The sequence below is a fragment of the Plantactinospora sp. BB1 genome (genome assembly GCF_003030385.1).
In the GTDB taxonomy this organism is placed as follows: domain Bacteria; phylum Actinomycetota; class Actinomycetes; order Mycobacteriales; family Micromonosporaceae; genus Plantactinospora.
In genome coordinates this window covers 5621352-5677369 of sequence record NZ_CP028159.1, presented here as the reverse complement: position 1 = coordinate 5677369, position 56018 = coordinate 5621352, and the positions used below count along the sequence as shown (strand labels likewise).

At 70.6% G+C, this 56018-nt stretch carries 64 protein-coding genes and 3 tRNA genes (2 of these 67 cut by a window edge); 62 read left to right on the top strand and 5 right to left on the bottom strand.

Annotated elements, in window-relative coordinates:
* The 56 genes from C6W10_RS24800 to truA all read left to right on the top strand — a co-directional run.
* Positions 1-207: the 3' portion of a bifunctional diguanylate cyclase/phosphodiesterase gene (locus tag C6W10_RS24800; RefSeq protein ID WP_107260930.1), read on the top strand. It extends 2322 nt beyond the left edge of the window; the window shows 207 of its 2529 coding nt (coding positions 2323-2529); its start codon lies off the left edge, out of view; it ends in the stop codon at positions 205-207.
* A gap of 117 nt (positions 208-324) precedes the next feature.
* Positions 325-397: transfer RNA gene (locus C6W10_RS24795), tRNA-Thr, on the top strand.
* Between the two features lie 25 nt (positions 398-422).
* Positions 423-495: transfer RNA gene (locus C6W10_RS24790), tRNA-Met, on the top strand.
* Between the two features lie 132 nt (positions 496-627).
* Positions 628-795 (top strand): 50S ribosomal protein L33, encoded by a 168-nt coding sequence (rpmG, locus tag C6W10_RS24785; protein ID WP_013288652.1) that lies wholly within the window; start codon positions 628-630, stop codon positions 793-795.
* A gap of 324 nt (positions 796-1119) precedes the next feature.
* Positions 1120-1566 (top strand): MaoC family dehydratase N-terminal domain-containing protein, encoded by a 447-nt coding sequence (locus C6W10_RS24780; protein WP_107260928.1) that lies wholly within the window; start codon positions 1120-1122, stop codon positions 1564-1566.
* A 1-nt stretch (position 1567) separates the two neighbouring features.
* On the top strand, positions 1568-1960 hold the full coding sequence (locus tag C6W10_RS24775; RefSeq protein ID WP_107260926.1) for a MaoC family dehydratase: 393 nt from the start codon (positions 1568-1570) through the stop codon (positions 1958-1960).
* 138 nt (positions 1961-2098) lie between these two features.
* A tRNA-Trp gene (locus C6W10_RS24770) sits at positions 2099-2171 on the top strand.
* A gap of 278 nt (positions 2172-2449) precedes the next feature.
* The gene (secE, locus tag C6W10_RS24765) at positions 2450-2839 is read left to right on the top strand and encodes a preprotein translocase subunit SecE (RefSeq protein WP_107260924.1); all 390 of its coding nucleotides are present in this window, start codon (positions 2450-2452) and stop codon (positions 2837-2839) included.
* Between the two features lie 38 nt (positions 2840-2877).
* Entirely contained in the window at positions 2878-3597 is a 720-nt protein-coding gene (gene nusG, locus C6W10_RS24760) for a transcription termination/antitermination protein NusG (RefSeq protein ID WP_107260922.1), read from the top strand.
* Positions 3598-3759: 162 nt separating this feature from the next.
* The gene (gene rplK, locus C6W10_RS24755; RefSeq protein WP_107260920.1) at positions 3760-4191 is read left to right on the top strand and encodes a 50S ribosomal protein L11; all 432 of its coding nucleotides are present in this window, start codon (positions 3760-3762) and stop codon (positions 4189-4191) included.
* Positions 4192-4279: 88 nt separating this feature from the next.
* Positions 4280-4993, top strand: coding sequence for a 50S ribosomal protein L1 (rplA, locus tag C6W10_RS24750; protein WP_107260918.1), 714 nt, complete (start codon positions 4280-4282; stop codon positions 4991-4993).
* A 130-nt stretch (positions 4994-5123) separates the two neighbouring features.
* On the top strand, positions 5124-6176 hold the full coding sequence (locus C6W10_RS24745; protein ID WP_107260917.1) for an ATP-binding cassette domain-containing protein: 1053 nt from the start codon (positions 5124-5126) through the stop codon (positions 6174-6176).
* On the top strand, positions 6173-6862 hold the full coding sequence (locus tag C6W10_RS24740; RefSeq protein ID WP_107260915.1) for a hypothetical protein: 690 nt from the start codon (positions 6173-6175) through the stop codon (positions 6860-6862). Before C6W10_RS24745 ends, C6W10_RS24740 begins: the two co-directional genes overlap by 4 nt.
* Positions 6863-7223: 361 nt before the next feature.
* Positions 7224-7763, top strand: coding sequence for a 50S ribosomal protein L10 (gene rplJ / locus C6W10_RS24735; RefSeq protein ID WP_101368155.1), 540 nt, complete (start codon positions 7224-7226; stop codon positions 7761-7763).
* A gap of 61 nt (positions 7764-7824) precedes the next feature.
* Positions 7825-8208, top strand: coding sequence for a 50S ribosomal protein L7/L12 (gene rplL, locus C6W10_RS24730; protein WP_101368154.1), 384 nt, complete (start codon positions 7825-7827; stop codon positions 8206-8208).
* 665 nt (positions 8209-8873) lie between these two features.
* Positions 8874-12305, top strand: a complete 3432-nt coding sequence (locus C6W10_RS24725) for a DNA-directed RNA polymerase subunit beta (protein ID WP_107260913.1) — start codon at positions 8874-8876, stop codon at positions 12303-12305.
* 90 nt (positions 12306-12395) lie between these two features.
* The gene (locus tag C6W10_RS24720; protein WP_107260911.1) at positions 12396-16283 is read left to right on the top strand and encodes a DNA-directed RNA polymerase subunit beta'; all 3888 of its coding nucleotides are present in this window, start codon (positions 12396-12398) and stop codon (positions 16281-16283) included.
* Between the two features lie 91 nt (positions 16284-16374).
* Positions 16375-16731: a hypothetical protein gene (locus tag C6W10_RS24715; RefSeq protein ID WP_107260909.1), complete on the top strand. Its 357-nt coding sequence runs from the start codon at positions 16375-16377 to the stop codon at positions 16729-16731.
* 175 nt (positions 16732-16906) lie between these two features.
* Positions 16907-17797: a hypothetical protein gene (locus tag C6W10_RS38750; protein WP_234361405.1), complete on the top strand. Its 891-nt coding sequence runs from the start codon at positions 16907-16909 to the stop codon at positions 17795-17797.
* Between the two features lie 490 nt (positions 17798-18287).
* On the top strand, positions 18288-18662 hold the full coding sequence (rpsL, locus tag C6W10_RS24705; protein WP_101368150.1) for a 30S ribosomal protein S12: 375 nt from the start codon (positions 18288-18290) through the stop codon (positions 18660-18662).
* Between the two features lies 1 nt (position 18663).
* Positions 18664-19134, top strand: coding sequence for a 30S ribosomal protein S7 (gene rpsG / locus C6W10_RS24700; protein WP_101368149.1), 471 nt, complete (start codon positions 18664-18666; stop codon positions 19132-19134).
* Positions 19135-19220: 86 nt separating this feature from the next.
* Complete coding sequence (gene fusA, locus C6W10_RS24695) at positions 19221-21317, top strand: elongation factor G (protein WP_107260907.1); 2097 nt, start codon at positions 19221-19223, stop codon at positions 21315-21317.
* 236 nt (positions 21318-21553) lie between these two features.
* Entirely contained in the window at positions 21554-22747 is a 1194-nt protein-coding gene (gene tuf, locus C6W10_RS24690) for an elongation factor Tu (protein WP_107260905.1), read from the top strand.
* A gap of 356 nt (positions 22748-23103) precedes the next feature.
* Positions 23104-23412 carry a 30S ribosomal protein S10 gene (gene rpsJ / locus C6W10_RS24685; RefSeq protein WP_007073037.1) on the top strand — a complete coding sequence of 103 codons (309 nt, stop codon included), beginning with the start codon at positions 23104-23106 and terminating at the stop codon, positions 23410-23412.
* 11 nt (positions 23413-23423) lie between these two features.
* A complete protein-coding gene (gene rplC, locus C6W10_RS24680; protein ID WP_107260903.1) occupies positions 23424-24086 on the top strand; it encodes a 50S ribosomal protein L3 in 663 nt (220 codons plus the stop codon).
* Positions 24083-24736: a 50S ribosomal protein L4 gene (rplD, locus tag C6W10_RS24675; protein WP_107260901.1), complete on the top strand. Its 654-nt coding sequence runs from the start codon at positions 24083-24085 to the stop codon at positions 24734-24736. The genes rplC and rplD overlap by 4 nt, the downstream gene beginning before the upstream one ends.
* The gene (gene rplW / locus C6W10_RS24670) at positions 24733-25035 is read left to right on the top strand and encodes a 50S ribosomal protein L23 (RefSeq protein WP_101368144.1); all 303 of its coding nucleotides are present in this window, start codon (positions 24733-24735) and stop codon (positions 25033-25035) included. Before rplD ends, rplW begins: the two co-directional genes overlap by 4 nt.
* 12 nt (positions 25036-25047) lie before the next feature.
* Positions 25048-25887 carry a 50S ribosomal protein L2 gene (gene rplB, locus C6W10_RS24665; protein ID WP_107260900.1) on the top strand — a complete coding sequence of 280 codons (840 nt, stop codon included), beginning with the start codon at positions 25048-25050 and terminating at the stop codon, positions 25885-25887.
* A gap of 15 nt (positions 25888-25902) precedes the next feature.
* Positions 25903-26184, top strand: coding sequence for a 30S ribosomal protein S19 (rpsS, locus tag C6W10_RS24660; protein WP_101368142.1), 282 nt, complete (start codon positions 25903-25905; stop codon positions 26182-26184).
* Positions 26185-26221: 37 nt separating this feature from the next.
* Positions 26222-26719, top strand: coding sequence for a 50S ribosomal protein L22 (gene rplV, locus C6W10_RS24655; RefSeq protein ID WP_107260898.1), 498 nt, complete (start codon positions 26222-26224; stop codon positions 26717-26719).
* A complete protein-coding gene (gene rpsC / locus C6W10_RS24650; protein WP_107260896.1) occupies positions 26719-27597 on the top strand; it encodes a 30S ribosomal protein S3 in 879 nt (292 codons plus the stop codon). Before rplV ends, rpsC begins: the two co-directional genes overlap by 1 nt.
* Positions 27598-27600: 3 nt before the next feature.
* Positions 27601-28026 (top strand): 50S ribosomal protein L16, encoded by a 426-nt coding sequence (gene rplP, locus C6W10_RS24645; protein ID WP_088647000.1) that lies wholly within the window; start codon positions 27601-27603, stop codon positions 28024-28026.
* Complete coding sequence (gene rpmC, locus C6W10_RS24640) at positions 28026-28262, top strand: 50S ribosomal protein L29 (RefSeq protein ID WP_107260894.1); 237 nt, start codon at positions 28026-28028, stop codon at positions 28260-28262. The genes rplP and rpmC overlap by 1 nt, the downstream gene beginning before the upstream one ends.
* Positions 28259-28540, top strand: coding sequence for a 30S ribosomal protein S17 (gene rpsQ, locus C6W10_RS24635; protein WP_107260893.1), 282 nt, complete (start codon positions 28259-28261; stop codon positions 28538-28540). Before rpmC ends, rpsQ begins: the two co-directional genes overlap by 4 nt.
* Before the next feature lie 113 nt (positions 28541-28653).
* Positions 28654-29022: a 50S ribosomal protein L14 gene (rplN, locus tag C6W10_RS24630; RefSeq protein ID WP_089244879.1), complete on the top strand. Its 369-nt coding sequence runs from the start codon at positions 28654-28656 to the stop codon at positions 29020-29022.
* Between the two features lie 3 nt (positions 29023-29025).
* A complete protein-coding gene (gene rplX, locus C6W10_RS24625; protein ID WP_101368136.1) occupies positions 29026-29340 on the top strand; it encodes a 50S ribosomal protein L24 in 315 nt (104 codons plus the stop codon).
* On the top strand, positions 29337-29906 hold the full coding sequence (rplE, locus tag C6W10_RS24620) for a 50S ribosomal protein L5 (RefSeq protein ID WP_107260891.1): 570 nt from the start codon (positions 29337-29339) through the stop codon (positions 29904-29906). The genes rplX and rplE overlap by 4 nt, the downstream gene beginning before the upstream one ends.
* Before the next feature lie 8 nt (positions 29907-29914).
* Positions 29915-30100: a type Z 30S ribosomal protein S14 gene (locus C6W10_RS24615; RefSeq protein WP_007073023.1), complete on the top strand. Its 186-nt coding sequence runs from the start codon at positions 29915-29917 to the stop codon at positions 30098-30100.
* Positions 30101-30254: 154 nt separating this feature from the next.
* Positions 30255-30662: a 30S ribosomal protein S8 gene (rpsH, locus tag C6W10_RS24610; protein WP_107260889.1), complete on the top strand. Its 408-nt coding sequence runs from the start codon at positions 30255-30257 to the stop codon at positions 30660-30662.
* A gap of 16 nt (positions 30663-30678) precedes the next feature.
* A complete protein-coding gene (gene rplF, locus C6W10_RS24605; RefSeq protein ID WP_107260887.1) occupies positions 30679-31221 on the top strand; it encodes a 50S ribosomal protein L6 in 543 nt (180 codons plus the stop codon).
* Positions 31222-31294: 73 nt separating this feature from the next.
* The gene (rplR, locus tag C6W10_RS24600) at positions 31295-31672 is read left to right on the top strand and encodes a 50S ribosomal protein L18 (RefSeq protein WP_234361946.1); all 378 of its coding nucleotides are present in this window, start codon (positions 31295-31297) and stop codon (positions 31670-31672) included.
* A 31-nt stretch (positions 31673-31703) separates the two neighbouring features.
* Positions 31704-32318, top strand: coding sequence for a 30S ribosomal protein S5 (gene rpsE, locus C6W10_RS24595; RefSeq protein WP_101368132.1), 615 nt, complete (start codon positions 31704-31706; stop codon positions 32316-32318).
* Positions 32318-32500 (top strand): 50S ribosomal protein L30, encoded by a 183-nt coding sequence (rpmD, locus tag C6W10_RS24590; protein WP_013735939.1) that lies wholly within the window; start codon positions 32318-32320, stop codon positions 32498-32500. Before rpsE ends, rpmD begins: the two co-directional genes overlap by 1 nt.
* The gene (gene rplO, locus C6W10_RS24585; protein ID WP_101368131.1) at positions 32500-32943 is read left to right on the top strand and encodes a 50S ribosomal protein L15; all 444 of its coding nucleotides are present in this window, start codon (positions 32500-32502) and stop codon (positions 32941-32943) included. Before rpmD ends, rplO begins: the two co-directional genes overlap by 1 nt.
* 235 nt (positions 32944-33178) lie before the next feature.
* Positions 33179-34510: a preprotein translocase subunit SecY gene (gene secY, locus C6W10_RS24580; RefSeq protein ID WP_107260883.1), complete on the top strand. Its 1332-nt coding sequence runs from the start codon at positions 33179-33181 to the stop codon at positions 34508-34510.
* Complete coding sequence (locus tag C6W10_RS24575; protein WP_107260881.1) at positions 34511-35164, top strand: adenylate kinase; 654 nt, start codon at positions 34511-34513, stop codon at positions 35162-35164.
* Positions 35165-35174: 10 nt separating this feature from the next.
* Positions 35175-36026 (top strand): type I methionyl aminopeptidase, encoded by an 852-nt coding sequence (map, locus tag C6W10_RS24570; RefSeq protein ID WP_107260879.1) that lies wholly within the window; start codon positions 35175-35177, stop codon positions 36024-36026.
* 58 nt (positions 36027-36084) lie between these two features.
* The gene (locus C6W10_RS24565; protein WP_234361404.1) at positions 36085-36669 is read left to right on the top strand and encodes a DUF1707 domain-containing protein; all 585 of its coding nucleotides are present in this window, start codon (positions 36085-36087) and stop codon (positions 36667-36669) included.
* 214 nt (positions 36670-36883) lie between these two features.
* Positions 36884-37105 (top strand): translation initiation factor IF-1, encoded by a 222-nt coding sequence (infA, locus tag C6W10_RS24560; protein ID WP_007073013.1) that lies wholly within the window; start codon positions 36884-36886, stop codon positions 37103-37105.
* Positions 37106-37232: 127 nt separating this feature from the next.
* On the top strand, positions 37233-37346 hold the full coding sequence (gene rpmJ / locus C6W10_RS24555; protein ID WP_012184307.1) for a 50S ribosomal protein L36: 114 nt from the start codon (positions 37233-37235) through the stop codon (positions 37344-37346).
* Positions 37347-37566: 220 nt separating this feature from the next.
* On the top strand, positions 37567-37947 hold the full coding sequence (gene rpsM / locus C6W10_RS24550) for a 30S ribosomal protein S13 (RefSeq protein WP_107260877.1): 381 nt from the start codon (positions 37567-37569) through the stop codon (positions 37945-37947).
* Positions 37948-38033: 86 nt separating this feature from the next.
* Positions 38034-38441 carry a 30S ribosomal protein S11 gene (gene rpsK, locus C6W10_RS24545; protein ID WP_030329919.1) on the top strand — a complete coding sequence of 136 codons (408 nt, stop codon included), beginning with the start codon at positions 38034-38036 and terminating at the stop codon, positions 38439-38441.
* 16 nt (positions 38442-38457) lie between these two features.
* The gene (gene rpsD / locus C6W10_RS24540; RefSeq protein WP_101368125.1) at positions 38458-39084 is read left to right on the top strand and encodes a 30S ribosomal protein S4; all 627 of its coding nucleotides are present in this window, start codon (positions 38458-38460) and stop codon (positions 39082-39084) included.
* Positions 39085-39198: 114 nt separating this feature from the next.
* Positions 39199-40221 (top strand): DNA-directed RNA polymerase subunit alpha, encoded by a 1023-nt coding sequence (locus tag C6W10_RS24535; RefSeq protein ID WP_101368124.1) that lies wholly within the window; start codon positions 39199-39201, stop codon positions 40219-40221.
* 68 nt (positions 40222-40289) lie between these two features.
* Positions 40290-40862: a 50S ribosomal protein L17 gene (gene rplQ, locus C6W10_RS24530; protein WP_107260876.1), complete on the top strand. Its 573-nt coding sequence runs from the start codon at positions 40290-40292 to the stop codon at positions 40860-40862.
* Between the two features lie 79 nt (positions 40863-40941).
* The gene (gene truA, locus C6W10_RS24525) at positions 40942-41775 is read left to right on the top strand and encodes a tRNA pseudouridine(38-40) synthase TruA (protein WP_107264252.1); all 834 of its coding nucleotides are present in this window, start codon (positions 40942-40944) and stop codon (positions 41773-41775) included.
* Positions 41776-41817: 42 nt separating this feature from the next.
* Here the strand turns inward: truA and C6W10_RS24520 are convergent, their stop codons facing one another.
* Positions 41818-42747, bottom strand: a complete 930-nt coding sequence (locus C6W10_RS24520; RefSeq protein WP_107260874.1) for a hypothetical protein — start codon at positions 42745-42747, stop codon at positions 41818-41820.
* A gap of 2149 nt (positions 42748-44896) precedes the next feature.
* Between C6W10_RS24520 and C6W10_RS24510 the strand changes: the two genes are divergently transcribed.
* The 5 genes from C6W10_RS24510 (at position 44897) to C6W10_RS24490 (ending at position 50781) form a co-directional block, all read left to right on the top strand.
* Positions 44897-45502 (top strand): class I SAM-dependent methyltransferase, encoded by a 606-nt coding sequence (locus C6W10_RS24510; protein ID WP_107264251.1) that lies wholly within the window; start codon positions 44897-44899, stop codon positions 45500-45502.
* Between the two features lie 93 nt (positions 45503-45595).
* Entirely contained in the window at positions 45596-47275 is a 1680-nt protein-coding gene (locus C6W10_RS24505) for an ABC-F family ATP-binding cassette domain-containing protein (RefSeq protein ID WP_107260870.1), read from the top strand.
* A 141-nt stretch (positions 47276-47416) separates the two neighbouring features.
* Positions 47417-48541, top strand: a complete 1125-nt coding sequence (locus C6W10_RS24500; protein WP_159104727.1) for a lysylphosphatidylglycerol synthase domain-containing protein — start codon at positions 47417-47419, stop codon at positions 48539-48541.
* Positions 48542-48586: 45 nt separating this feature from the next.
* Positions 48587-49915, top strand: coding sequence for a glycosyltransferase (locus C6W10_RS24495; protein ID WP_199853737.1), 1329 nt, complete (start codon positions 48587-48589; stop codon positions 49913-49915).
* Complete coding sequence (locus C6W10_RS24490) at positions 49912-50781, top strand: bifunctional 2-polyprenyl-6-hydroxyphenol methylase/3-demethylubiquinol 3-O-methyltransferase UbiG (protein WP_107260867.1); 870 nt, start codon at positions 49912-49914, stop codon at positions 50779-50781. Before C6W10_RS24495 ends, C6W10_RS24490 begins: the two co-directional genes overlap by 4 nt.
* Before the next feature lie 44 nt (positions 50782-50825).
* Here C6W10_RS24490 and C6W10_RS24485 read toward each other — a convergent pair whose 3' ends face one another.
* Entirely contained in the window at positions 50826-52520 is a 1695-nt protein-coding gene (locus C6W10_RS24485; protein ID WP_107260865.1) for a glycosyltransferase family 39 protein, read from the bottom strand.
* On the bottom strand, positions 52517-53503 hold the full coding sequence (locus tag C6W10_RS24480; RefSeq protein ID WP_199853089.1) for a glycosyltransferase family 2 protein: 987 nt from the start codon (positions 53501-53503) through the stop codon (positions 52517-52519). Before C6W10_RS24480 ends, C6W10_RS24485 begins: the two co-directional genes overlap by 4 nt.
* Positions 53504-53755: 252 nt before the next feature.
* Between C6W10_RS24480 and C6W10_RS24475 the strand changes: the two genes are divergently transcribed.
* A complete protein-coding gene (locus C6W10_RS24475; protein ID WP_107260863.1) occupies positions 53756-54703 on the top strand; it encodes an aldo/keto reductase in 948 nt (315 codons plus the stop codon).
* Positions 54704-54813: 110 nt separating this feature from the next.
* Here the strand turns inward: C6W10_RS24475 and C6W10_RS24470 are convergent, their stop codons facing one another.
* Positions 54814-55734, bottom strand: a complete 921-nt coding sequence (locus C6W10_RS24470; protein ID WP_107260861.1) for a DUF559 domain-containing protein — start codon at positions 55732-55734, stop codon at positions 54814-54816.
* A gap of 262 nt (positions 55735-55996) precedes the next feature.
* Positions 55997-56018: the final stretch of a hypothetical protein gene (locus C6W10_RS24465; RefSeq protein ID WP_107260859.1), read on the bottom strand. 536 nt of this gene lie beyond the right edge of the window; 22 of the gene's 558 nt are visible here — the last part of the coding sequence; its start codon lies off the right edge, out of view; its stop codon occupies positions 55997-55999.

Genomic DNA, 56018 nt, shown 5'->3' with positions numbered 1-56018 from the left:
CAGTTCGGCCTGGCGGTGGTGGCCGAGGGGGTGGAGAGCGAACTCACCCTGGAGCTGCTCCAGGACATCGGGTGCCAGATCGGGCAGGGCTTCCTGTTCAGCCGCCCGCTGCCGTACGAGCGCCTGGAGGCATGGTTCGCGGCCCAGTCGGAGTCCGACACCTCGGCCGGCCCGGCCGACGTACGGCGGCTGCGGGCAGTGCCCTGACCTGGTCGGACGGCCCGGGATCGATGCCCCGGTTTGGCTACCGGGGATCTGATTTCACCTCGTGCCCGACGACGTGTACTCTTACCTCTGCGCGCCACCAGGAAAGATCGCGTGCGCGCCCCCTTAGCTCAGTCGGCAGAGCGTCTCCATGGTAAGGAGAAGGTCTACGGTTCGATTCCGTAAGGGGGCTCAGAGGGTTCTGTTGGACCCGCCACGGCGGTGTAGCTCAGATGGCAGAGCAAGCGGCTCATAATCGCTGTGTCGCCGGTTCAAGTCCGGCCACCGCTACTCTCGGGCGCCGGGGCAAACCCGGAGACCGAAACAAGAGGGCGCTGTCGGCGCCCACTTTGCGTGTCCGCGTGGCAGGCGTCTACGCTGGTACGTCGTAGTTCAGTCCGCTAACGAGGAAGGCGCCCCGCCGTGGCCAAGGCGACCGATGTCCGTCCCAAGATCACTTTGGCGTGTGTGGAGTGCAAGGAGCGCAACTACATCACGCGTAAGAACCGCCGTAACGACCCGGACCGCATCGAGCTGAAGAAGTTCTGCCCCCGGGACGGCAAGCACACCGTTCACCGCGAGACCCGCTGATCGACGCCGACGCGAGTCGGCCGACCAGAGACCACCAGCATCGCCGTTCCGGCCCTGGTGAGCGCGCCCCGAGCCGCTCCCGCCCAGGCCCGGGGCGGCGATTCTGCTCTCTACGCCCCTGCCCTGCTGTGTACGCCCTGCGCCCGCCGCGCCCCGCCCGGTCCGCTGTCCCGCCGTCCGGCGGCGACCTTCCGGGCCCCTGACGGGCTTGCGGCTGGCTCGTCCCCGACCTCCGTTGGGCGCCCTTCCGGGGCTCCGACAGGCTCGTCCCGGCCGCCGGGCGGCGGCCCCGGCGGATCGCCCCCGCCGTGTAGGTTCGGCGGCATGTCCCTGGACCCGTCCTTCGTCGGCCGCAGCTATCCGCCGACCCCGCCGTACCAGGTGGGCCGCGAGAAGATCCGAGAGTTCGCCACGGCGATCGGGGCCGTCGACCCGGCACACCACGATCCGGACGCCGCCCGGGCGCTGGGGCACGCCGACGTGGTGGCGCCGCCGACCTTCCCGTTCACGATCACCATGGCGGCCAGCCGGCAGATCGTCGAGGACCCGGAACTCGGCGTCGACTACAGCCGGGTGGTCCACGGCGACCAGCGGTTCCGCTACACCCGGCCGGTGATCGCCGGTGACGAGCTGGTCTGCGTCAACACCGTCGAGGAGATCCTCAACCGGGGCGCGCACAGCTTCATGACCACCCGTACCGAGGTGAGCACGACGGCGGGGGAGCCGGTGGTCACCGTCTGGACCAAGCTCGTCGTACGCGGAGAGGGCTGAGATGGATCTTGCACCTCGTACCTTCCGGATCACCCGCGCGGACCTGGTCCGCTACGCGGGCGCCTCGGGCGACTTCAATCCCATCCACTGGAGCGACCGGTTCGCCACCAAGGTGGGCCTGCCCGGGGTGATCGCGCACGGCATGTTCACCATGGCGCTGGTCGGGCGCGCGGTCACCGACTGGGCCGGTTCCCCGGACGCGGTGGTGGAATACAGCGTCCGGTTCACCCGGCCGGTCGTGGTGCCGGACGACGACGAGGGCACCGAGATCGAGGTGAGCGCCGCCGTCCGGGGTGAGCCCGAGGACGGACTCACCCGGCTCGACCTGACCGCGACCTGCCAGGGCGAGAAGGTGCTCGCCCAGGCCCGGGCGGTGATCCGCACTCCGGCATAGCTCCGGCTGGACCAGGCGGGACGGGCTCGCTGGGGCACACCGGTTGGGAAACTCGTGCCTCTACCCGTACACTGGTCCGCCGTGGGGCAAGTGGCCTCTACTCAGGCGTGCGTGCCTGAGTGGGTCGGCTGCCCACACAGGGGTGTAGCTCAATTGGCAGAGCAGCGGTCTCCAAAACCGCAGGCTGCAGGTTCAAGTCCTGTCACCCCTGCGCCTACGGCCTGACCGGTCCCGGGATCGGCGTCGCCATCACCTGTGGCGACCGGCTCGTGTTGGTGGCATCGGCGGGGTCGAGCCGAGGCGGTTCGTCCGCCCGGTCCGGTCCCTGACGGATCCGCCGGCCGCGGGCCGTTCCGGGGGACGGTCGTCCGGAGGGTTCGGTCGAGGGCGGTCGGCGCCCGAGACGGAGACTCCGGGTTCCGGCCGGCGTGAAAAGCGCAGCGCGCGTCCACCGACGCGCGTACCAACCACCCGGCGACGGAGGGCGAAGTGGCCGAGAAGAATCGGCGCGACGAGGACGACAACGACCGTCTCGACGACGAGATGATCGACGACGTCGTCGACGATGACGCCGACGACGAGGCGGACGAGCCGGTCGGACGCGGTGGCACCGCCACCCGGGAGCGCACCAAGGCCGACGAGGCGGACAGCAGGCCCAAGACCAAGACCGAGGGTCGGGTCGGAATATTCGGCCGGCTTGCCCGGTTCTTCCGCGAGGTCGTGGCAGAGCTGCGTAAGGTCATCTGGCCGACCCGTAAGGAGCTGCTGACCTACACCGCCGTGGTGGTCGTGTTCGTCGCCGTGGTGCTGACGATCGTGGCCGGGCTGGACTACGCCTTCGCCCGCGGCGTGCTGTGGGTCTTCGGTGGCTCCAGCTGACCACCTGCCCCACCTGATAGTGACGGAAGTGAGCGAGCGTGCCTGAGTACGACGAGACCGCCGAGACCCCGGACGAGCAGTCCGCGGTGGCGACGGCGAGCGGTACCGAGTCGGTCGAGGCCGCCAACGAGCCGGAGTTCGCCGCCGCCGAGGCGCCGGACGAGGACTACGACCCGGTCGCCGAGCTGCGGCAGAAGCTGCGCTACGCGCCCGGCGACTGGTTTGTGGTCCACTCGTACGCCGGTTACGAGAACAAGGTCAAGACGAACCTGGAGACCCGGATCACCAGCCTCGACATGGAGGAGTTCATCTACCAGGTCGAGGTGCCGACCCGGGAAGAGGTCGAGGTCAAGAACGGCAAGCGGCTCCAGGTCCAGAACAAGGTCTTCCCGGGCTACATCCTGGTCCGGATGGAGCTCACCCCGGAGTCGTACTCCTGCGTGCGCAACACCCCGGGGGTGACCGGCTTCGTCGGCGCGACCGACCGGGCCGACCGGCCCGCGCCGCTCTCGCTCGACGAGGTGCTCAAGTGGCTCGCCCCGGCGGTGGAGACCGAGACCAAGAAGGCGAAGCCGGAGGTCAAGGTGCTCGACTTCGAGGTCGGCGACTCGGTCACCGTGACCGACGGCGCCTTCGCGTCGCTGCCGGCCACGATCAGCGAGATCAACGCCGACCAGCAGAAGCTCAAGGTCCTGGTCTCGATCTTCGGTCGGGAGACTCCGGTCGAGCTCAACTTCAACCAGGTCGCCAAGATCTGATCGACGGCCCGCCCGGGCTCCGGCCGGGGCCGACCTCGGCGCGTCGCCCGAGCCGGCGCTGCGCTACTCTTGAACGTCGCCCGTCACGCAGGCGCGCTTGACCGTGCGCGCCGACGGGTGGCCTCAGGTGCACGTTCCCCAGTTTCAAGCCCAGGAAGTGACATGCCTCCGAAGAAGAAGCTCGTCAAGACGTTCACGCTTCAGCTCCCGGCGGGCCAGGCCACCCCGGCGCCGCCGGTCGGCCCGGCGCTGGGTCAGCACGGCGTCAACATCATGGAGTTCTGCAAGTCGTACAACGCGCAGACCGAGTCGCAGCGCGGTGACATCGTGCCGGCCGAGATCAGCGTGTACGAGGACCGGACCTTCACCTTCGTGCTGAAGACCCCGCCCGCCGCCCGTCTGCTGATCAAGGCCGCCGGCGTGCAGAAGGGCTCCGGCGTCCCGCAGAGCCAGAAGGTCGGCTCGGTCACCCGCGCCCAGTTGCGCGAGATCGCCGAGAAGAAGATGTCCGACCTCAACGCCAACGACGTCGAGCAGGCCGAGAAGATCATCGCCGGCACCGCCCGGTCGATGGGCATCACGGTCAAGGAATAGTCTTCCGCCCACCCCTGACCGGCACGACCAGTTCGTGGGAGGGCCGCGGCGTTCCGTGGCCCGCCATACACCACAGGAGTAATCAGAGATGCAACGCAGCAAGAGCTACCGCAAGGCCGCCGAGGCCATCGACCGGGACAAGCTCTACACCCCGATCGAGGCCGTACGGCTGGCCAAGGGGAGCAGCACCGTCAAGTTCGACGCCACGGTCGAGGTCGCGATGCGCCTCGGCGTCGACCCCCGCAAGGCCGACCAGATGGTCCGGGGCACGGTCAACCTCCCGCACGGCACCGGCAAGACCGCCCGCGTGATCGTCTTCGCGGCCGGCGCCAAGGCCGAGGAGGCGACCGCCGCCGGAGCCGACGTGGTCGGCACCGACGAGCTGGTGGCCCGGATCCAGGAGGGCTGGCTGGACTTCGACGCGGCGATCGCCACGCCGGACCAGATGGCCAAGATCGGCCGGATCGCGCGGATCCTGGGCCCGCGCGGCCTGATGCCGAACCCGAAGACCGGCACGGTGACCATGGACGTCACCAAGGCCGTCTCGGACATCAAGGGCGGCAAGATCACCTTCCGGGTGGACAAGCACTCCAACCTGCACCTGATCATCGGCAAGGCCTCGTTCTCCGAGGCCCAGCTGGTGGAGAACTACGCCGCGGTGCTCGACGAGGTACTCCGGACCAAGCCGTCCGCGGCCAAGGGCAAGTACCTCCGGAAGGTCACCCTCACCACCACCATGGGCCCGGGCGTTCCGGTCGACCCGAACGTGGTGAAGAACCTGCGGGAGTCGGCCGAGGTCTGAGCCTCGACCGACCCGGTAAGTCCCGTCCGACGCGGGGCGCCCAGCGACGACGTTTCGCGGGGCGCCCCGCGTCGGCGTCTGTGCCGTCGCGCCCCCGCGCTCCGGGCGCCGCTGTGGCACTCTGCTATCCGTGCGACTGGATCAGGTCTGGCTGCGGTACGGCGCCCGCGCCCCCTGGGTGCTCCGCGCGGTCGAGGTGGAGATCGACCCCGGGCAGAGCGCCGTGGTGCTCGGTCGGAACGGCGTGGGCAAGTCGACGCTGCTCCAGCTGGCCGTCGGCGTACTGGACCCGACCCGGGGCGTGGTCCGCGACCGCCCCGGCATCGTGGGCTGGGTGCCGGAGCGGTTTCCGGCCGACCAGCCGTACACCGTCGACCAGTACCTCACCGGGATGGGGCGGATCCGGGGACTCTCTGGCGCGGCGACGGCCCGTACCGTGACCGGCTGGATCGAGCGCCTCGGACTGGCGGCGTACCGCGACGTCCGGCTGCCGGCGCTCTCCAAGGGGACGGCCCAGAAGGTCGGACTGGCCCAGGCCCTGCTCCGCCCGCCCGGTCTGCTCGTCCTCGACGAACCCTGGGAGGGGCTGGACGGGCCCACCCGGGAGCTGGTCCCCGAGCTGATCGGGGAGGTGCTCGACGACGGCGGTTCCGTGCTGGTCAGCGACCATCGCGGCGAGACCGTGCGACTGCCGTACGCCGCCCGGTGGAGCGTCGCCGACGGGACGGTGACGGTCCTGGCCCCGGCCGCCGCCGAGCAGCAGGTCGCGGGGGTACCCGCCGGGAGCGTGCCGACCGGGCCGCCGGCCGTCGCCGAGCGGCGGATCACCGGGGGCGCGACCTCCGTGGTGGAGATCGCCGTGCCGGCCGCCCAGGCCCTGGAGACGGTCGCCGCGCTCCGCCGCGCCGGCCACCAGGTCCTCCGGGTACGCCCTGCCGAGCCGCCGACCCTCAGCGACGGTGATCCCCCGGCCAGGCTGCCCGCCCCGCCGGGCACCCCGGCCGTCCCCAGCGCGCAGGCCGTTCCCGGCGCCTCGGCCGTTCCTGCCGTGCCGGGTGCTCCCGGTGTCCGGGCCGCGCCGGCCGTTCCCGGTGTGCCGGGCGGTTCGGTCGCTCCGGCCGGGGCGGTCGACGGGGACGGGCAGCCGGGGGATTCCGTCGCGGCCGCCGGGGAGGCGTCGTGACCGCGCTGGCCCGGATGCGGCTGGCGGGTTTCGTCCGGACCGCCCGGGCGCTGCCGCCGCTGATCGCCGGGCTGGTCGCGCTCGGCGTGCTGTACGGGGGCGGCGCCGCGCAGGCCGCCGAGGCGTACGGCGTCTCCGCCGTGGTCCTCTTCCCGGTCCTCGCCTGGCAGACCAAGCTGCTGCTGGACACCGAGCCGGACACCCAGCGCCGGCTCGCCGTGGTCGCCGCCGGTCGGCGGGCGGAACTGGCCGGCGGGGTGTTCGCCGCCGGGCTGGCCGGGCTGGCCCTGATCCCGGTCGCGCTGCTGCTGCCCTGGCTGCTCGGCGGGGTCACCGGGCCACAGCGGGCCGGTGACCTGCCGCTCGCGCTGGGCCTGGCGGTGGGGCTCTGGGCGCACCTGCTGATCCTGCCGGCGGCGGTCGCGCTCGGTGCGCTGGCCAGCCGGGCGGCGACCAGCAGCCCGCTGTACGGGCTGACCGCCCTGGTCGGCGGGGTGGTCGGGGTGTACGTGTTCGGGCTGAAGGAGTCGGTGCTGCCCTGGATCGCGCCGCCGGTACTCGCCACCGCCCGGGCCAGCACCGCCGGCCCGACCGCCGGGTCGGTGGCCCTGTTGACCGGGCACGCCCTGCTCTGGAGCGCGGTGGCGTTGGCCGGTTACGCCTGGCTGCGCCGCCGCCGGGCGTGATCCGGACGTCGGCAGGTGGGCGGGTGCCGGGGCGGACGTGAGCTGGAGCACCCGGGGTGATTTGGTCGTCACGGCCGGCGTCGCGTACTCTGATAAGTCGGTCAGGCTAGCCTGGTCGACGTTTTAACCCAGAGACCGCTGGTCACCGTGCCCCGGCACGGTCGAAGGTCCCGCTCGACGGGCGGCCCGCGCAGGGGGAGACGGTAGCGTGCCAGGTCGTGTCCGCATGACCTTCCCCGCCCCGTGCGCCCTGCGCCGGGGCTTCTCTCGTTGTGGTGGGATCTCCGATCCGCACCCGGGCTCCGTTCGCGCCGCCGGCCGATCGGGCGTGGTCAGCCTGGAGTAACGAGAGAGGAGGGACATGGCGGACAAGCCGGTTCGGGCCGACAAGGCCACCGCCGTCGCCGAGCTCACCGAATACTTCCGCAACTCGGGCGCCACCGTGCTCACCGAGTACCGCGGGCTGACGGTTTCCCAGCTCACCCAGCTGCGCCGCTCGCTCGGTCGGGACACGACCTACGAGGTGGCGAAGAACACGCTGGCCAAGCGTGCCGCGACGGACGCTGGCATTGCCGGCCTCGACGAGCTGTTCACCGGTCCTACCGCGCTGACCTTCGTCTCCGGCGACGTGGTCGAGGCGGCGAAGGGTCTGCGGGAGTTCGCGAAGGCCAACCCGAAGCTCGTCATCAAGGGTGGCGTCTTCGAGGGCCGGGCGATCACCGCGGACGAGGTCAACAAGCTCGCCGACCTCGAGTCCCGTGAGGTGCTGCTGGCCAAGATGGCCGGCGCGATGAAGGGCAGCCTGAGCAAGGCCGCTGCCCTGTTCCAGGCGCCGCTGGCGCAGACCGCCCGCCTGGCGGCTGCCCTGCAGGACAAGCGTGAGAAGGAGGGGCAGGCCTGATCGGCCAGCCCTCCGGTACCCCGATATTCGTGTAAGAAATCAGGAAAGGACGCCAGACACCATGGCGAAGCTCAGCACCGAAGAGCTGCTCGACGCGTTCAAGGAGATGACGCTGATCGAGCTCTCGGAGTTCGTGAAGCAGTTCGAGACCACCTTCGACGTGACCGCCGCCGCGCCGGTGGCCGTCGCCGCCGGTGGCCCCGCGGCCCCGGCCGCCGAGGCCGAGCCGGAGCAGGACGAGTTCGACGTCATCCTGGAGGCTGACGGCGGCAAGAAGATCCAGGTCATCAAGGTCGTGCGTGAGCTGACCGGCCTGGGCCTGAAGGAGGCCAAGGACCTCGTCGAGGCCGCGCCGAAGCCGGTCCTGGAGAAGGCCAACAAGGAGGCCGCCGACAAGGCCAAGGCCAAGCTGGAGGCCGAGGGCGCGAAGGTCACCCTCAAGTAGTTTCCGCTCCACGCCGCGCCCGGTGCGTCCGTACCGACCAGCTCTCCGTTCCGCCGAGCGGGAGTCACAGGGGTACGGGCCACCGGAGGCGGCCCGCGTCGCTCTAGTGAGCTGACGCACAGCAATGTCGCCGACGGGCGGCGATCCGGCGCCGGATCGCCGCCCGTCTCCGTCCGCTGACTGGCTGCGACCGTCGATGATCAGGGCTTTGACGCCTCGGACGGCCGTCGTTGGCCCGTCCGGCCGGTCAGGCTCGGATGGCGACCCGGGCAAAGAGGTCGCCCGACCCGGGCATCAGCCCTTGACGCGGCACGAACCGGCAGGCACGCTGACATCAGCAAGACCTTCCGCGCTTGCGACGGCCGACACCTGGGTAAGGGCCACGGCAGCACCACGAGCCGCTGGTTCCTACGAGGCCTAGCGGGATGCGTGCGGGACGTGTGAGCGCGCTCAGCGCGCGCCAGCCACTGGTTGGCGACACGTTCTGCAACGCCCTGCCGTGGTGGGCTGGACAGCGGTTAGCCGCTCGGCTACACTGCTAGTTTGCGCTGCCTTCCGACTTGACCCCTGCTCGGAATGTCCAGTTTTGGGCGTTTGGAGTGGGGCCATTGGAGTGCACGCGTGACAGCCGCATCTAGCAGCACCGGTCCTCGGAAGGACGCATCTTGGCAGCTTCCCGCCCTGCGAAGACCAGTCGTACGTCGAGCGCTTTCGCGCCCCGCCGAATCTCCTTCGGCAGGATTACCGAACACCTCGAGGTCCCCAACCTCCTCGCCATCCAGAACGAGTCGTTTGACTGGCTGGTCGGCAACGAGGCTTGGCAGGGCCGGTCGGCCGACGACCCGCACGCTCGATCGGGTCTCGCCGAGATCCTCGACGAGATCAGTCCCATTGAGGACTTTTCTGGCACTATGTCGCTCTCCTTCTCCGCGCCGCGCTTCGACGAGGTCAAGGCCTCGATCGAGGAGTGCAAGGAGAAGGACCTGACCTACTGCGCCCCGCTGTTCGTGACCGCGGAGTTCACCAACAACACCACCGGCGAGATCAAGAGCCAGACGGTGTTCATGGGTGACTTCCCGATGATGACGCCGAAGGGCACCTTCATCATCAACGGCACCGAGCGCGTGGTGGTCAGCCAGCTCGTCCGGTCCCCGGGCGTCTACTTCGACAAGCAGCCGGACAAGACCTCCGACCGCGATCTCTCCAGCGTCAAGGTCATCCCGAGCCGGGGTGCCTGGCTGGAGTTCGACATCGACAAGCGCGACACCGTGGGTGTCCGCATCGACCGTAAGCGCCGGCAGGCCGTCACCGTCCTGCTCAAGGCGATCGGCTGGACCAACGAGCAGATCCGTGAGCGGTTCGGCTGGTCCGAGCTGATGATGACCACCCTGGAGAAGGACCACATCGCCGGGGTGGACGAGGCGCTGCTCGACATCTACCGCAAGCTCCGGCCGGGCGAGCCCCCGACGCGGGAGAACGCCCAGACCCTGCTCGACAACCTCTTCTTCAACCCGAAGCGGTATGACGTCGCCAAGGTCGGCCGATACAAGTTCAACAAGAAGCTCGAGCTGGACGTGCCGATCAACACCGGCACGCTGACCGAGGACGACATCGTCGCCACCGTGGAATACCTCTGCCGGCTGCACGCCGGTGAGGAGGGCTACGAGGCCGACGACATCGACCACTTCGGCAACCGCCGGCTCCGTACGGTGGGCGAGCTGATCCAGAACCAGGTTCGGGTCGGCCTCTCCCGGATGGAGCGGGTGGTCCGCGAGCGGATGACCACCCAGGACGTCGAGGCGATCACGCCGCAGACCCTGATCAACATCCGTCCCGTCGTGGCGGCGATCAAGGAGTTCTTCGGCACCTCGCAGCTGTCCCAGTTCATGGACCAGACCAACCCGCTGGCGGGCCTGACCCACCGGCGCCGGCTGAGCGCGCTCGGCCCGGGTGGTCTGTCCCGGGAGCGGGCCGGCTTCGAGGTCCGGGACGTGCACCCGTCGCACTACGGCCGGATGTGCCCGATCGAGACGCCGGAAGGCCCGAACATCGGCCTGATCGGCGCCCTGTCGACCTTCGGCCGGGTCAACCCGTTCGGCTTCATCGAGACGCCGTACCGGAAGGTCGTCGAGGGCCGGGTCACCGACCAGATCGACTACCTGACCGCCGACGAGGAGGACCGGTTCGTCAAGGCGCAGGCCAACACCGCGCTGCGCGCGGACGGCACCTTCGCCGAGGACCGGGTCCTGGTCCGCCGGAAGGGCGGTGAGGTCGACTACGTCGCACCCACCGCGGTCGACTACATGGACGTGTCGCCGCGCCAGATGGTGTCGGTCGCCACCGCCATGATCCCGTTCCTCGAGCACGACGACGCCAACCGGGCACTGATGGGCGCGAACATGCAGCGCCAGGCGGTGCCGCTGGTCAAGGCCGAGGCGCCGCTGGTCGGCACCGGCATGGAATACCGGGCCGCGGTCGACGCCGGTGACGTGGTCGTCGCCGAGGTCGGCGGCGTGGTCGAGGACCTCTGCGCCGACTACGTGACGGTGCACCAGGACGACGGCCACCGGCGTACCTACCTCCTGCACAAGTTCCGTCGCTCCAACGCGGGCTCCTGCGTCAACCAGAAGCCGGTCGTCTTCGAGGGCGATCGGGTCGAGGCGGGCCAGGTCATCGCGGACGGTCCGTGCACCGACGACGGCGAGATGGCGCTCGGCCGCAACCTGCTGGTCGCGTTCATGCCGTGGGAGGGCCACAACTACGAGGACGCGATCATCCTGTCGCAGCGCCTCGTCCAGCAGGACGCCCTCACCTCGATCCACATCGAGGAGCACGAGGTGGACGCCCGGGACACCAAGCTCGGTCCGGAGGAGATCACCCGCGACATCCCGAACGTCAGCGAGGAAATGCTCGCCGACCTCGACGAGCGCGGCATCATCCGGATCGGCGCCGAGGTCGTCACCGGCGACATCCTGGTCGGCAAGGTCACGCCCAAGGGCGAGACCGAGCTGACCCCGGAGGAGCGGCTGCTCCGCGCGATCTTCGGCGAGAAGGCGCGCGAGGTCCGGGACACCTCGCTGAAGGTGCCGCACGGCGAGACCGGCACGGTCATCGGCGTACGGACGTTCAGCCGGGAGGACGGCGACGAGCTGCCGCCGGGCGTCAACGAGCTGGTCCGGGTCTACGTGGCGCAGAAGCGGAAGATCCAGGACGGTGACAAGCTCGCCGGCCGGCACGGCAACAAGGGCGTCATCTCGAAGATCCTGCCGGTCGAGGACATGCCGTTCCTGGAGGACGGCACCCCGGTCGACATCGTGCTCAACCCGCTCGGCGTGCCGAGCCGGATGAACATCGGCCAGGTGCTGGAGACCCACCTCGGGTGGGTCGCCAAGACCGGCTGGCAGGTGCAGGGTGACGACGCCGACTGGAAGCGGGCGCTGCGTTCGATCGACGCGCACGAGTCCGAGCCGGACACCAACGTGGCGACGCCGGTCTTCGACGGCGCCAAGGAGGAGGAGATCTCCGGTCTGCTCTCGTCGACCCTGCCCAACCGGGACGGCAAGCAGCTGATCGGCGCGAGCGGCAAGGCGCAGCTCTTCGACGGACGTTCCGGCGAGCCGCTGCCCGACCCGATCGCGGTCGGCTACATCTACATCCTCAAGCTGAACCACCTGGTCGACGACAAGATCCACGCTCGGTCGACCGGCCCGTACTCGATGATCACGCAGCAGCCGCTGGGTGGTAAGGCGCAGTTCGGTGGCCAGCGGTTCGGCGAGATGGAGTGCTGGGCGATGCAGGCGTACGGCGCCGCGTACGCGCTCCAGGAGCTGCTGACGATCAAGTCCGACGACGTCCTCGGCCGGGTCAAGGTCTACGAGGCGATCGTCAAGGGCGAGAACATCCCCGAACCGGGCATCCCGGAGTCCTTCAAGGTGCTGCTCAAGGAGCTGCAGTCGCTGTGCCTCAATGTTGAGGTGCTCTCCAGCGACGGCGTGGCCCTGGAGATGCGCGAGACCGACGACGAGGTCTTCCGCGCTGCGGAGGAGCTCGGCATCGACCTGTCCCGGCGTGAGCCGAGCTCGGTCGAAGAGGTGTAGTGGGTGGTGGGTTCGGGGCGGCTGGAGCCGCTCCGGACCCCAACCCCGGGTGCCAGCAACAGAAACGACACGACACGAGGGACATATAACGTGCTCGACGTCAACTTCTTCGACGAGTTGCGGATTGGCCTGGCCACCGCCGACGACATCCGTCAGTGGTCGCACGGCGAGGTCAAGAAGCCTGAAACGATCAACTACCGCACCCTGAAGCCGGAAAAGGACGGGCTCTTCTGCGAGAAGATCTTCGGTCCGCAGCGGGACTGGGAGTGCTACTGCGGTAAGTACAAGCGGGTTCGGTTCAAGGGCATCATCTGTGAGCGCTGCGGCGTCGAGGTGACCCGCTCCAAGGTGCGGCGTGAGCGGATGGGCCACATCGAGCTGGCCGCGTCGGTGACGCACATCTGGTACTTCAAGGGTGTGCCGAGCCGGCTGGGCTACCTGCTCGACCTGGCGCCGAAGGACCTCGAAAAGATCATCTACTTCGCGTCGTACGTTGTCACCAGCGTCGACACGGAGGCGCGGCACCGTGACCTTGCCACGGTGGAGAACGAGATCCTCGCCGAGAAGCGGCAGGCCGAGAACAGCCGCGACTCGGAGATCGAGAAGCGGGCCGCCAAGCTCGAGGCCGACCTGGCCGAGCTGGAGGCCGAGGGTGCCAAGGCCGACGTGCGGCGCAAGGTCAAGGAGGGCGGAGAGCGCGAGATGCGCCAGATCCGCGACCGGGCGCAGCGCGAGATCGACCGCCTCGACGAGGTGCTGGACACCTTCCGCAAGCTGGAGCCGAAGCAGCTCGTCACCGACGAACTGCTCTACCGCGAGCTGCGGGACCGGTTCGGCGAGTACTTCACCGGTGGGATGGGCGCGGAGGCGATCAAGGCGCTGGTCCAGAACATGGACCTGGACGCCGAGGCCGACAACCTCCGCGAGATCATCCGTACCGGCAAGGGGCAGCGGAAGATCCGGGCGCTCAAGCGGCTCAAGGTCGTGGCGGCGTTCCTGAACACCCGCAACTCGCCGCTCGGGATGGTGCTGGACTGCGTACCGGTGATCCCGCCGGACCTGCGCCCGATGGTGCAGCTCGACGGTGGCCGGTTCGCGACCTCGGACCTGAACGACCTCTACCGGCGTGTGATCAACCGGAACAACCGGCTCAAGCGACTGATCGACCTCGGCGCGCCCGAGATCATCGTCAACAACGAGAAGCGGATGCTCCAGGAGGCCGTGGACGCGCTCTTCGACAACGGTCGTCGGGGTCGTCCGGTCACCGGCCCGGGCAACCGGCCGCTGAAGTCGCTGTCGGACATGCTCAAGGGCAAGCAGGGCCGATTCCGGCAGAACCTGCTCGGCAAGCGGGTCGACTACTCCGGTCGTTCCGTGATCGTCGTCGGTCCGCAGCTCAAGCTGCACCAGTGCGGCCTGCCCAAGCAGATGGCGCTGGAGCTGTTCAAGCCGTTCGTGATGAAGCGGCTGGTCGACCTCAACCACGCACAGAACATCAAGTCCGCCAAGCGGATGGTCGAGCGGCAGCGGCCGGTCGTCTGGGACGTGCTGGAAGAGGTCATCGGCGAGCACCCGGTACTGCTGAACCGGGCGCCGACCCTGCACCGGCTGGGCATCCAGGCGTTCGAGCCGCAGCTCGTCGAGGGCAAGGCGATCCAGATCCACCCGCTGGTCTGCACCGCGTTCAACGCGGACTTCGACGGCGACCAGATGGCGGTACACGTGCCGCTGTCGGCCGAGGCGCAGGCCGAGGCCCGGATCCTGATGCTCTCGTCGAACAACATCCTCAAGCCGGCCGACGGCAAGCCGGTCACCATGCCCACCCAGGACATGGTCATCGGTCTCTACCACCTCACCCACCTCACCCCGGGTGAGATCGGCGAGGGTCGGGTGTTCAGCTCGGACGCCGAGGCGCGAATGGCGTTCGACAACGGCGAACTGCACCTGCAGACCCCGGTGAAGATCCGGCTGCGCGGTGTGACCGAGGTGGACAACGGGCCCGGCGCTTCGCGGTGGACCGCTCCGGAGGAGTGGGTACCGGGTGAGCCGCTGACCGTGGAGACCACGCTGGGGCGGGTGCTCTTCAACGAGACCCTGCCGCAGGGCTACCGGTTCGTGAACTACGAGATCCGCAAGGGGCAGCTCTCCGCGATCGTCAACGATCTCGCCGAGCGGTTCCCGAAGGTGGCGCTGGCCGCGACGCTCGACGGGCTCAAGGAGGCCGGTTTCCACTGGGCCACCTGGTCCGGCGTGACGATCGGCATGGAGGACGTCATCGCGCCGCCGCGCAAGCGGGACATCCTGGAGCGGTACGAGAAGGAAGCCGAGCGGATCGACAAGCAGTACCAGCGGGGTCTGATGACCGCCGAGGAACGTCGCGGCGAACTCATCGAGATCTGGACCAAGGCGACCAACGAGGTCGCCAAGGAGATGGAGACCGCGCTGCCGCAGGAGAACCCGCTGTGGAAGATGATCAACTCGGGTGCCCGCGGTAACCTGCTCCAGCTCCGCCAGATCGCCGCGATCCGTGGTCTGGTGGCCAACCCGAAGGGCGAGATCATCCCGCGGCCGATCAAGGCCAGCTACCGGGAGGGTCTCTCCGTACTGGAGTACTTCATCTCCACGCACGGTGCCCGGAAGGGTCTCGCCGACACGGCGCTGCGTACCGCCGACTCGGGTTACCTGACCCGTCGTCTGGTGGACGTCTCGCAGGACGTGATCATCCGCGAGGAGGACTGCGGCACCGACCGCGCCATCCCGATGCAGATCGCGACCCAGCTCGACGGCAGGCTGGTGGCACACGAGCACGTGGAGACCAGCGTGCACGCCCGTACCCTGGCCGACGACATCAAGGGGCCGGACGGCAACCTGGTCGCCGAGCGGGGTGCGGACATCAACACGATCCTGGTCGACAAGATCGTGGGGGCCGGGGTGGACACCGTACGGGTCCGCAGCGTGCTCACCTGCGAGTCCAAGCTCGGCGTCTGCGGGGCCTGCTACGGCCGCTCGCTGCCGACGGGCAAGACCGTGGACGTCGGCGAGGCGGTCGGCATCATCGCCGCCCAGTCGATCGGTGAGCCGGGCACGCAGCTCACGATGCGTACCTTCCACACCGGTGGTGTCGCGGGTGAGGACATCACCCAGGGTCTGCCCCGGGTCCAGGAGATTTTCGAGGCCCGGGTCCCGAAGGGCAAGGCGCCGATCGCCGACACCCCGGGCCGGATCCGGATCGAGGACGGCGAGCGGTCGCGCAAGATCATCGTGGTGCCGGACGACGGCAGCGACGAGATCGTGTACGACAAGATCTCCAAGCGGGTGCCGCTCCAGGCACACGACGGTGATCACGTCGACGTCGGCCAGAAGCTGACCAAGGGCACCATCGACCCGCACGAGCTGCTGCGGATCCTCGGCCCGCGGGCGGTCCAGGTCCACCTGACCCAGGAGGTCCAGGAGGTCTACCGGTCGCAGGGTGTGCTCATCCACGACAAGCACATCGAGATCATCATCCGCCAGATGCTCAAGCGGGTGACGGTGATCGACTCCGGCGCGACCGAGTTCCTGCCGGGTGTGCTGGTCGACCGGGCGCTCTTCGAGTCGGAGAACCGCCGACTCGTCTCCGAGGGCGGCGAGCCCGCGGCGGGCCGGCCGGTGCTGATGGGTATCACCAAGGCCTCGCTGGCCACGGACTCGTGGCTGTCGGCGGCCTCCTTCCAGGAGACCACCCGGGTGCTCACCGACGCGGCGATCCACGCCCGGAGCGACTCGCTGATCGGTCTCAAGGAGAACGTCATCATCGGTAAGCTCATCCCGGCCGGTACGGGCATCAGCAAGTACCGCAACATCCGGGTCGAGCCGACCGAGGAGGCGAAGGCCAAGGTCTACTCGATGACCGGCTACCCGGAGACCGACTACGGGTTCGGGCCGGCCAGCGGCCAGGCTGTGCCGCTGGACGACTTCGACTTCGGGTCGTACCGCTGAGGCGACATCTCCGAGACGCCCCGCCCGTCGGTTGACGGGCGGGGCGTCCCGCTTTTCCGGCCGTGGTAGCCGGGTTGGGTAGGCTGACGCGGTGACCACGACGCCGGCCGCCAGCCCGGCCACCCGGCATCCCCTCGACCCGGATCCGGTGCGCTCCACGAAGTCGCGAGCGGTCTTCGCCCTCGGCCTGATGGCGCTGCTGACCGGTCCGGCGGTCGGGGGCATCGTCCCGGCGACGGTCGCGATGCTGCTGGCCCGGCAGGCCCGCCGCGAGGCGTACGCGTCGGGCGGCTATCTGACCGGCGCCGCCTGGCTGCGTCGCGGTGAGCGGTTGGCCTGGGCGGGGATGGTTCTCGCCGCGACCGCGGTGGTGGTGGCGACCGTGATCGGTGTGGTCCAGTGGGCCGACGGCTCGGTGGGTCAGGACTTCGCACCCGGGGTCGACTGACCGGCCCGGCGGCGCCGGGTGCCGGCCCGAGCTACCGGACGTGACCGGACCGGCGGTGGACGGCGCTGCGACGGTAACCTGACCTTGGCACGACGTGTCGGGCCCGGTCGACGGATTCTCCTCGGCCGGTCGGTTCCGCCCTGGTTGGCGGCTCGGTGGTTGCAGGGGGAGTTCCGTGACGGAGGAGGCGCAGCCACCCCGGGTGGAGCGCGCGGCGGACGAGACACCGGGGCAGCCGGCCGGGGACCAGCCCCGCTACCACGAGCCCTCGTACGCGCTGCCGACGGATGCGCCGCTGCCGGCGTCGACGCCGCTGCCGGGCGCCCCGGGACAGCCAGCTCCGGCGGGGCACGAGTGGGCCCGTCCCGCGTCGGGCCCGCCGGCCCCGGCGAACCCCGGTGCGGCCTGGTCGGGTACCCCCTCCGGCCCGGCGCCGGTCGGGGTGCGCGGGGCGGCCACCGGTGCGGCGTACCCGATGCCGGGGGCGTTCCGGACCGACCCGCAGGCGGCCCCGGCCGGGTACCCCGGGACGGGCGGACCGGCCGGTGGAGCGGGCCTGGCCGGCGGCGCGCGGTTCGGGGCGGTGCCGGCGCCGCCACGGGAGTCGATGCGGGCGCCGAGCCGGGTGGACGCGGTCCCGGGTACCCCGTTCGGCCTGGTACATCTGGAGGTGGCACCGGTCACCTCGGGGCCGGCGGTGGCCTCGCTGGTCACCGGGGGCGGATCCGTGCTGGTCGCCTTCGCCGGCGGCTGCCTCGGCCTCGCCGGCAGCAGCCCGGCGGACTGGGGTGGCTGGGTGGCGGGCGCCTTCGCGGTGCTCGCCGGGCTGCTCGGGGTGACCGGCCTGCTGCTGGGGGAGCTGGGGCGCCGGCAGACCTCGCCGGGCGCTCGGCCGATCTGGCCCGGTCGCCGCGGCCCGGCGCCCGGAGCCGCACCGGGTGCCACGGCGCCGCCGGTCCGGTTCACCGGCCGGGGCCTGGCGATCGCCGGGATCAGCTGTGCCGGCGTCGGCCTGGCACTGACCGTGATCGCGCTGGCCGTGGCGGTGCTGCTGCAACTGGCCTGAGTGCCGTACGGGCGGGCCGGTCCGGGCGGCGGATGTCGGGTTACCGGGCCGACGGGCCGATCGCGAGATCAGCCGGTACACTTGAAAACCGGCAGTGCTTCTCGGGAGCGACGCGGAGATCCGGGCCTGGCCGGGGGTTGCTCGACAACCTTCCGGAGTCCTGTTTTGACGTGCCCACTCACGGTAGGTACTCTTTCCTCTCGTGCCCGGGCATGCCCGGGCAACTCGTGCGTGTGCCCGAGCCCACATGGTGGCAATCGAGCAACGTCACGACAAAGTCGAAACGAGTCGGCTACGCCCCAGCGTGCCGACGGGCTGGAATCCGGCGTCGACGAGTGGCGGCGGAGACCGCGAGCGGGCGACACGCCCGACCGCGGGTGCCGGGACCGTCCCGAGACGGCCCTGGTTGGAAGGTAAGAGAGCCACCCGCGTGGGGGGCTAAGACACACGGCGCGGTCGCAGAGGGCGGCCGAAGGGAGCGGAAAACCCGGTGCCCACGATCCAGCAGTTGGTCCGCAAGGGCCGCCAGGCGAAGACGAGTAAGACCAAGACGCCGGCGCTGAAGGGGAGTCCTCAGCGGCGCGGCGTGTGCACGCGCGTGTACACCACCACCCCCAAGAAGCCGAACTCCGCGCTGCGCAAGGTCGCTCGGGTGAAGCTCAGCAGCCAGATCGAGGTGACCGCCTACATCCCGGGCGTCGGGCACAACCTCCAGGAGCACTCCCTCGTGCTGGTCCGTGGTGGCCGGGTGAAGGACCTTCCGGGCGTGCGCTACAAGATCGTCCGCGGTTCGCTGGACACCCAGGGTGTCCGCAACCGCAAGCAGGCCCGCAGCCGCTACGGCGCGAAGAAGGAGAAGAGCTGACATGCCGCGTAAGGGCCCTGCTCCGCGCCGGCCGCTGGTCGCGGACCCGGTTTACAACTCCCCGCTGGTCACCCAGCTGGTGAACAAGATCCTGCTCCGTGGCAAGCGTCAGCTCGCCGAGCGCATCGTCTACGAAGCCCTGGAGGGCTGCCGGGAGAAGTCCGGCACCGACCCCGTGGTCACCCTGAAGCGGGCGATGGACAACGTGAAGCCGACCCTGGAGGTGCGCAGCCGCCGGGTCGGTGGCGCGACCTACCAGGTGCCGGTCGAGGTCAAGCCGCAGCGTGCCACCACGCTGGGCCTGCGCTGGCTGGTCACCTACTCCCGCGCCCGCCGGGAGAAGACGATGGTCGAGCGGCTGATGAACGAGCTGCTCGACGCGAGCAACGGTCTCGGCGCCGCCGTCAAGCGGCGTGAGGACACCCACAAGATGGCCGAGTCCAACAAGGCCTTCGCGCACTACCGCTGGTAACGGCCTCCGGGTTCCGGCGCGGTTAGCCGCGCCGGGGCCCGGCAACGGTCGCGATCACACCGACGAGACGACAAGTAGGGATTGAAGTGGCCGCCGCAGACGCGCTCGCCAACGTACGCAACATCGGCATCATGGCGCACATCGATGCCGGTAAGACCACTACCACCGAGCGAATCCTGTTCTACACCGGCATCACCTACAAGATCGGTGAGGTCCACGAGGGCGCCGCCGTCATGGACTGGATGGAGCAGGAGCAGGAGCGGGGCATCACCATCACCTCCGCCGCCACCAAGTGCGAGTGGAAGGGCCACACGATCCAGATCATCGACACGCCCGGCCACGTCGACTTCACGGTCGAGGTCGAGCGGTCGCTGCGGGTCCTCGACGGTGCGGTGGCCGTCTACGACGGTGTCGCCGGCGTGGAGCCGCAGACGGAGAACGTCTGGCGTCAGGCCGACAAGTACAACGTCCCCCGGATGTGCTTCGTCAACAAGCTCGACCGGACCGGCGCGGACTTCTTCCGCTGCGTGCAGATGATGATCGACCGGCTCAACGCCACCCCGCTGGTGCTCCAGGTGCCGATCGGCGCCGAGTCCGACTTCATCGGCGTGGTGGACCTCGTCGGGATGCGTGCCCTCACCTGGCGCGGGGAGACCCAGAAGGGCGAGGACTACGCGGTCGAGGAGATCCCGGCCGAGCTGGCGGAGACCGCCGCCGAGTGGCGCGAGAAGCTGCTGGAGACCCTGGCCGACGTCGACGACTCGGTGATGGAGAAGTACCTCGAGGGCGAGGAACTCTCGGTCGAGGACATCCAGGCCGGCATCCGCCGCGCCACCATCGAGGGCAAGGCCAACCCGGTGCTCTGCGGTACCGCGTTCAAGAACAAGGGCATCCAGCCCATGCTCGACGCGGTGGTCGCCTACCTGCCGTCGCCGCTGGACATCCCGGCGATCGAGGGCACGGCCGCCGACGGGGAGACCCCGTTGCAGCGCAAGCCGTCGACCTCGGAGCCCTTCTCCGGTCTCGCGTTCAAGATCCAGACCGACAAGCACCTGGGCAAGCTGACCTACTTCCGGGTCTACTCCGGCGTGGTCGAGTCCGGGTCCCAGGTGGTCAACTCCACCAAGGACCGCAAGGAGCGGATCGGCAAGATCTACCAGATGCACGCCAACAAGCGGGAGGAGCGCAGCTCCGCCAAGGCTGGCGACATCATCGCGGTACAGGGCCTGAAGCAGACCACCACCGGTGACACCCTCTGCGACCCGGCCAACCCGGTCATCCTGGAGTCGATGACCTTCCCGGAGCCGGTCATCGAGGTCGCGATCGAGCCGAAGACCAAGGCCGACCAGGAGAAGCTGAGCACCGCCATCCAGCGGCTCGCCGAGGAGGACCCGACCTTCCGGGTCAAGCTCGACGAGGAGACCGGCCAGACGGTCATCTCCGGCATGGGCGAGCTGCACCTGGACATCCTGGTGGACCGGATGCGCCGCGAGTTCAACGTCGAGGCGAACATCGGCAAGCCGCAGGTGGCGTACCGGGAGACCATCCGCCGCAAGGTGGAGAAGATCGAGTACACCCACAAGAAGCAGACCGGTGGTTCGGGGCAGTACGCCCGGGTCATCGTCAGCCTCGAACCGCTGCCGCTGGACAACGACTCGCCGACGTACGAGTTCGCGAACGCGGTCACCGGTGGGCGGATCCCGCGGGAGTTCATCCCGTCGGTGGACGCCGGTGCCCAGGACGCCATGCAGTACGGCATCCTCGCCGGCTTCCCGCTGGTGGGTGTGAAGCTGACCCTGCTGGACGGCCAGTACCACGAGGTCGACTCGTCGGAAATGGCCTTCAAGATCGCCGGTTCGATGGTGCTGAAGGACGCGGCCCGCAAGGCCGATCCGGCACTGCTCGAACCGATGATGTCGGTCGAGGTCACGACGCCCGAGGAGAACATGGGCGACGTGATCGGCGACCTCAACTCCCGCCGGGGCATCATCCAGGCGATGGAGGAGCGCAGCGGCGCTCGCATCGTCCGGGCCCTGGTGCCGCTGTCGGAGATGTTCGGCTATGTCGGCGACCTGCGGTCGAAGACCCAGGGCCGGGCTAGCTACAGCATGCAGTTCGACTCCTACGCCGAGGTTCCCGCGAGCGTGGCGAAGGAGATCATCGCGAAGGCGACGGGTGAGTGAGCGGAAACGCGCACTGACCCGGTGCCGGGCCGGTGATACCGCGAGCGCGGCGGGCGGGTAATCTCGCCCGCGGCGCCCACGGGCCGGGCTGCTAGACCGGGCCTGAAGGTTTCACCGCCGCAAGACCCACATGACTTCCCGGCCGGGAACCCTCGGTCGGAAAGGCTGTCGACAGAGTCCTGAGCGCCGAATGGCGTGCCGGGCGTACGAACCAAGAAGTCCACAGGAGGACACCAGTGGCGAAGGCGAAGTTCGAGCGGACTAAGCCGCACGTCAACATCGGCACCATTGGTCACATCGACCACGGTAAGACGACGCTGACGGCGGCCATCACCAAGGTCCTGCACGACAGGATGCCGGACCTGAACCCGTACACGCCGTTCGACGAGATCGACAAGGCGCCGGAGGAGAAGGCCCGGGGCATCACGATCTCGATCGCACACGTCGAGTACCAGACCGAGGCGCGGCACTACGCACACGTCGACTGCCCCGGTCACGCCGACTACATCAAGAACATGATCACCGGTGCCGCGCAGATGGACGGCGCGATCCTGGTGGTCGCGGCGACCGACGGCCCGATGCCGCAGACCCGCGAGCACGTGCTGCTGGCCCGCCAGGTCGGCGTTCCCTACATCGTCGTGGCGCTGAACAAGAGCGACATGGTCGACGACGAGGAGCTGCTCGAGCTGGTCGAGCTTGAGGTCCGCGAGCTGCTCTCGGCGCAGGAGTACCCCGGTGACGACCTGCCGGTCGTCCGGGTCTCGGCGCTGAAGGCGCTTGAGGGCGACCCGGAGTGGACCGACAAGCTCATGGACCTGATGAGCGCCGTCGACACCGCCATTCCGCAGCCGGAGCGCGAGACCGAGAAGCCGTTCCTCATGCCGATCGAGGACGTCTTCACGATCACCGGTCGGGGCACCGTGGTGACCGGCCGCGCCGAGCGCGGTGTGCTCAAGCCGAACGAGGAGGTGGAGCTCGTCGGTATCCGCGAGAAGTCGCAGAAGACGGTCTGCACCGGTATCGAGATGTTCCGCAAGCTGCTCGACGAGGCCCGTGCGGGTGAGAACGTCGGTCTGCTGCTGCGTGGCATCAAGCGCGAGGACGTCGAGCGCGGCATGGTGGTCGTCAAGCCCGGCACCACCACCCCGCACACGGAGTTCGAGGCGACCGTCTACATCCTCTCCAAGGAGGAGGGCGGCCGGCACACCCCGTTCTTCCAGAACTACCGTCCGCAGTTCTACTTCCGGACCACGGACGTTACCGGCGTCGTCACGCTGCCCGAGGGCACCGAGATGGTCATGCCGGGTGACAACACCACGATGTCGGTCAAGCTGATCCAGCCGATCGCGATGGAGGAGAACCTCAAGTTCGCCATCCGCGAGGGCGGCCGGACGGTCGGCGCCGGGTTCGTCACGAAGATCGTCAAGTAATCAAGTAATTCAGGTAACCCCGATTAGCGTTGTCGTGCGGTAGTACGGCATACTGGTCAGGTTGCGTGCCGGCGGGGTGGCTGGCTGCCAGCAGCCAGCCACCCTTGCTGGGCGTCCGGAGATAGTTGATCTATCCCCGGCGCCCCGATACTTCCCGCACGGGCGGGACCGCCTCGGACTTTCCGGGGTGGAGTCCGGCCCCGGGGTGCGACACGCCCGACCGCGGGGGTCGGACAGCACGGGAACTGGGCAGCGCCCGAGCCCGGCATGGAACATCCCGCTCCCCCTCCGGGAGAGCGGCTCCGCTGGAGCGGGCGGGCGGGACGGACAAGGCGAGAGAAGGAACAGAGGCCACCATGGCGGGACAGAAGATCCGCATCCGGCTCAAGGCGTACGACCACGAGGTGGTCGACTCCTCGGCGCGCAAGATCGTTGAGACGGTGACGCGTACCGGGGCTCAGGTCGCGGGCCCGGTGCCGCTGCCCACGGAGATCAACCGTTTCTGCGTGATCCGTTCGCCGCACAAGTACAAGGACTCGCGTGAGCACTTCGAGATGCGCACGCACAAGCGTCTGATCGACATCATCGACCCGACCCCCAAGACGGTCGACTCGCTCATGCGCCTCGACCTGCCGGCTGGCGTCGACATCGAGATCAAGCTGTAGGGACCGGACTAATGGACAGGCAAGTGAAGGGCATCCTGGGCGCCAAGCTCGGCATGACCCAGGTCTGGGACAACAACAAGGTTGTCCCGGTGACCGTGGTGCAGGCCGGACCGTGCGTCGTCACCCAGGTCCGCACCGCTGAGAAGGACGGCTACTCCGCGGTCCAACTGGCGTACGGCGTGGTCGACCCCCGGAAGGTCAAGAAGCCGATCAGCGGCCACTACGCCAAGGCCAACGTGGCGCCGCGCCGGCACATCGTCGAGCTGCGCACCACCGACGCCGCCGACTACGAGCTGGGTCAGGAGGTCAGCGTCGAGGCGTTCGCCGTCGGTACGCCGATCGACGTGACCGGCCGCACCAAGGGCAAGGGCTTCGCCGGTCCCATGAAGCGGCACGGCTTCCACGGTCTGCGCGCCAGCCACGGTGTCGAGCGCAAGCACCGCTCGCCCGGTTCGATCGGCGCCTGCGCGACCCCCGGCCGCGTCTTCAAGGGCACCCGGATGGCCGGCCGGATGGGTGGGGCGCGCTACACGGTGCAGAACCTCACCATCCAGGCGGTCGACCCGGAGAACAACCTGCTCCTGGTCCGCGGCGCCGTCCCCGGCCCCAAGGGCGCGCTGGTGCTGGTCCGCTCGGCCGCCAAGGTCGTGGCCAAGAAGGGCGGTGCGGCATGACCACCGTTGACGTGCTGACCGCCGAGGGCACCAAGAGCGGCTCCGTCGAGCTGCCCGCCGAGGTCTTCGACGTGCAGGCCAACATCGCGCTGATGCACCAGGTCGTGGTCGCCCAGCTCGCCGCCGCGCGGCAGGGCACGCACAAGACCAAGACCCGTGGCGAGGTCGCCGGTGGCGGCAAGAAGCCGTACAAGCAGAAGGGCACCGGTCGGGCCCGGCAGGGTTCGATCCGCGCGCCGCAGTTCGCCGGCGGTGGCGTCGTGCACGGGCCGGTCCCGCGTGACTACAGCCAGCGGACCCCGAAGAAGATGAAGGCCGCCGCGCTGCGGGGCGCCCTCTCGGACCGGGCCCGCGGCGGCCAGGTGCACGTGGTCGAGACCTTCGTCTCCGGCGACAAGCCGTCGACCAAGGCAGCCCTCACCGCGCTGCGCAAGGCGACCGAGGCCAAGCGGGTGTTGGTCGTGCTCAGCAGCACCGACGAGCTGAACTGGCTCTCGCTGCGCAACGAGCCCCGGGTACACCTGCTGGAGGCCAGCCAGCTCAACACGTACGACGTGCTGGTGGCCGACGACGTGGTCTTCACCAAGGAGGCCCTGGACGAGTTCCTGGGTGTCCGTGGTGGGGCGCAGGGTGAGGAGAGCGAGAAGTGAGCACCATCGCCGACCCGCGAGACATCATCTTCGCGCCGGTCGTCTCGGAGAAGAGCTACAGCGAGCTGAACAAGAACTGGTACACCTTCCTGGTGCACCCGGACGCCAACAAGACCGCCATCAAGATCGCGATTCAGCAGATCTTCGACGTGCGCGTCCTGACGGTGAACACGCTCAACCGCGAGGGCAAGCGCAAGCGCACCCGCACCGGGTACGGCAAGCGCAAGAACACCAAGCGGGCGATGGTGAAGCTGGCTGACGGTGACCGTATCGAGGCCTTCGGCGGCCCGGTCAGCTGAGGGGTATAGACAATGGCTATCCGTAAGTACAAGCCGACGACGCCGGGCCGGCGTGGCTCCAGCGTCGCCGACTTCGCCGAGATCACCCGGTCCACCCCGGAGAAGTCGCTGCTGGTTCCGCTGCCGAAGAAGGGCGGGCGTAACGCCCACGGCCGGATCACCACGCGGCACCACGGTGGCGGGCACAAGCGGCAGTACCGTCTGATCGACTTCAAGCGGGTCGACAAGGACGGCGTGCCGGCGAAGGTCGCGCACATCGAGTACGACCCCAACCGCACCGCGCGGATCGCGCTGCTGCACTACCTCGACGGCGAGAAGCGGTACATCCTCGCGCCGAAGGACCTGAAGCAGGGCGACCGGGTCGAGTCCGGTCCGGGCGCCGACATCAAGCCGGGCAACAACCTGCCGCTGCGCAACATCCCGGTCGGTTCCACCGTCCACGCGGTGGAGCTGCGTCCCGGCGGTGGCGCCAAGCTGGCCCGCTCGGCCGGCGTCGGTATCCAGCTGCTGGGCCGGGAGGGGGCGTACGCCACGCTGCGGATGCCCTCCGGCGAGATCCGGCGGGTGGACGTGCGCTGCCGGGCCACCATCGGTGAGATCGGCAACGCCGACCAGTCAAACATCAACTGGGGCAAGGCCGGCCGGATGCGCTGGAAGGGCCGTCGCCCGACCGTCCGTGGTGTGGCGATGAACCCGGTCGACCACCCGCACGGCGGTGGTGAGGGTAAGACCTCCGGTGGTCGTCACCCGGTGAACCCGCAGGGTAAGCCCGAGGGTCGTACCCGGCAGAAGGGCAAGGCGAGCGACCGCCTCATCGTCCGCCGCCGCTACGCCACCCGTAAGCGCGGCTAAGGGAGATAGGTAGACATGCCTCGCAGCCTGAAGAAGGGCCCGTTCATCGACGACCACCTGCTCAAGAAGGTGGAGACGCAGAACGAGAAGGGCTCGAAGAACGTCATCAAGACCTGGTCGCGCCGTTCGACGATCATCCCGGACATGCTCGGGCACACGATCGCCGTGCACGACGGGCGCAAGCACGTCCCGGTGTTCATCACCGAGGCGATGGTCGGGCACAAGCTCGGTGAGTTTGCGCTGACCCGCACGTTCAAGGGTCACGAGAAGGACGACCGGAAGAGCCGCCGGCGCTGAGCGCCGACCACGGATAAAGGATCAAGGGGTTTCAGCGATGCCAGTAAAGGGCGACGCTCCGGTGCTTCCGGGCGCGCGGGCGGTTGCGCGACACGTGCGCATCTCGCCGACCAAGGCGCGCCGGGTGGTCAACCTCGTCCGCGGTCTGCCCGCGAAGGAGGCGCTCACGGTGCTGCAGTTCGCGCCGCAGGCGGCGAGTGAGCAGGTTTACAAGGTGCTCGCGAGCGCGATCGCCAACGCGGAGAACAACGAGCGGCTGGACCCCGACGCGCTGCTCGTCAGCGAGGCGTTCGTGGACGAGGGCCCGACGATGAAGCGGTTCCAGCCTCGGGCGCAGGGCCGGGCGTACCGGATCCGCAAGCGGACCTGCCACATCACCATCGTGGTGGAGGCTGTGGCGCCGACGGCCCCGGCCGGGCGGGGTGCGGCGAAGAAGGCCGCTCCGGCCAAGGCGACCAAGTCGACCGAGCCGGCCGCGACCGAGCCGACGACCGAGGGCGGCCAGACGCAGAGCAAGACGGAGGGTGCCGAGTAATGGGGCAGAAGGTTCACCCGCACGGGTTCCGGCTCGGCATCTCGACCGACTGGAAGTCCCGCTGGTACGCGGACAAGCTCTACAAGGACTACATCGCCGAGGACGTCAAGATTCGGCGGATGATGTCCAAGGGCCTGGAGCGGGCCGGCATCTCCAAGGTCGACATCGAGCGGACCCGGGACCGGGTGCGGGTCGACATCCACACCGCCCGGCCGGGCATCGTCATCGGCCGCAAGGGCGCCGAGGCGGACCGCATCCGTGGCGAGCTGGAGAAGCTGACCGGCAAGCAGGTGCAGCTCAACATCCTTGAGGTGAAGAGCCCGGAGTCGGACGCGCAGCTCGTCGCGCAGGGCGTGGCCGAGCAGCTCTCCAGCCGGGTCAGCTTCCGGCGGGCGATGCGTAAGGCCATGCAGTCCGCGATGAAGAACCCGATCGTGCGGGGCATCCGGGTGCAGGTCTCCGGCCGGCTCGGCGGTGCCGAGATGAGCCGTACCGAGTTCTACCGCGAGGGTCGGGTGCCGCTGCACACGCTGCGGGCCAACATCGAGTACGGCTTCTTCGAGGCCCGGACCACCTTCGGCCGGATCGGCGTGAAGGTCTGGATCTACAAGGGCGACGCCGTACCCGGTCGGGAGGCCCCGGCCGAGACGGGTCCGGCGCGTCCGCGCCGCGAGCGGGGCGACCGTCCCGACCGGCCGCGTCGCGGCCGTTCCGGTTCCTCCGGCACCACGCCGGGTGGCACCGAGGCGGGTCGGGCCGCGCAGGCGGAGGCCTCCGGTACGCCCGCCGAGGCGACGAACGACAGCGCCGCGCCGGCCACCGCCGCGGCGACTCCGGCGGGTTCCGCCGGAACGGACAGCTCAGCGCAGGAGGGCTGACAGATGCTGATGCCGCGCAAGCCCCCGAAGGGCTTCCGCAAGCCGCACCACCCCGACCGCCACGGCGCGTCGAAGGGCGGCAACCGGGTGGTGTTCGGCGAGTTCGGAATCCAGGCGCTCGAGCCCGCGTACGTGACCAACCGGCAGATCGAGTCGGCACGTATCGCGATGACCCGGCACATCAAGCGTGGTGGCAAGGTCTGGATCACCGTTTTCCCGGACCAGGCCCTGACCAAGAAGCCGGCCGAAACGCGGATGGGTTCCGGTAAGGGCTCGCCCGAGTGGTGGGTGGCGAACGTGAAGCCGGGGCGGGTGCTCTTCGAGATGTCCTTCCCCAACGAGCAGATCGCGCGAGAGGCGATGCGTCGCGCGATCCACAAGCTCCCGATGAAGTGCCGCATTGTGACGCGCGAAGTGGGTGAAAGCTGATGGCCGCGGGCGTGAAGGCCAGCGAGCTGCGTGAGCTCTCCGAGGAGGAGCTGGTCAGCCGGCTCCGGGAGGCCAAGGCGGAGCTGTTCAACCTCCGCGTCCAGTCGGCGACCGGTCAGCTGGACAACAACCGCCGGCTCCAGGTCATCCGCCGGGAGATCGCCCGGATCTACACGATCATGCGTGAGCGTGAGCTTGGGCTTTCGGCCGCGCCGACTGAGGTGACTGCATCATGAGTGACGAGACCACCACCACCGCGCAGGCGCGGGCTCAGCGCAAGGTCCGGGAGGGCCTCGTGGTGAGCGACAAGATGGAAAAGACCGTGGTCGTCGAGGTCGAGGACCGGGTCAAGCACGCGCTGTACGGCAAGGTCATGCGCCGCACCAGCAAGCTGAAGGCGCACGACGAGCAGAACGCGTGCGGCGTGGGCGACCGGGTGTTGCTCATGGAGACCCGTCCGCTCTCCGCCACCAAGCGGTGGCGGGTTGTGGAGATCCTCGAGAAGGCCAAGTAAGAGCCGTACCGCAGGCTCAGGGTTCCGCCAAGCTCAGCCGGCACGGTACTTCGGTCGACGAAGGCAGGCCGGATGAACCGCCGGCTGAGAACTGGCAGACATAGGAGATAGACGTGATTCAGCAGGAGTCGCGACTGCGCGTCGCCGACAACACGGGTGCCCGGGAGATCCTGTGCATCCGGGTGCTCGGTGGCTCCGGTCGGCGCTACGCGGGCATCGGCGACGTCATCGTGGCCACGGTCAAGGACGCCATTCCCGGTGCCGGTGTGAAGAAGGGCGACGTCGTCAAGGCGGTCGTCGTCCGCACCGCCAAGGAGAAGCGGCGGCCGGACGGCTCGTACATCCGATTCGACGAGAACGCGGCCGTGATCATCAAGGATGGTGGCGACCCCCGAGGTACCCGTATCTTTGGCCCGGTTGGCCGTGAGCTGCGGGACAAGCGGTTCATGAAAATCATCTCGCTCGCGCCGGAGGTGTTGTAAACCGTGAAGGTCAAGAAGGGCGACACGGTCATCGTCATCGCCGGCAAGGACAAGGGTGCCAAGGGCAAGGTCATCGCGGCCTACCCGCGGCAGGACAAGGTCCTGGTCGAGGGCGTGAACCGGGTCAAGAAGCACACCCGCATCCGCACCACCCAGCGCGGTGCGAAGACCGGCGGCATCGTCACGCAGGAGGCCGCGATCCACGTCTCGAACGTGATGGTCGTGGACTCCGACGGCAACCCGACGCGGGTCGGGTACCGGATCGACGAGGGCGGCCAGAAGGTCCGCATCGCGCGTAGCACCGGTAAGGACCTGTGATGACGGCAACCGAGACCAAGACGCTGCCCCGGCTCAAGCAGCGGTACCGCGAAGAGATCGTGGGGCAGCTCCGCGAGCAGTTCCAGTACGGCAACCCGATGCAGGTGCCCGGACTGGTCAAGATCGTCGTCAACATGGGTGTCGGCGAGGCGGCCCGGGACGCGAAGCTGATCGACGGCGCCGTACGCGACCTGGCCACCATCTCCGGCCAGAAGCCGCAGGTCCGCCGGGCCCGCAAGTCCATCGCGCAGTTCAAGCTCCGCGAGGGCATGCCGATCGGTGCGAAGGTGACCCTGCGCGGCGACCGCATGTGGGAGTTCCTGGACCGGCTCCTCTCCATCGCGCTGCCCCGGATCCGGGACTTCCGCGGTCTGGACGGGCGCAAGCTCGACGGGAACGGCAACTACACGTTCGGCCTGACCGAGCAGTCGGTGTTCCACGAGATCGACCAGGACCGGATCGACCGCGTACGGGGCATGGACATCACGGTGGTGACCACCGCCAAGACCGACGACGAGGGCCGGGCGCTGCTCAAGCTCCTGGGCTTCCCGTTCAAGGAGAACTGAGGACTGATATGGCGAAGAAGGCGCTGATCCTCAAGGCCGCCGCGAAGCCGAAGTTCTCGGTTCGCGCGTACACCCGCTGCCAGCGTTGCGGGCGGCCGAAGGCGGTCTACCGCAAGTTCGGCCTCTGCCGGGTCTGCATCCGGGAGATGGCCCACCGCGGTGAGCTGCCCGGCGTGTCGAAGGCTTCCTGGTGACACTGCGCCCCATCCGTGGGTGGCGGAGCGAGGACCGCGACGCCACCCGCTTTGGGCCCAGCCACGTCCCGACCGATATCCGGGGCGAGGATCGCAACGCCGTAGGCCCGGGCCACTGCCCCGGGAACCCCGGCGAGAAAGGCTGACGAGATCCATGACGATGACCGACCCGATCGCAGACATGCTGACGCGTCTGCGTAACGCCAACCAGGCGTACCACGACCGGGTGACGATGCCCTACTCGAAGATCAAGGCGAACATCGCCGAGGTCCTCAAGTCCGAGGGCTACATCGCCACCTGGGCTGTCGAGGAGCCCGAGGAGGGCGTCGTCGGCAAGCGACTGGTCGTCGAGCTGAAGTACGGCCAGAACCGGGAGCGGAGCCTGGCCGGCATCAAGCGCGTGTCCAAGCCCGGCCTCCGGGTGTACGCCAAGTCGGACGGGCTCCCGCGGGTGCTCGGTGGACTGGGCGTGGCGATCATTTCGACGTCCCAGGGGCTGCTGACCGACCGGCAGGCCCGCAAGCGGAGCGTTGGCGGGGAAGTCCTCGCCTTCGTCTGGTAACGGGAGACAGAGAGAAATGTCGCGTATTGGACGTAAGTCGATCCCGGTGCCCTCCGGCGTCGAGGTGACCATCGACGGCTCGACCGTCAAGGTCAAGGGGCCGAAGGGCGAGCTGTCGCACACCCTGGCCGAGCCGATCACGGCCGAGCGGGGCGAGGACGGCGAGCTGCACGTCAACCGGCCGAACGACGAGCGCAAGGCCAAGGAGCTGCACGGCCTGAGCCGTACCCTGGTGGCGAACATGATCGTCGGTGTGACCGAGGGCTACCGCAAGACCCTGGAGATCGCCGGCACGGGTTACCGGGTCACCGCCAAGGGCAGCGACCTGGAGTTCGCGCTCGGGTTCTCGCACCCGGTGCAGGTGAAGGCCCCGGCCGGGATCACCTTCACCGTCGAGCGGCCCACCCTGTTCCACGTGGCCGGCATCGACAAGCAGCAGGTCGGCGAGGTCGCCGCCAACATCCGGAAGATTCGTCCGCCGGAGCCGTACAAGGGCAAGGGCGTCAAGTACCAGGGCGAGGTCATCCGCCGCAAGGCCGGAAAGGCGGGCAAGAAGTGACCGCCAACGGTAGGGCGAGGGCATCCGCCGGCCGCGAGGCTGGGAGAAAGGCAGGTAAGAAGTGACCGCCACACTGCTCAAGCGTCGCCGCGGGGTCGCCGCCAAGCGCGCCATCGGGCGGGCGCGTCGGCACTTCCGGGTCCGCAAGACCGTCACCGGCACCGCCGAGCGGCCGCGTCTCGTGGTCACCCGCTCGCTGCGGCACATCACCGCGCAGATCGTGGACGACGGCAGGGGCCACACGCTGGTCTACGCCTCGACCATGGACGACTCGATCCGGGGTACCGAGGGCGACAAGAGCGCCCTGGCCGGCAAGGTCGGCGCGCTCGTCGCCGAGCGGGCCAAGGCCGCCGGGATCTCCAAGGTCGTCTTCGACCGCGGTGGCAACCAGTACGCGGGGCGGATCGCCGCACTGGCCGACGCGGCCCGCGAAGCCGGGCTCGAGTTCTAAACCCCGTCACGAGGAGAAAGGAAGGCTGCTGATGCCAGGTCAACAGCGCCGTGGCGGCGGGTCCGGTGGCAACGAGGGTGGTCGCCGCGACAACCGCCGTGAGGGCGGTCGCGGAAACGCGCCCGCCGAGAAGACGCCGCATCTTGAGCGGGTCGTCGCCATCAACCGGGTTGCCAAGGTCGTGAAGGGTGGTCGTCGCTTCAGCTTCACCGCCCTGGTGATCGTCGGCGACGGCGACGGCACGGTCGGGGTGGGCTACGGAAAGGCCAAGGAGGTGCCCGCGGCGATCGCCAAGGGTGTCGAGGAGGCCAAGAAGCACTTCTTCAAGGTGCCCCGGATCGGTGCCTCGATCCCGCACCCGGTCACGGGCGAGGACGCCGCCGGTGTGGTGCTGCTCAAGCCGGCCAGCGCCGGTACGGGTGTCATCGCCGGTGGTCCGGTCCGGGCCGTACTGGAGTGCGCGGGCATCCACGACGTGCTCTCCAAGAGCCTCGGCTCGTCCAACCCGATCAACATCGTGCACGCCACGGTGGCGGCCCTGAAGGGGCTGGAGTCGCCGGAGGCGGTCGCGAAGCGTCGGGGCCTGCCGGTCGAGGACGTCGCCCCGGCCGCCATGCTGGCGGCCCAGGCGGGGGTGACGGCCTGATGGCACGCCTGAAGGTGACCCAGGTCCGGTCCGGCATCGGGACCAAGCACAACCAGCGCGAGTCGCTGCGGTCGCTCGGTCTCAAGCGGATCAACGACGTGGTGGTCAAGGAGGACCGCCCCGAGATTCGGGGCATGATCTTCACCGTGAGCCACCTCGTGAAGGTCGAGGAGGTCGAGTAATGACGATCAAGGTCCACCACCTGCGCCCGGCCCCCGGAGCGAAGACCGAGAAGACCCGGGTGGGTCGCGGTGAGGGCTCGAAGGGGAAGACCGCCGGTCGCGGTACCAAGGGTTCCAAGGCCCGGAAGAACATCTCGGCGGCGTTCGAGGGTGGGCAGATGCCCATCCACATGCGGCTGCCGAAGCTGAAGGGCTTCAAGAACAAGTTCAAGGTCGTGTTCCAGGTGGTCAACCTGGACCGGCTCGCCGAGCTGTTCCCGGAGGGCGGCCAGGTCGGTCCGCAGGAGCTGGTTCAGGCCGGCGCCGTCCGCAAGGGCCAGCCGGTGAAGGTTCTCGGTACCGGGGAGCTGGGCGGGGTCGCCCTCCAGGTGTCGGCGCACGCGTTCAGCGCGTCGGCCAAGGAGAAGATCACCGCTGCCGGCGGCTCGGTGACGGAGCTGTAGGACGTCGCGGTCGAGGCGCTCGCCCAGTTGATGGCAACTGGCGGGCGCCCTGACCTACTAGGGGTCCATCGATCCCGTTAACATCGGAAACGGTGAATGTTCTCCGGGTGGATCTGCCCGGGAGCGCGCCGGACTGTTAGAGTCCGATCCCAGCTATGGGTATCGGGTCGATCGCCCGACAACCACCCCGTCCCGCCATGAACCACCGGCGGCCGCCTCGCGCAGGAGGAAGAAGTTGCTCTCCGCCTTTCTCAGTGCGTTCCGCACGCCTGACCTGCGCAAGAAGCTGCTGTTCACAGTAGGCATCATCGCGGTCTACCGGCTCGGTGCGACGCTGCCCAGCCCGGGCGTCTCCTACGGCAACGTGCAGCAGTGCATCCAGACCATGGAGTCGGGTGAGGGCAACGGCGTCTTCAACCTGCTCAACCTCTTCTCCGGCGGCGCGCTGCTCTCGCTGTCGGTCTTCGCGCTGGGCATCATGCCCTACATCACCGCCTCGATCATCCTGCAGCTGCTCACCGTGGTCATCCCGCGGTTGGAGCAGCTCCGCAAGGAGGGTCAGGCCGGTCAGGCGAAGATCACGCAGTACACCCGTTACCTCACCCTCGGCCTGGGCATCCTGCAGGCCTCGGCGTTCGTGGCGCTGGCCCGTTCCGGCCAGCTCTTCAACGGGATGTGCCAGGAGTTCCCGATCATCCCGGAGGGCACCGGCCTGCCGACCTGGCTGACCGTGACCGTCCTGGTGATCACGATGACCGCCGGTACCGGTGTGGTGATGTGGCTCGGCGAGCTGATCACCGACCGCGGCGTCGGCAACGGCATGTCGGTGCTGATCTTCACCTCGATCGCCGCCCGGCTGCCCAGCGAGGGCTGGACCATCAAGAACAACAAGGGCTGGGGCATGTTCGGCCTGGTCCTGGTCCTGGTCCTGGTGGTCATCACCGCGGTCGTCTTCATCGAGCAGGCCCAGCGCCGCATCCCGGTGCAGTACGCCAAGCGCATGATCGGCCGGCGGATGTACGGCGGCACCTCCACCTACATCCCGCTGAAGGTGAACCAGGCGGGTGTGATCCCGGTCATCTTCGCGTCGTCGCTGCTCTACCTGCCGTCGCTGCTGCTCCAGTTCTTCGACCAGAACAACCTGAACAACTGGCAGACCTGGGTGCAGAACCACCTGGTGCAGCCGGACAGCCCGACCTACATCAGCGTCTACTTCCTGCTGATCATCTTCTTCACGTACTTCTACGTCTCGATCACGTTCAACCCGACCGAGGTCGCGGACAACATGAAGAAGTACGGCGGGTTCGTCCCGGGCATCCGGCCGGGCAAGCCGACCGCCGACTACCTGGACTTCATCCTGAGCCGGATCACCCTCCCCGGTGCGCTCTACCTGGGCCTGATCTCGATCCTGCCGAACTTCTTCTTCATCTGGCTGGACAGCCAGCAGTACCAGAACTTCCCGTTCGGCGGCGTCGCGGTGCTGATCATGGTCGGTGTCGGGCTGGAGACCGTGAAGCAGATCGAGAGCCAGCTCATGCAGCGGAACTACGAAGGGTTCCTGCGGTAGATGCGACTCGTTCTGGTCGGTCCCCCCGGGGCGGGCAAGGGGACCCAGGCCGAGTTCATCGCCGCCCACCTCGCCGTGCCCAAGATCTCGACAGGGGACATCTTCCGGGCCAACGTGTCGCAGGGCACCCCACTCGGTGTCGAGGCGAAGCGCTACATGGACGCCGGCAAGCTGGTGCCCGACGAGGTGACGATCAACATGGTCCGGGACCGGCTCGCCCGCCCGGACGCGGCCGAGGGCTTCCTGCTGGACGGATTCCCTCGGACGACCCCGCAGGCCGCGGCGCTGGACAAGCTGCTCGCCGATCTGGGCACCGCCCTGGATCTGGTCATGGAGCTGGTCGTCGACGACGACGAGGTCATCCGGCGGCTTTCCGGCCGGCGTACCTGCCGGGGCTGCGAGAAGGTCTGGCACATCGAGTTCGACGCCCCCTCCGTGGCGGGCGTCTGTGACCGGTGCGGCGGCGAGCTGTTCCAGCGGGACGACGACAAGGCGGAGACGATCGCCGAGCGGCTGCGCGAGTACGCCAGCAAGACCGCACCGTTGATCGACTACTACGGCGCGCAGGGCAAGCTGGTCGGGATCGACGCCACCGGGCCGGTGGAGGACGTCACCGTCCGGGCTATCGACGCCCTGCGGTCGTACGGCGGATAGGCTGGGCACCATGCGCCGACCCCAGCTGGACATCCAGCTGAAGACCCCGGAGCAGATCGAGCTGATGCGGGCTGCCGGGCTCGTCGTCGCGGCGGCCCTGGAGCGGATGCGCGCGGCCGTGGCTCCCGGCGTCTCCACCGCCGATCTCGACGCGATCGCCGAGTCGGTGATCCGGGAGGCCGGCGGCACCCCCTCGTTCAAGGGCTACCACGGTTATCCGGCCTCGATCTGCTCCTCGGTCAACGAGCAGATCGTGCACGCCATCCCGGCGCCGACCCAGGTGCTCCGGGACGGCGACCTGATCTCCATCGACTGCGGGGCGATCCTCGACGGCTGGCACGGCGACGCCGCGATCACGGTCGGGGTCGGCGAGGTCCGTCCGGAACTGCTCCGGATGGCCGAGGCCGCCGAGGACGCGATGTGGGCGGGGATCCGGGCCGCGGCGCGCGGCATGCTCAGCGGTCGTGGCCGGCTGACCGACATCTCGTACGCGGTGGAGCGGGCGGTCCGGGCCGCCGGCCGGTACGGCATCGTCGAGGGGTACGGCGGGCACGGCATCGGCACCGAGATGCACCAGGACCCGCACGTGCTCAACCACGGCCGGCCCGGGCGTGGCCCCCGGCTGGTGCCGGGGATGGCGCTGGCGATCGAGCCGATGGTGACCCTGGGCTCGCCCCGGACGGTGGAACTGGACGACGGCTGGACGGTGATCACCCGGGACGGGTCGATCGCCGCACACGTCGAGCACACGATGGCGCTGCTTGACGACGGCGTCTGGGTGCTGACCGCTCCGGACGGCGGCCGGGCCCGGCTCGGTGACCTGGTCACCGCCCGGGAGCCGGCCACGTCGTCCCCCGGCTGACGGCCCCAGCCCGGTCGGGGGGTGGGCGGGCTGGACCCGTGGTGGCATCCTCGTAGTCATGGACCGGCGGGACCAGATGCGCGCTGCGGACTCCGATCGCACGGCCGTGGCCGACCAGCTCCGGCAGGCCCTGAACGAGGGCCGTCTCGACCTCGGCGAGTACGACGACCGGCTCCAGCGGGCGTACGCCGCGAAGACCTACGCCGACCTCGACGGGCTGCTCACCGACCTGCCGGGTACGGTGCCGGTCGACCAGGCCCAGCTGGTGCCGACCGACCCGAAGCCCGCGGTGTTCCGTCCCGGACCCGACGGCCGCTATCCGGGCGCCACCCGGGCCTGGCTGGCCGACACCTGGGACGGCTATTTCGGCCTGGTCGGCCTGGTGGTCGCGATCTGGGCGGTCACCTCGGTGCTGGCGACCGACTTCCTCTACTTCTGGCCGGGTTGGGTGGCGGGCCCGCTGGGCGCGCTGCTGCTGGTCGGCACGGTCACCGGGCTGGCGAAGGGTGAGCCGCAGCGCTGGGCCGCCAAGCAGGCGGCGAAGCAGGCCGCGAGGGAGCGGGCGAAGATCGAGAAGCGGGCCCGGATCGAGGAGCGGAAACGCCGCCGGGACGAGCAGGCCGGCCAGGGGGAACCCGCCTGATATAGTCGCGTTCGTCCGATCCGACCACCCGGGAGTCCCCGGGTTGGCGCTGGCGTGCGGGCGCGCGTACACTGGCTGATCGGCGCACAGCGTCCACTCCGGCATGCCCACCCGCGCTTCGGTGGGGCCGGAGCCGCGGCTGGCTCGGATGTTCTCCATCCGGGAAAGGCGTTGTGAGCCGTCCGGAGTAACCGACGTCAGGACAGCGGAGGACATGCCGAAAAAAGACGGAGCCATCGAGATCGAGGGCCGAGTGATCGAGCCACTCCCGAACGCCATGTTCCGGGTGGAACTCGCCAACGGCCACAAGGTGCTGGCTCACATCAGCGGCAAGATGCGGCAGCACTACATCCGCATCCTGCCCGAGGACCGGGTCGTCGTCGAGTTGTCGCCGTACGACCTGACCCGAGGGCGCATCGTCTACCGCTACAAGTGAACGTCGCCGGGCCGTTCGCCGGTCCGGGGCACGTGCACTCTCTGACGACGGCCGGGTGTCCGTGTCCGTCCTCAAGACTCGACGGCGTCAGCGCGCTGCCGGGCACAGATGGGAAAGTAAGGCAACCGTGAAGGTCAAGCCGAGCGTCAAGAGGATCTGCAACAAGTGCCGGGTGATCCGCCGGCACGGCCGGGTCATGGTCATCTGCACCGACCCGCGCCACAAGCAGCGTCAGGGCTGATCCGCAGCCGCCGCCGGTGCGTACCGGCGGCGTCGACGGTGCGTCCCGACCGCAGATTCCGTACAACAACACAAGCTCGTCCCAGCCGCGAGCGCGAGATCGCCCAGCGAGAACGCAGTCGTGGCCGACCCCCGGTCGGAGGCCGGGGCCCGCAGGTTTGGGCAGGCGGGATGGGGCGGGTACAGACCTCCGCGAAAGAATCCGAGGAGTACGCCCGCACATGGCACGGCTAGCCGGCGTCGATCTCCCCCGCGAGAAGCGGCTGGAGATCGCGCTCACCTACATTTTCGGGGTCGGTCGGACCCGCGCGGTCGAGACGCTCGCCGCCACCGGCATCTCCCCCGACAAGCGCGCCAAGGACCTCACGGACGAGGAGCTGGTCCAGCTCCGGAACCACATCGAGGCGAACTACAAGGTAGAAGGCGACCTGCGCCGCGAGGTCGCCGCTGACATCCGCCGCAAGGTCGAGATCGGCTGCTACGCGGGCATCCGGCACCGCCGGGGTCTGCCCGTCCGTGGTCAGCGGACCCGTACCAACGCCCGGACCCGGAAGGGCCCGAAGCGGACCGTCGCCGGCAAGAAGAAGCCCGGCAAGAAGTAGAGCTGAACCGGAATTCGGGTCGATCTCCACCGAGGTAGGCCGGACTCCGACCCGATCCGGAAAGTCAACTAGGAGCGCACAGACTCATGCCACCGAAGGCTCGCGCCGGGGCCGCCGTAAAGAAGGTCCGGCGCAAGGAACGCAAGAACGTCGCCCACGGGCAGGCGCACATCAAGAGCACGTTCAACAACACCATCGTCTCCATCACGGACCCGACCGGTGCCGTCATCTCCTGGGCCTCCGCCGGCCAGGTGGGCTTCAAGGGTTCCCGCAAGTCGACTCCGTTCGCCGCGCAGCTCGCCGCCGAGGCCGCCGCGCGCCGGGCCATGGAGCACGGCATGCGCAAGGTCGACGTGTTCGTCAAGGGCCCCGGTTCCGGCCGGGAGACCGCCATCCGTTCGCTGCAGGCCGTCGGCCTGGAGGTCGGCCAGATCGCCGACGTCACGCCGCAGCCGCACAACGGGTGCCGTCCGCCGAAGCGTCGTCGGGTCTGAGAGGTAGACGAAGAACATGGCTCGTTACACCGGTGCCGACTGCCGCCGTTGCCGTCGGGAGAAGATGAAGCTGTTCCTCAAGGGCAGCAAGTGCGATGGCCCGAAGTGCCCGTTCGAGTCCCGGCCGTTCCCGCCCGGGCAGCACGGCCGGGGCCGCACCAAGGAGACGGAGTACCTGCTCCAGCTCCGTGAGAAGCAGAAGGCCCGCCGCGTCTACGGCGTCCTGGAGAAGCAGTTCCGGGGGTACTACGAGGAGGCCGTCGCCAAGAAGGGCAAGACCGGCGAGATCCTCCTCCAGATCCTGGAGTCGCGGCTCGACAACGTGATCTACCGGGCCGGCCTGGCGAAGTCGCGCGACCACGCGCGGCAGCTCGTCAAGCACGGCCACCTGACGGTGAACGGCCGCAAGGTCGACATCCCGTCGTACCGGGTGAAGGAGCACGACATCGTCGAGGTCCGGGCCAAGTCCAAGGAGCTGACGCCGTTCATCGTGGCGCAGGCCGAGGCCGGCTCGAAGACGGTGCCGGCCTGGCTGGAGGCGATCCCCAGCCAGATGAAGGTGCTGATCCACTCGCTTCCGGCCCGGGGCGTCATCGACACCCAGGTCCAGGAGCAGCTGATCGTCGAGCTCTACTCGAAGTAACGGTTCCTGGCGTTCCCGCGCCGGCTCCCGGCCTCACCGTCGGGAGCCGGCCCGGAGCGCCGGACAGAAGTTTGGGCATCAAATAGCGGGTGCCCCGAACGAAAAGGAAACAGCATGCTCATCACCCAGCGGCCGACCCTCACCGAGGAGTCGATCAGCGAGACCCGGTCCCGGTTCACCATCGAGCCGCTCGAGCCGGGTTTCGGGTACACCCTGGGCAACTCGCTCCGGCGGACCCTGCTCTCCTCCATCCCGGGCGCGGCGGTCACCTCGATCAAGGTCGACGGTGTGCTGCACGAGTTCACCACCATCCCGGGCGTCAAGGAGGACGTGGTCGAGCTCGTCATGAACGTCAAGGAGCTCTGCGTCAGCTCCGACCACGACGAGCCGGTCAGCATGTACCTGCGCAAGCAGGGCCCCGGCGACGTCACCGCCGGTGACATCCAGCCCCCGGCCGGTGTCTCCGTGCACAACGCCGACCTCAAGCTCGCCACCCTGAACGGCAAGGGCCGGCTCGACATGGAGCTGACCGTCGAGCGGGGTCGCGGCTACGTCACCGCCGCGCAGAACAAGCAGGCCGGCGCCGAGATCGGCCGGATCCCGGTCGACTCGATCTACTCGCCGGTGCTGAAGGTGACGTACCGCGTCGAGGCGACCCGGGTCGAGCAGCGTACCGACTTCGACCGGCTGATCATCGACGTCGAGACCAAGGCGTCGATCGGGCCGCGTACCGCGCTCGCCTCCGCCGGCTCCACCCTGGTCGAGCTCTTCGGGCTGGCCCGGGAGCTGGACGAGAGCGCCGAGGGCATCGACATCGGCCCGTCGCCGCAGGACGCGCAGCTCGCCGCCGACCTGGCGCTGCCGATCGAGGAGCTGGACCTCACCGTCCGGTCCTACAACTGCCTCAAGCGCGAGGGCATCAACACGGTTGGCGAGCTCATCGGGCGTACCGAGGCCGATCTGCTCGACATCCGGAACTTCGGGCAGAAGTCGATCGACGAGGTCAAGATGAAGCTCGCCGGCATGGGGCTGGGGCTGAAGGACTCGGCGCCCAACTTCGACCCGGCGCACGTCGTCGACTCCTTCGGCGAGGCCGACTACGACACCGACGACTACCGCGAGACCGAGCAGCTTTAGTCCGGGGCTAGCCGGAGATCCGGCCACCCACTGGAGATCCGGCCACCCACTATTGAGGAGCACCAAGAATGCCCACGCCCACCAAGGGCCCCCGCCTCGGCGGTAGCCCCGCGCACGAGCGGATGATCCTGGCCAACCTGGCCACCGCGCTGTTCCAGCACGGCCGCATCACCACCACCCAGACCAAGGCCAAGCGGCTCCGCCCGCTCGCGGAGCAGCTCATCACCAAGGCCAAGCGGGGCGACCTGGCGTCCCGCCGGCGGGTGCTGACCGTCGTACGGGACAAGGACGTGGTCTTCGCCCTGTTCGACCAGATCGCTCCCCGGTTCGCCAACCGTCCCGGTGGCTACACCCGGATCGTGAAGACCGTCCCGCGCAAGGGCGACAACGCGCCGATGGCCATCATCGAGCTGGTCGAGGAGCTGGTCGAGGCTCCGGCGGCACCGGCGAAGAAGACCGCCGCCCGCAAGGCGGCCCAGCAGGACAAGGTCGAGGCGCTCGCCCCGGACGAGGAGACCCCGCGTTCCTCGTCGCCGGACGACCCGGACGACCGGAACGACCAGGACGCCGAGGCGCCGGAGTCGCGCTCCGGCGACACCGGGGCGGCCCGGGAGGACACCGACGAGGCCGACACCAAGTAACCGACGAACGAGGCCGGGCCCGGCATCCCCGCAGGGGTGTCGGGCTGCGGCATATCTGGAGCTGGTCGTGGAGCACGAGGTGGATGAGGAGCGGACCCGGGTACGCCTGGACGTCGCCTACGACGGCGGCGACTTCTCCGGCTGGGCCGCCCAGCCCGGTCGGCGTACCGTCGCCGGGGTGCTGGTCGAGGCGCTGACCAGGATCGTCGGGCCGGATCGGGTCAGCGGGCTGACCGTGGCGGGACGGACCGACGCCGGGGTGCACGCCAGCGGGCAGGTCTGCCATCTCGACCTGCCGAGCCCGGTGTGGCGGCAGTGGGCGGAGACGCTGCTGCGCCGGCTCGCCGGGGTACTGCCGCCGGACGTCCGGGTCCGCGCCGTGACCGAGGTACCGGCCGAGTTCGACGCCCGGTTCTCGGCCACCTTCCGGCGCTATGAGTACCGGGTCACCGACGCCCCGTACGGCGCCGAGCCGCTGCGCCGGCACGAGGTGCTGGCCTGGCCCCGCCCGCTGGACCTGGCGGCGCTGAACCAGGCCGCCGCCGGGCTGGTCGGCGAGCACGACTTCGCGGCGTACTGCCGGCGCAAGGAGAACGCCACCACGGTGCGGGAGCTGACCCGGCTGGACTGGCGGCGCGACCCGGACGGCCTGCTGGTGGCCACGGTGCAGGCCGACGCGTTCTGCCAGTCGATGGTGCGCAGCCTGGTCGGGGCGATGCTGGTGGCCGGGGACGGGCGGCGCCCGGTCGACTGGCCGGGTGGGCTGCTCGGGCGGCGGGAGCGGGCCAGCGAGGTGAGCGTGGCGCCGCCGCACGGGTTGACCCTGGTCGCGGTCGGCTACCCGGCCGATCCTGCCGAGTACGCCAGCCGCGCGCTGCGTACCCGTCGGCTCCGGCTCACCGCCTCGGCCTGAGCGGGGCGGCGGACCCGGCGGTGTCGCGCCGCCGGCCCGGGCTCAGTCGGACCCGGCCGGGCTCGCCGGGCCGGACGGGGTGAGAGCGCGCTGGTCGAGCACCTTGCCGCGCAGGTACACCTCGATCATGTCGGAGAGGATCTGCCGGGCGAAGAGGTCCTGGTCGCCGATGGTCTTGCCGTCGCTCTTGGCGACGACGCAGTAGATCAGGAAGTGGCCGCGGACGTGCCAGCCGGCCTGGGCCGAGGCGGCGGTGACGGCCTCGGTGCCGCGTCCGGCGGCGAGACCGAGGAAACGGCCCTTCCGACCGTCCACGATCGGCTTGATCTTCTCGCGTGCCGAGGTTGCCCCGGCCTCGTCGGCCAGGTTGACGATGCCGGCGGTCGCGACGTACAGGCCGGTGGGGGAGCGTACGGTGCCGCGGACGAACTGGCTGCACCCGGCCTCCTGGAGTACGGCCGCGATCTGGCCGTCGGCGACGAGATCGCACTCCTCCGCCTGCTGGGTCTTGAGTAGCTCGTACGCCGACTGCTCGGGGTCGACCAGCACCTCCTTGCCGTTCGGGAAGACCTCCTTGACGGTCAGGGGAGCCGGATCGGCGGTGCGGGAGCTGATGTCCCGGGGTGCGACACCGGCACCGGCGCCGTCGGCCGCCCGGGAGTCCCGGCCGACGGGGTCGTCGACCATGAAGAAGTAGGAGCTGAGCCCGCAGATCCCGAGCAGGAGCAGTACCCCGAGCGAGCCGATGATCAACTGCCAGGTCCGCTTGGAACTGCGCAGCGGTGCGGCGGTGTCGCCGGACGTCGACCCGAGGGCGGCGAGCGCGGAGCCGGGGGCCGGGCCGCCCGAGGATTTGGCCGGGGCGGGAGCGGGTTTCGCCGGGCTCGGGGCCGATCGGGACGTACGTTCCGGGGCGGCCGGGGTACGGGCCGGTGGGACCGGGGAGGCGCCACCGGCCGGGCCGGTCCGCACACCCTGCCCCGACGGTCCCGACCGACCGCCGCCGGGTGGCCCGGAGCGCGGCCCGGCGGGTGAGCCCGGGACCGGCGGCCCGGAGCGTGGTCGTGGTGCGCCCTCGGGGCCGGAGCGCGGTCCGGCGGGTGAGCCCGGGACCGGCGGGGCGGGGCGTGGTCGTGGTGTGCCGTCCGGGCCGGGGCGCGGTCCGGTGGGTGAGCCCGGTGCCCGGGCCGGCGGTGCCGCGCCGGGTGGGCCCGAGCGCGGTCCGGCCGGTGAGCCGGGGGTCCGGCCGTGCGGTGCCGCGTCCGGTGGACCGGGGCGCGGTCCGGGCGGGCCGGGGGCCCGGTCGTGCGGCGGCCCGGCGGGTGAGCCCGGTGCGACCCCGGCGTTCCGGGACCGGCGCGCGGGAGGTGGAGCACCCTGCGCCGGCCGACCCGGTTCGGCGTCGGGCCGGACCACACCGTCCGTTCCGAGGCCGCCCGGTCGTGGTCGCGGCGATCCCGGCGGTGCGCCGCCGGAGGAGGGACCGGAGCGGGCGGGGCCTCGGCTGCCGGCCCGGCCGGCGGGCGGAGGCTCGGGGCGGCCCGGTCGCCGTACCCCGGGAATCTCCGGGGCCGCGCCGGGCGGCATGGCGCGGTCCAGTGGCGGGCGGGACGGGCCGCCCCGGTCACCGCGACGTTCCGCCGGGCCGTCACCCGGCCGGTCGACGGGGCCGCGCCGCCCGCCGGGCGGAGCGGCGGGGTCGGGAAGACCGGGCCGAAGTGGATCCCGGTCGGTCGACGGACGTCGCTGTCGTGGCACCGGCGCCGACCGTGGCGCGACAAGTGGTGGCTCGGCGGGACCCGGTCGGTAGGCGCCGGGATCGGGCTGGCTGCGACGTCGACCGCCGGAGGCGGGCTCCCGGGAGTCGGGGCCGCCGGCTGCGGCCGGTCCGGACCCGGCGCGGGGCGACCCGAACGGATCGGTGCCGGACGGAACCGGCACCTCCGGGACACCGCGACCACCGGCCCGGGGCGATCGGCCGCCCGGACCCGGCCCGGCCGCGACGCCGGGCAGGTCGTCGACGGGTGGCCGGGCACCGGGAACCGGACGGCCGCCCGGCGTCATCCGGTCACGCGGCCCGGGCCGGTCACCGGCGACCGGCCGCCCGCCGCCCGGTGCCGGTCGGCCGCCGGGAACGGCGTCCTCGGGGGCGGCCAGGTGGCGACCGCCACCGGCCGGGCGTACCGGGCTGCCGGGAGGCAGCCGATCCGGGCCGGAGCGAGTCGGGGGCAGCCGGTCGGCGCTTCGGCCACCGGGAGTTCCGAGCGGGTCGGGGCCGGGCCTACCCACCGGCGGGTAGCCGGCGCCCGGCCCGACGCCGTCGGGCTCGGGGGCGCCGTGCCGGCCCCGACGGCCCCGGCCGGCGGGCGGCACGGAAGGTCCCGGGCCGTCCGGCACGGGGCCCGGAGACCGCTCCGGGTACCGGCCGACCGGGCCGTCGCCGTGTAGGCCGAGCGGACCGTCCGTCGGGTGTCGACCGGTCGGGCCGTCCGCCGGGTGTCGAGCGGCGGGGGCGTCCGCCGGAGGTCGGCTGCCCGGTGCGTCGGCGTACCGGCCGGCCGGGGCGTCCGGGTACCGGCCGACGGGGGTCTGCGGGTGCCGGCCGGCCGGGGCGTCGGCATGCCGGCCGATCGGTCCGTCGGCGCGCCGGGCCGGCCCGTCCGGGAATCTGCCCGGGGTGTCGCCGGGGCGCCCCGGTGTCGCCGCTGACCGACCTGGACGGTCCGCCGGCCGTCCCGGCCCGTCCGCCGGCCAGCCGCGCGAGGAGCCGGGCCCGGCAGGCTCGGCAGTGGACGGACCGAAGCGGGACGCCGCCGGTAACCCGTCCGACCGGTCGGCACCGGACCGGCGCCGGCCGGCCCTCCCCGGCGGCGGACCGTCCGTCGGATCCGGATCGAGCGAGGGCTCATCGGCGGGATCGCGTCGAGACCGTGGCGGCCCACCGCCCGGTCCAGGTCCACGCCCATAAACCATGTCGCACAGGGTAACGGAAATGCGGATCGGCGCGCCGCCGCAGATGAGTCACAGTTGGTGGGAGAGTGGTCATTTGCCCGGAAGCCGGGCAGGGCCCGGAGTACGGGCACCGGCCGGGGCACTCTTGCGATAGGCGAGAATGCGTGGCGTGACCGGCGACCACTATTTCAGCACCGAGCCCCTGACCAGCGCCGACCGGCGTACGGTGACGTTCTCCGTCGAGGGCGACGACTACTCGCTGACCTCTTCGGCCGGGGTCTTCTCCGCCGACCGGCTCGATCCGGGCACCGCCGTACTGCTGCGCAAGGCCGAACTGCCCGGTGCGCAGACCAGCGGAGCACTGCTCGACCTGGGCTGCGGGTACGGGCCGATCACCTGCGTACTCGCCACCAGGGCGGGGGCGGCCACGGTCTGGGCGGTCGACGTCAACGTCCGGGCCCGCGAACTCACCGGGCAGAACGCGCAACGGCTCGGCCTCGCCGACCGGGTACGCGTCGCGGCGCCCGACGAGGTACCGGACGACATCACGTTCTCCCAACTGTGGTCGAACCCGCCGATCCGGGTCGGCAAGGAGGAGTTGCACGGCATGCTGCGGCGCTGGCTGCCCCGGTTGGCGCCGGACGGCGTGGCCTGGCTGGTGGTGGCCCGGCACCTCGGCGGCGACTCGCTCCAGCGCTGGCTCGTCGAGGCCGGCTGGCGGGTCGAGCGGCACGCCAGCCAGAAGGGTTACCGGGTACTCCGGGTCACCCGCTGACCCGCGCGCAGCGGCCGGCGGCGCCTCCGCAGCCGCTGTCAACCGGCCGAAACCCGGTGTCGGCGGGCGGGGTGCCTGGGGCAGTATGCCGACGTGGGTTACGTGGACGTCGCCGGAGTCGGGCACATCCTGCCGGACGGTCGTGAGTTGTTCGCCGACGTCTCCTTCCGGGTCGGCGAGGGTGCCAAGGTCGCCCTGGTCGGGCCGAACGGCGCCGGCAAGACCACCCTGCTGAAGATGGTGGCCGGGGATCTGCCGACCCGGACCGGGGCGATCGCCCGCTCCGGCGGGCTGGGCGTGATGCGCCAGTTCATCGGCATGATCGGCGACGAGTCGACGCTGCACGACCTCGTACTCTCGCTATCGCCGCCGGTCCTGCGCGCCGCCGGGGAGCGGCTGGCGGCGGCCGAGGCGACGCTGCACGCCGCCGAGGTGCGCGGCAAGTTCAGCAGCGCCGCCGGCAAGGCCCAACTCGGGTACGCGGACGCGCTGAGCGCCTGGGGCGAGGCCGGCGGCTACGACGCCGAGGTGCTCTTCGACACCGTCTCCACGATCGTGCTGGAGCTGCCCTGGGAGAAGACCCGCGACCGGCCGGTACGCACCCTCTCCGGCGGGCAGCAGAAGCGGTTCGCCCTGGAGTTGCTGCTGCGCGGCACCGACGAGGTACTCCTGCTCGACGAGCCGGACAACTTCCTCGACGTGCCGGGCAAGCGCTGGCTGGAGGGGCGGCTGCGGGAGTCGGCGAAGTCCGTCCTCTACGTCTCGCACGACCGGGAGCTGCTGGCCCGTACCGCCGACCGGGTGGTCGCGGTGGAGGGCGGCAGCGCCTGGATGCACCCGGGCGGCTTCGCCAGCTGGCACGCCGCCCGGGTGAACCGGCACGACCGGCTGGAGGAGCAGCGCCGCCGCTGGGACGAGGAGCACCAGAAGCTGCGCGAGCTGATGCTGATGTACAAGCAGAAGGCGGCGTACAACAGCGCGATGGCCTCCCGCTACCAGGCGGCGCAGACCCGGTTGCGCAAGTTCGAGGAGGCCGGGCCGCCACCGGTACCCCCGAAGGACCAGGACATCCGGATGCGGCTGGCCGGCGGGCGTACCGGCAAGCGGGCGATCGTCTGCGAGCAGGTCGAGCTGGACGACCTCACCTTCCCGTTCGACCTGGAGGTCTGGTACGGCGACCGGGTCGCCGTGCTCGGCGCCAACGGGACCGGGAAGTCGCATTTCCTCCGCCTGCTCGCCCGGGGCGGCACCGACCCGGATCCGGCCAACGGTCCGGTCGACGGTGGCCCGGCCCTGGCTCCGGTCCGGCACGGCGGGGTGGCCCGGCTGGGCGCCCGGGTGCGGCCCGGTCACTTCTCGCAGACCCACGACCGGCCGGATCTGCTCGACAGGACCCTGGTCGAGGTGCTGTGGCGGGGCGACGACCACCGGGCCGGGATGGACCGGCACACCGCGATGAAGGTGCTGAACCGGTACGAGCTGGCCGGCCAGGGCGACCAGCGGTTCGGCACGCTCTCCGGTGGACAGCAGGCGCGGTTCCTGGTGCTGTTGCTGGAACTCTCCGGCGCGACCCTGCTGTTGCTGGACGAGCCGACCGACAACCTGGACCTGGCCTCGGCCGAGGCGCTGGAGGCCGGGTTGCTGGCGTTCGACGGGACGGTGCTGGCGGTCACCCACGACCGCTGGTTCACCCGGTCGTTCGACCGCTTCCTGCTCTTCCGGGGCGACGGCGAGGTGGTCGAGACGCCGGAACCGGTCTGGGACGTCGCCTGAGCAGGGGCGCGCGTCGGGGCCTGGACCGGTGGTCGGGACCGCTGATCGTCGGCTGCCGATCGCTGTTCGTCGCCGGGTCGGCCGGGGCCGCCCCGCGTGGCTCTCCGGACTGGTGACGTCACCCGGAGTATCGTCCCCGCCGTGGTGCCGCGCGGAACCGGCAGGTGGCGCCTGGCGCGCGGAGCCGCCCAGGTCGCGGTGACCGGGGCGTTTCTCGGCCTCGTCGGCTGGTCGGTGGCGCGGCGCTGGGACGAGGTACCGGCGGTGCTCGGCGAACTCTCCCTGCCGGGCCTGTTGCTGGCCGGACTGGCCGCCGCCGTCGCCGGGCTCTGCGGCTGCCTGGCCTGGCGGGCCATCCTGACGGACTTCGGCGTCGACCTTCCGCTGCGCGGCGCGGCGCGGATCTTCTTCGTCGGGCAGTTGGCGAAGTACCTGCCCGGCAAGGTGTGGCCGATCCTCGTCCAGGCCCGCCTCGGCCGGGCGTACGGGGTGCCGGGGCGGGCGTCGGCGGTCGCCGCGCTGCTGGCGATGCTCGTCACGCTCGGTACCGGCCTGCTGCTCGCCGCCGCCGCCCTGCCGCTGCTGGGCGACCGGGCCGTCGCCGGCTACTGGTGGATCCTGCTGGCCGTCCCGCCCGCGCTGCTGGTGCTCTGGCCGCCGCTGGTCAACCGGATCCTCGCCGCGCTGCTCCGGCTGGCTCGCCGCGAGCCGATGCCCCGGCCGCTCTCCGCGCGCGGCATCGGCGGGGCCGTCGGCTGGTCGCTCGCGACCTGGCTCGGCTACGGTACGCACCTCTGGCTGCTGCTGACCGACGTCGGTGCGACCGGCGGCCCGGACCTGCTGCTCCGCTCGATCGGCGCCTTCGCCGGCTCGTGGTCGGTCGGGTTCCTGCTGGCCGTCGCGCCGGCCGGGGTCGGCCCCCGGGAGGTGGCGCTGCCGCTGCTGCTCGGTCCGACCGTCGCCGGGCCGGCCGCGCTGGTCGCCACCGTGCTCTCCCGGCTGCTGCTGACCATGGTGGACCTGCTGCTGCCGGCCGTCGCGGTCTCGCTCCGCTGGTCGGGGCGTCGACTCGCCCGCCGGCTACCCCGGCAGCCGTCCCCCGCCGAGCCGTCCCCCGCCGAGCCGTCCTCTGTCGAGTCGTCCTCTGTCGAGCCGTCCCCTGTCGAGTCGTCCCCTGTCGAGTCGTCCCCGCTTGGGTCGTCTTCGGTCGGGGGGCCGGAGGCGCGCGGGGTGGAGCCGGCGGACCCGGCGACGCGCCAGCCGTGACCACGGAACGTGCCTAGAGATGTACTAGGGGTTACGCTGCTGCTCGTGCGCTGGCTGGTGTTCGGCAGCTACGACGTACGGCGACATCCCCGGGTCGGCGTACTCGTCGAGGGGCTCCGGGCGGCCGGCGACGAGGTGACCGAGCTGAACGAACCGTTGACCATGGACACCGCCGCCCGGATAGCCGTACTCCGGCAGCCGTGGCGACTCCCACTGCTCGTCGGCAAGCTCGCCCGCTGCTGGGCCCTGCTCGTGCTGCGGGCCCTCCGGCAGCGGCACGGCAGCCCGCCCGGCGGACCGGTCGACGCCGTACTGGTCGGCTATCTCGGACACTTCGACGTGCACCTGGCCCGGCTGCTGTTCCGGGGTACCCCGATCGTGCTCGACCACCTCGTCTCGGCCGCCGGCACGGCCCGGGACCGGGGACTCGCCGACGCCCGAGGTGCCCGGGTACGGCTGATGCGGGCGATCGACGACGCCGCGCTGCGCCGGGCCGACGTCGTACTGGTGGACACCGAGGAGCATCTCGACGCGCTTCCGGCAGCGGCCCGGGACCGGGGAACGGTGGTACCCGTCGGAGCCGGCGCAGCGTGGTTCGCCGCCGGTGCCCGTACCGCCCGGGAACGCTGGCCCGGCGACCCGGCCGGCGGCGGCCGATGGCGGCTGCGGGTCGTCTTCGTCGGCCTCTTCACCCCGTTGCACGGCACCCGGACCCTGGGCGCCGCGCTGGCCGCGCTGGCCGGCGACGACTCGATCGAGGTGACCGTGGTCGGCACCGGACAGGAGCATCCCGGCTGCCGCCGGGCCGCCGCCGACAACCCCCGGGTGACCTGGCACGACTGGATACCGGCGGCTGAGTTGCCCGGCTTCGTCGCCGGGCACCACGTGTCACTGGGCATCTTCGGCGCGACGGCGAAGGCCGGCCGGGTGGTACCGACGAAGGTGTTCCAGGGCGCCGCCGCCGGTTGCGCCATCGTCACCTCCGACACCGCACCGCAACGCCGTGCGCTCGGCGACGCGGCCGTCTTCGTGCCGGCCGGCGACCCGTCCGCGCTGGCCGACGCGCTGCGCGACCTGGCCGGGGACCCGGACCGGCTCGCCCGGCTGCGCCGGGCCGCCCGGCGGCGCGCGCTCGAACACTTCTGGCCGGCGACCGTCGTGGCCCCGGTCCGGCACCGGATCGACCCCGCCGTCGAGCGGGACGCCGGCCCGGCCGACTCGTCGCCGGGCGCCGCGGGTACCCCGAACCCGGTCGAGTCGTCGCCGGACGCTGCCCGCACCCCGAGCCCGGCCGAGTCGTCGCCGGGCGCCGCCGGCACCCCAAACGCGGCCGGTGGCAACCTGACCGCCGGCCCGGTCTGGTGGCTCGGATGACCGCGCTGGCGGCCGACCCGCCGCTGCCGCCCCGGGCGGCCCTGCGCTGGCACGTCGTACGCCGGCTCGTGGCGGAGTGCCGGCCGGGGAGCATCCTCGAACTCGGCTGCGGGCTCGGCTCCGTCGGCACCCGGCTGGCCCGGCTGGCCAGCTACACCGCGGCCGAACCCGACCCGCGCAGCTTCGCGACCGCGTACGCCCGGATCACCCCGCTGGGCGGGACGGTGCACAACGGGGATCACCGGCAGGTACCGGCGGCCGGCGGCTACGACCTGGTCTGCGCCTTCGAGGTGCTGGAACACATCGCCGACGACCTACCGGTACTGACGGAGTGGCTGGCCCTGGCCAGGCCCGGTGGACACCTGCTGCTCTCGGTACCCGCCGACCCGGAGCGGTTCGGCCCCTGGGACACCCTGGTCGGGCACTACCGGCGGTACTCCGCCGAGCAGCTCCGGCAGCGGCTGCTCGACGCCGGTGCCACCGACGTCCGGCTGGTGCACTACGGCTGGCCGCTCGGCTACCTGCTCGACTCCGTACGGGACCGCTGGGCGGGCCGCCGCGCCGACCATCCCACCGAAGCCGGCGGCGCCGGCTCCGGAGCCGGAGGTGGAGGTAAAGGCGGAGGCGGAGGTGACTGCGCCGCCGTGGCCGCCGCCGGGCCCGGGCCTGCCGGTGGTCCCGGCCCGTCGGACGGGCCGCCGGGCGGGACGGCCGAGGAGCGCACCTCGACCTCCGGGCGGATCCTGCAACCGCGCGGGGTCCTGGCCGGCGAGGCGATCCGGCTGGCCGTCTCACCGTTCGTGGTCCTGCAACGGATGCGCCCGGACCGCGGCCCGGGCCTCGTCGCACTCGCCACCCGCCCGTAGGTCCCCGGCCCGCGCGGTCCCGTCGTCCGGGGCACGGAGCCGGGTCACGGGCCGCCGGCGGTGCCGTCCAGGGCGGCGAACGGGACCAGCGCGTACGGCCCCTCCCGGGCCACGGCCCGGGACTCGACCGAGGCGGGCAGCCACTCCGGGCGCTTGGCCAGGTTGACCAGGACCAGGTCCTCGGGGCGGGTCGGCTCGGTGTGCAGCGTCGCGGCGGTGAGCTGCCGGGGCGTCAACCGCCAGTAGTAGGCGAGCCAGCGCGGACTCGTCGCCCCGGTGCCGGCAATCCAGGCGTACCGCTGACCGGCCGGTGGGGGATGCCCGGCCACCAGCCGGCCGGCCCCGGCCGGCTCGTCCAGCAGGCGATGTCGGGCCGGGCCGACGACCAGCATCCCGAGGTACGCCCCGAGGGCCGCTCCGGCCAGCGTCGCCGCCGTCACCCGGACCCGCCGTCGGGCCAGCCACCTCCTGGTCCGGACGAACCGGCGCACCGCCTCCGGCGTACCCGCGGCGTCGCCCTCCCGGACCGGTGCGTCGAGGCCGTCGTCCGGGACGGAGCCGGTGAGCCGGCCGACGAGTCGGTCCAGCAGCACACCCGTACCGACCAGTCCGACCACCAGCACCGGATAGGACCAGTACGAGTGGACGTAGGCACCGTTGCTCAACCCGAGCATCCAGGCGACGGTGAAGGCGACCGCCATCGCCAGGTAGACCCGGGTACGTCGATCCAGCAGCCCGACCACCGCACCGACCGGCAGCGCGCCGAGATACCAGAGCGGCAGCAGGTCGTAGGCGTAGTGCCACTGGCGACGGAGGAACTGCCGCACCGTGTAGCCGCCACCGGTGCTGCGCAGCTCGGCCTGCCCGCCGAGCATCGCCATCCCGGTCACCCCGACCACGAAGGCGAGGCTGATCGCGACCCCGGCCAGCATGCTCACGCCGACCAGTACCGTCACCCGGTCGACCCGACGGGCCGCCAGCAGCCACAGCCCGAGTACGGCGGCGAACCCGACACCGGGCCAGGAGACCAGGGTGGTGAGCAGCGCGGCACCGCAGGCGGCGGCGACGAGCCGGGGCGCCGGATCGGGGCGGGCGCGCAGCCGCAGCACCAGCGCGGAGAGGGCCAGGATCGGCCCGAGGTCGAACATCAGCGGGCTGTAGATCCAGTAGAACGGGGTGGCGACCATCAGGCCGAGCGCCAGCAGGGTCGCTGACCAGCGCAGCCCGAGGCCGCGCAGCAGGGCGGCGCCGGCCGGGACGATCAGCAGCGCCAGCAGGTACGCCGGCAGCCACACCTGGTATTCACCGTCCCCGGGCAGCAGACCGGTCAACGCGGTGAGCAGGTTGAGCAGCGGCGGGTGGTGCGCGTACGGCGTCGAAGCGTAGGGAAGCCAGTCGGCACCGAAGTGCGAGCCGAGGATGCCCTGCTCCTGGAGGTTGCGCAGGTGCAACGCGTACCGGCCGATGATCCGGCCCAGGTGGTTGTCGCCGAACGGCATGCCGAGCAGCGGAAACCAGGTCAGCGCGACGATGCCGGTGATCGCGGCGACACCGGCCCGGCCCAGCCGCTCGACCCGGTCCGGGTCCGGCCCGGACGCGTCGTCGACCGGCCCGTCGGGGCGCCCGGACGACGACGGCACCGGCCTGCTCTCGCGTACCCGGGCCACCGTGTCCCGGACCCGCAGGCCGATGCCTCGGACCCGGAGCAGCGCGGCGGCGGTCGGCACCGCTTCGGTCACGAGCGGTTTCCGGGCGGCCAGTCGATTCTGGACCGCACGATGAGGTCGGCGAGCAGCGCCACCGCACCGACGATCAGGCCGGCACAGAGCAGCAGCACCGTGTTGGTGGCGATCCGGACCGGATGCGCGACCAGGTCGTAGACGACCTTCCCGGAGCCGACGGTGAGCAGCAGCAACGACGGCGGCATCAGCACCTTGAGCGGATTGAAGTACATCACCATCCGGAGCACCTGGAGGAGATAGCGGTAGGCGTCCCGGACGAAGTGGAACTTCGACGAGCCCGACCGGCGGGCGTAGGAGATCGGCACGTAGTGCACGTCGTGCTGGTTGTGCAGGAACGCCATCGTGATCGTGGTGACGCAGGAGAACCCCGGCGGGAGCAGCCGGAGGTAGGGCAGCGACACGTCCCGGCGGAAGGCCCGCAGCCCGGAGTTGAGGTCGGGGATGCGGGTGCCGGCCAGCCGCTCGGCGATCTTGCGGATGAGCCACTTCGCCGGTACCCGGAGGAACTTGTGGCTGCCCTGCTCGCTCGTACGGGCGCCGACGACCTGGTCGACGTGCGGGTCCCGGAGCAGCAGCCGGACGAACTCGGGAATCCGCTCGTTCGGATAGGTCATGTCCGCGTCGGTCCACACCACGATGGCGCCACGCGCCTGTTCGGTGCCGATCCGGCGTGCCGTGCCGGAACCGCCGTTGCGGTGGAACGCCAGCAGCCGAAGCCGGGGAAACCGTCCGGTCGCCCCGCGCAGGATCTCCAGCGTGTCGTCCGTGGAGGCGTCGTCGATCGCCAGCAATTCGTAATTGAGGCCGCTGGCGTCCATTGCCGCGCAGATGCGCTCGATTTCCGTCAGCACGTGCGCCTGCTCGTTGTAGCAGGGCAGGACGACGGTCACCTCGACCGGTGCGTTGCTCTCCCTGCTGACCTGGGCCGGGACGACGGACATCTCCGAGCCGGGCCGGTCGAATCGGCCGTTCACCGCCATGTGAACCCGCCTTTCGACACCTCGCGCGGCGACCGTTAACGGCACGGGGTAATCGCAGAGGTCGCCGTATCCGTGCCCACGATATAGCAGTTTCCGGCGTACGCGCGCGACGCGCCAGTACGCCAGTCGATTTCACGTACGTGAATCGTCGTCGAATCATTTTCTCGAATGGCGTCCCCTGGCCGGGTGAGCGGACTCCGGTGCGGAGTCTCCGGCCCGGGACGGCGGCATAGGGTTGATCTCGTGACTGAGATGACCTATCGCCGGTTGGGCGACTCCGGGCTCGTGGTGTCCGTCGTCGGAGTCGGCTGCAACAACTTCGGCCGCAAGCTCGACGCCGCCGGTACCCGGGCCGTGGTCGACGCCGCCCTCGACGCCGGCATCAACCTCTTCGACACCGCCGACATCTACGGCGAGCCGCACGGCGGGTCGGAGGAGCTGCTCGGTGCCGCGCTGCGCGGCCGGCGCGACGACATCGTGCTGGCGACCAAGTTCGGCATGAGCATGTCCGGGATGAACGGGCCGGACCTCGGCGCCCGGGGCGCCCGGCGCTACGTCGCCCGGGCGGTCGAGGCGTCCCTGCGCCGGCTCGGCACCGACCACATCGACCTCTACCAGATGCACGAACCCGACCCGGGTACGCCGATCGAGGAGACCCTGCGCGCGCTGGACGACCTGGTCCGGGCCGGCAAGGTCCGTTACGTCGGCAACTCCAACTTCACCGGCTGGCAGATCGCCGACGCCGCCTGGACGGCGCGTACCGGGGGCTACTCGCCGTTCATCAGCGCGCAGAACGAGTACAGCCTGCTGAACCGGGGCGTGGAGGCCGAGGTGGTGCCGGCGGCGCAGCACTTCGGGCTCGGCCTGCTGCCGTTCTTCCCGCTCGCCGACGGGCTGCTCACCGGCAAGTACAAGCGGGGCGCCCAGCCGCCCTCGGACAGTCGGCTCGCCGGCACGAGCCCGAGGTACGCCGCTCGGCTGGCGTCGGCGCCGTGGGACACCATCGAGGCGCTGGAGAAGTACGCCGCCGAGCGCGGCCGTTCCCTGCTGGACGTGGCGATCGGCGGCCTGGCCGCCCAGCCGGCGGTGACCTCGGTGATCGCCGGTGCCACCACCCCCGACCAGGTACGCGCCAACGCCAACGCCGGCCGCTGGCAGCCCACCCCGGACGACCTCACCACCCTGCGCACCCTCCTCTGAACCCGCCGGACCAGCGCCGCCGGGTCAACCCCCGCCACCCGCCGGCAGCCGCCTCGGCGCTGGCGGTGTGGCGGTGTCGACCTGGACACCAGATGCGTTACCCGGCACGGTTAGCGCCTCTGGTGTCCAGGTGGTTGGAGGCGTTCCCCGATGGCCTGGGCCACCTGGGCGACAACGCGGGCGGGGTGCCGCAGGACGTCGTCGGCCGTGAAGCGGAGCACCACCCAGCCGGCGGCGCGAAGGTCGTTCAGCCGGGCGACGTCCTGACGGAAGTGCGCCCGCTCGCGATGGTGGTCGCCCTCGTACTCGATGGCGATCCGCAGCCGGGGATATCCGAGGTCCACCCGACCGACGAACCGCCCCCGGGCGTCGTACACGTCGTGCTGTGCCGTCGGCGGTGGCAGGCCGGCGTCGACGAGCAGGAGCCGCAGGCGGGTCTCCATCGGCGACTCGCTGAGCGGTTCCGCCAGGCCGAGGACCTCGCGCAGCAGTGGTACGCCGGGCCAGCCGGGACGCGCGGCGAGATAGTCGGTGAGCGCGGCGGGCTTCACCAGCCGACGGTTCAGCAGCGCGTCCACCGCCACCACCGCCTCGGTACGCGGTGGCTTCCGTCCCAGGTCGAACGCGGTACGCACCGGCGTGGTGACCGGCAGCCCGCCGAACCGGGTCACGTCGTCGGGGGAGAGTTTCGCGAGCGTGTAGCGGACCCGTTCCCGGGGACGGGGTCGGGTGACGCCCGGCACCAGCACGGTGACCGGGGCGTCCCGGGGGAGGAGCGGTACGCCCCACAGATGTGCGGCGCTCAGCCCGCCGATGGCCGCGCCCGGGGGCAGGGTGAGCGCGACCGCGTCGCACCACATCCGGTGGTCGTCCTCCCGGTAACCGTCGCGGTGCACGTAGACGTCGGGAAGCAGCCGGTGCCAGGCCGGCCCGCGCAACATGCTCCGGCTGAGCAACCCCTCTGACACGGCCACCCTCGCCGAGAAGGGCAGGAACGCCAACCTGGCCGGTACCCGGGGAGGACGAGGCATCGGACCAGCGTGCCGCAGCCCTCGTCGCCGCGCTGCCCCGTTCACCAGCAACGCCAGCCCCGCCACCCGCCACTGCCGCCCGAGCGGAAGCTGCCGCCCAAACGGAATCTGGCGCCGGGGCGGAAGCTGGCGGTGCGGTCGGGCGCGGAAGCTGGCGCCGGGCGGAGGCTGCCCCGAAAGCGGGACGCCCCGACGGCGTCGACCTGGACGGCAGAGGCGTTACCCGGCGCAGTTGGCGTATCTGGTGTCCAGGTGAGTGGGGTCAGGCGCGGCGGCGGGTGCGT

Excerpts from the sequence above, each read along its gene's own strand:
- rpsH (WP_107260889.1), top strand. The coding sequence starts at position 30,255 with ATGACGATGACCGACCCGATCGCAGACATGCTGACGCGTCTGCGTAAC.
- C6W10_RS24565 (WP_234361404.1), top strand. The coding sequence starts at position 36,085 with ATGGACCGGCGGGACCAGATGCGCGCTGCGGACTCCGATCGCACGGCC.
- rplQ (WP_107260876.1), top strand. The coding sequence starts at position 40,290 with ATGCCCACGCCCACCAAGGGCCCCCGCCTCGGCGGTAGCCCCGCGCAC.
- infA (WP_007073013.1), top strand. The coding sequence starts at position 36,884 with ATGCCGAAAAAAGACGGAGCCATCGAGATCGAGGGCCGAGTGATCGAG.
- rpmC (WP_107260894.1), top strand. The coding sequence starts at position 28,026 with ATGGCCGCGGGCGTGAAGGCCAGCGAGCTGCGTGAGCTCTCCGAGGAG.
- C6W10_RS24775 (WP_107260926.1), top strand. The coding sequence starts at position 1,568 with ATGGATCTTGCACCTCGTACCTTCCGGATCACCCGCGCGGACCTGGTC.
- rpmD (WP_013735939.1), top strand. The coding sequence starts at position 32,318 with ATGGCACGCCTGAAGGTGACCCAGGTCCGGTCCGGCATCGGGACCAAG.
- C6W10_RS24575 (WP_107260881.1), top strand. The coding sequence starts at position 34,511 with ATGCGACTCGTTCTGGTCGGTCCCCCCGGGGCGGGCAAGGGGACCCAG.
- C6W10_RS24615 (WP_007073023.1), top strand. The coding sequence starts at position 29,915 with ATGGCGAAGAAGGCGCTGATCCTCAAGGCCGCCGCGAAGCCGAAGTTC.
- C6W10_RS24490 (WP_107260867.1), top strand. The coding sequence starts at position 49,912 with ATGACCGCGCTGGCGGCCGACCCGCCGCTGCCGCCCCGGGCGGCCCTG.
- rplK (WP_107260920.1), top strand. The coding sequence starts at position 3,760 with ATGCCTCCGAAGAAGAAGCTCGTCAAGACGTTCACGCTTCAGCTCCCG.
- C6W10_RS24480 (WP_199853089.1), bottom strand. The coding sequence starts at position 53,503 with ATGGCGGTGAACGGCCGATTCGACCGGCCCGGCTCGGAGATGTCCGTC.
- rplL (WP_101368154.1), top strand. The coding sequence starts at position 7,825 with ATGGCGAAGCTCAGCACCGAAGAGCTGCTCGACGCGTTCAAGGAGATG.
- rpsM (WP_107260877.1), top strand. The coding sequence starts at position 37,567 with ATGGCACGGCTAGCCGGCGTCGATCTCCCCCGCGAGAAGCGGCTGGAG.
- rplO (WP_101368131.1), top strand. The coding sequence starts at position 32,500 with ATGACGATCAAGGTCCACCACCTGCGCCCGGCCCCCGGAGCGAAGACC.
- rpsG (WP_101368149.1), top strand. The coding sequence starts at position 18,664 with ATGCCGCGTAAGGGCCCTGCTCCGCGCCGGCCGCTGGTCGCGGACCCG.
- rplC (WP_107260903.1), top strand. The coding sequence starts at position 23,424 with ATGGACAGGCAAGTGAAGGGCATCCTGGGCGCCAAGCTCGGCATGACC.
- rplP (WP_088647000.1), top strand. The coding sequence starts at position 27,601 with ATGCTGATGCCGCGCAAGCCCCCGAAGGGCTTCCGCAAGCCGCACCAC.
- rpsJ (WP_007073037.1), top strand. The coding sequence starts at position 23,104 with ATGGCGGGACAGAAGATCCGCATCCGGCTCAAGGCGTACGACCACGAG.
- rplJ (WP_101368155.1), top strand. The coding sequence starts at position 7,224 with ATGGCGGACAAGCCGGTTCGGGCCGACAAGGCCACCGCCGTCGCCGAG.
- rplV (WP_107260898.1), top strand. The coding sequence starts at position 26,222 with ATGCCAGTAAAGGGCGACGCTCCGGTGCTTCCGGGCGCGCGGGCGGTT.
- C6W10_RS24535 (WP_101368124.1), top strand. The coding sequence starts at position 39,199 with ATGCTCATCACCCAGCGGCCGACCCTCACCGAGGAGTCGATCAGCGAG.
- rpsD (WP_101368125.1), top strand. The coding sequence starts at position 38,458 with ATGGCTCGTTACACCGGTGCCGACTGCCGCCGTTGCCGTCGGGAGAAG.
- rplF (WP_107260887.1), top strand. The coding sequence starts at position 30,679 with ATGTCGCGTATTGGACGTAAGTCGATCCCGGTGCCCTCCGGCGTCGAG.
- rplD (WP_107260901.1), top strand. The coding sequence starts at position 24,083 with ATGACCACCGTTGACGTGCTGACCGCCGAGGGCACCAAGAGCGGCTCC.
- C6W10_RS24780 (WP_107260928.1), top strand. The coding sequence starts at position 1,120 with ATGTCCCTGGACCCGTCCTTCGTCGGCCGCAGCTATCCGCCGACCCCG.
- rpsK (WP_030329919.1), top strand. The coding sequence starts at position 38,034 with ATGCCACCGAAGGCTCGCGCCGGGGCCGCCGTAAAGAAGGTCCGGCGC.
- C6W10_RS24475 (WP_107260863.1), top strand. The coding sequence starts at position 53,756 with ATGACCTATCGCCGGTTGGGCGACTCCGGGCTCGTGGTGTCCGTCGTC.
- rpsE (WP_101368132.1), top strand. The coding sequence starts at position 31,704 with ATGCCAGGTCAACAGCGCCGTGGCGGCGGGTCCGGTGGCAACGAGGGT.
- rplA (WP_107260918.1), top strand. The coding sequence starts at position 4,280 with ATGCAACGCAGCAAGAGCTACCGCAAGGCCGCCGAGGCCATCGACCGG.
- rpsS (WP_101368142.1), top strand. The coding sequence starts at position 25,903 with ATGCCTCGCAGCCTGAAGAAGGGCCCGTTCATCGACGACCACCTGCTC.
- rpsC (WP_107260896.1), top strand. The coding sequence starts at position 26,719 with ATGGGGCAGAAGGTTCACCCGCACGGGTTCCGGCTCGGCATCTCGACC.
- rplB (WP_107260900.1), top strand. The coding sequence starts at position 25,048 with ATGGCTATCCGTAAGTACAAGCCGACGACGCCGGGCCGGCGTGGCTCC.
- C6W10_RS24470 (WP_107260861.1), bottom strand. The coding sequence starts at position 55,734 with ATGCCTCGTCCTCCCCGGGTACCGGCCAGGTTGGCGTTCCTGCCCTTC.
- map (WP_107260879.1), top strand. The coding sequence starts at position 35,175 with ATGCGCCGACCCCAGCTGGACATCCAGCTGAAGACCCCGGAGCAGATC.
- rpsQ (WP_107260893.1), top strand. The coding sequence starts at position 28,259 with ATGAGTGACGAGACCACCACCACCGCGCAGGCGCGGGCTCAGCGCAAG.